Raw genomic sequence first — 56,124 nt, 5'->3', positions numbered from 1 at the left:
ACGGCCGCACAGGGCTCCATCGAGATCATCGACGCCGCGATCAAGACGGTGTCGGCGGCCCGGTCCGACATCGGTGCCACGCAGAACCAGCTCAGCTACACCATGACCAACCTGCAGACCACCATCCAGAACGTGTCTGCCTCGCGGTCGAACATCACCGACGCCGACCTGGCCACCGAGGTCTCCAACATGAGCCAGGCGCAGATCCTGACCCAGGCCGCCACCTCGGTGCTGGCACAGGCGAACTCGGCCCCGCAGGCCATCCTGAAGCTCCTGCAGTAAGTCGTACCAGCTCGAACCGCTTGACCCCAGGTAGCACGGGCGGGGCCCTGTCCGCAGGGCTCCGCCCGTGCTGCATCGGCACCACAAGGAGCATGCGTGGCTACCTTCTCGTTCGACGGCCTGGCCTCGGGCATCGACACCAAGACGCTGGTCACCCAGCTGATGCAGGTGGCGGCCCAGCCCCAGGCGCAGCTGAAGACGCAGCTGAGCAGCACGCAGACGCTGGTCTCGGCCTACCAGTCGATCAACACTCGCATCACCGCCCTGCAGTCCGCCGCCGACGCGGTGAAGCTGGCGGGCACCTGGACCGCCGCCACTGCCAGCTCCTCCTCGCCCTCGGTGATCGCCACCAGCACCAGCGCCGCCCAGGCCGGCTCGGCCATGACCTTCAGCGTCACCCGACTGGCGGCCGCCCAGGTCAGCACCGTCGCTGTCGCCGGTGACGTGGTGGCCGACTTCGCCGCCGGCATCGACGTGACCATCGGCTCCGGCAGCACCGCCACCACCACCCACGTGGCCCTCACCGGCGGCAGCGCCAGCGACGTGGTGGCCGCGCTGAGCAAGGCCGGGCTCGGGGTGCGGGCCTCGGTGGTGAACGTGGACGACGCCACCGGTACCGGCACCACCCAGCGCCTGCAGCTCAGCTCCACCTCCACCGGCACCGCCGGCGCCTTCAGCATCAGCGGGCTCAGCACCGCACCCACCCAGATCGTGGCGGCGCAGAACGCGCAGCTGACGGTCGGCGACCCGGCCGCGGGCGGCTACTCGGTGTCCTCGTCCACCAACACCTTCACCGAGGCGCTGCCGGGGGTCACCTTCACGGTGGGGGCACTGGCGTCGGGAGTGACGGTGTCCGTGGCCAGCGACACCACGGCCATCACCAAGGCGATGCAGACCATGGTGGACGCCGCGAACGCTGCGCTCGGACAGGTGGGCATGTACACGGCCAAGGGCGGCAGCCTGCAGGGCAACACCCAGGTCGTCGCCCTCAGCCAGGACATCCTCTCCAGCATCAGCCGGGGCACCGGCACCGGCGGCAGCTTCCACAGCATCGGCGTGCAGCTCACCAACACCGGAGGCCTGACCTTTGACGCCACCGTGTTCGCCGCGGCCTACGCCGCCGATCCCACGAAGACGGAGGCCGTCGCCGGGCAGGCGCTGGGCTCAGCACTGTCGACCGTGGCCGAGCGGGCCAGCGCACCGGCGGTGGGCTCGCTGAGCCTGCTGATCACCTCGGGCAACGAGCGGATGACCAACCTGAACAAGCAGATCCAGAGCTGGGACACCCGCCTGGCCGACACCCAGACCGCGATGCAGAAGAAGTACGCGGCCATGGAGGCGGCGGTGAACAAGCTGAACTCGACGCAGGCCTGGCTGAGCTCCGCGCTCTCCTCGCTCGATGCCTCCAAGAAGTCCGACTAGCTCACTGCTCTCCCCCAGAACGCTCCGCCCGAGAACGAGGAGAACCTGTGTCCAGCGACTTGGCTCGAGCCCGCTACCTCGCCGACGCGGTCGCCACGGCGACGCCGGCCCGCCGCATCGTGCTGCTCTACGACCGGCTGTGGCTGGACGTCCAGCGCGGTGTCGAGGGCCTGGCCAGCGCTGATCCCGCCGCGGCCGGTGACCACGTCCAGCACGCCCAGCAGATCGTCGCCGAGCTGCTCGGCAGCCTGGACACCACGGCGTGGGAGGGCGCCGGCGAGCTCGCCTCGCTGTACACCTACCTGCTCCGCGAGCTGATGAACGCCATCGTCGCCCCCACCCCCGGAGCACTGGACACCGCCGCCGGCATCATCACCGGCCTGCGGGACACCTGGAAGCAGGCCGAGGTCCAGCTGCAGACCGGTATCGCCCGCGCCGCGGCGGCCCCGGCCGCCCGACAGGCGGCGTGGGTTGGCTGAGCCTGCGGCGCAGCCCACCTGGGAAGAGGTCCTGGCCGCGCTGACGGCCGACAACGACGCCCTGGAGGCTGCGCTGCACTCCGGAGCCGAGCTGCCGGCGTCGGCCACCCAGCCCTGGCACCCCCCGCAGCTGCCGCCGCTGCCCCCGGAGCTGGCCCCGGCCGCCCGTGAGGTGCTCGCCCGCCAGGTGGCCCTGCAGGCCCGCCTCGCCCTCGACCTCGCCCAGCTCTCCCCGGCCACCCGCCGCCGCAGCGTGGCCACCGCCGCCCCGCAACCGACCCTGGTGGATCTGCGCGCGTAAACCCTTGCTGCTCAGGCAAAACTCGTAGTAACAACTGCTCAACTCAGCGTGATCTCGGCCGATGACAACCTCGAGCACGGATCGCTCACCCCGCTTGCCAAGGACTGGCGAGACTCGACAGGTGAGGTCCATCTCGTGCTGGATGACATTGCTTCGGTGACGATGCGCACGGCTCTGTCGAGCCTGTCCGCCCGCCAGCGCGTGAGCGCCGACAACATCGCGAACATCGAGACGCCCAACTACCGCGCGTCCCGAGTCTCGTTCGAGTCCAGCCTGCGTGACGCGGTCGCCTCCGGTGACCCCGCCCGAGCCACGGCGTCGGTGGATGGCACCGGCGACACCCCGGGGGTCAACGGCAACAACGTCAACCTCGACGCCGAGACGATCATCGACCAGAAGACCCAGCTGCAGTACCAGCTGCTGGCCAGCGCGCTCTCCGGCAAGTACAGCCTCCTCAGCACCGTGATCAAGGGCTGAGCCGATGACCCTCTTCTCCGCCATCAACGCCTCCGGCACCGGGCTCACCACCTACCGCACCTGGATCGACGTGCTGGCCAACAACGTCGCCAACGTCAACACCGCGCGGCCCACCTCGGGCCCGGCCTTCCAGGCGTCCTACGTGGAGGCCCAGGAGATCGCCGGCGGACCCGACGGCATCGGCCAGGGCGTGGAGATCACCTCGCTGCCGCAGGGCAGCGCCGAGGGAATCCTCACCTACCAGCCCGACAACCCGCTGGCCGACGAGAACGGCTACGTCCGGCTGCCGGACATCGACATGGCTGAGCAGATGGGCAACCTGATCATGGCGCAGCGGGGCTTCCAGGCCAACGCCGCGGTGATCGACCGCGCCAAGGACACCTACCTGCAGGCCATCAACATCGGAAAGAACCGCTGACCATGACGATCCCCGCCATCGGCGCCCTCAGTGCCGCCCTGCCCGCCTTCGCGCCCTTCGCGCCGGTGAGCCCCGAGACCACCGCCCCCGCAGCCACCGGTGGCAGCGACTTCGCCGCCATGCTCAGCAAGGGCATGGAGACGGTGCAGACCGCGCAGGACAAGGCCAGCGGGCTGGCCGTGCAGGCCGCCACCGGCGACCTGACCGACATCCACGACTACACGATCGCCTCCACCGAGGCGGGCCTGGTCACCGAGCTGGCCTCGGCGATCCGCACCAAGGGCATCGACGCGTTCAACCAGATCATGGGAATGCAGGCCTGACATCGTGAAGAACATCGTCGTCGACCGCGCGCAGCGGTTCTGGCAGGGCTTCCTGGCCTTCACCCCCGGCCAGAAGGTCGTCTCCGTGGCCGCCGTGCTGGCGCTCACCCTCGGTGGCTTCTTCTTCACCACCTGGGCCTCGGCGCCCACCTACGCCCCGCTGTTCACCAACCTCGCCCCGACCGACGCCAGCGCGATGATCGACAAGCTCAACGCCACCGGCACCCCCTACGAGCTGGCGGCCAACGGCACCTCGATCATGGTGCCGGAGAAGGACGTCTACGCCCTGCGGCTGACCATGAGCTCGGCCGGCCTGCCCACCTCGGGCAAGTCCGGCTACAGCCTGCTGGACAACGAGGGCATCACCACCTCGGAGTTCAAGCAGCAGGTGGACTACCAGCGGGCGCTGGAGGGCGAGATCGGCAACACCGTCCGCTCCATCGACGGCGTCGTCGACGCCACCGTGCACCTGGCGATCCCCAAGGACACCGTCTACGACGACGGCACCAAGAAGCCCACCGGCGCCGTGCTGCTGACCACCGCCCCCGGCACCAAGCTCACCTCCGGGCAGGTGCAGTCGGTGGTCAACCTGGTCTCCTCCAGCGTGCCCGGCCTCACCGCCGACCAGGTCAGCGTGTCCGACTCCACCGGCAAGGTGCTCAGCGCCCTCGGTGACGACGACACCGCCGCCGGCTCCGACACCCGCAGCGAGGCCACCCGGCAGTACGAGAGCCGGCTGAACACCGCGGTGCAGCAGATGCTGGACCAGATGGTGGGCGCCGGGCACTCGGTGGTCACGGTGAACGCCGACCTGGACTTCGACAAGACCAACACCGTCTCCCAGACCTACGTCTACGACGCCGAGGTCCCCCCGCTGGCGGAGTCCTCCACCACCGAGACCTACAACGGCGGGGCCGGCGACAACGGGGTGCTGGGCGCGGCCGCCACCCCGCCGGTGGCCGGAGCCGACGGCGCCACCGACGGCAACGGTGGCTACACCAAGACCACCGGCACCAAGAACAACGCCGTGGGTCAGGTCACCGACACCCGCAACTCCGCCCCCGGGCAGGTCCGCAACCTCAACGTCGCCGTCCTGCTCGACCGCAACGCCCCCGCCGTGGACCAGGCTGCGCTGCAGCAGCTGGTGAGCTCGGCGGTGGGCCTGGACACCGAGCGCGGGGACACCCTGGCCGTGGCCAGCGCCCCGTTCGACACCACCGCGGCCGACGCCGCAGCCGACACCGCCGCTGCCGCGGCTGCCGCCACCGCGGCCAGCGAGAAGAGAGAACAGCTGATGTCCATGGCCAAGACCCTTGCGGTGGTGGTTCTCGTCGCGGTGCTGGTGGTCGCCACCCTCATCGCCAACCGCCGTCGTCGCAAGGCCGCGCTGCGCACCGAGCCGGCCTACGACCCGGACGAGTTCCTGTCCGCGCTCAACGACTCCCCCGACCTGCTCCCGCCGGCACCGCAGGACATCGTGCCGCCCTCGACGCAGGCCTCGACGCAGGCCGCTGCTCGGGCCCGTGAGCAGGGGGTGGCCGCCCTGGCCGGCAACGAGCCGCACGAGGTCGCCCGCCTGCTCCGCAGCTGGCTCAACGAGAAGGACAAGTGACGATGACTACTGCTCTCGCCGACCCGCAGCTGGCCACGGTCACCCCGATCGCGCCGGGCGTGCCGATGGGCAAGCGCGCCACCGACACCGCCCCCGACCCGCTGCTGGGCATGCCGGGCCGCCGCAAGGCCGCCATCCTCATGCTCCAGCTCGACCGGGAGACCTCGGCGAAGGTGATGGCGCAGCTGCGCGACACCGAGCTGGAGGAGCTCTCCGCCGAGCTCACCCGCGCCGGGGACGTCTCCCCGGACATCTCCCGCGCGGTGCTCGACGAGTTCGGCCTGATGATGGAGTCGGGCCGCGCCGTGGTGCAGGGCGGGGCCGACCAGGCCCGGGAGATGCTGGTGGCTGCGGTCGGCGAGCAGCGCGCGTCGGCCATCATGGACCGGCTGTCGGCCACCATGGTCGAGCAGCCGTTCAAGTTCCTGCACGACACCGACGCCCGCCAGGTGCTGAACTTCATCACCGACGAGCACCCGCAGACCACCGCCCTGGTGCTGGCCCACCTGCCGGCGCCGCTGGCCTCGCGCGTGCTGGCCGGCCTCGGCGCCGACCTGCAGGCCGACGTCGCCCACCGCATCGCCACCATGGACCGCACCTCTCCCGACGTGATCCGGCAGATCGAGGCGAGCCTGGAGCGACGGATGGTCACCCAGCTGGGTGCCCCCTCCGCCGACCAGTCCTCGGTGGGCGGGCTGCAGCCGCTGGTGGACATCATCAACCGGGCCGACCCGGGTACCGAGAAGCTGATCATGGAGGGCCTGGAGGCACGCGACCCCGAGCTCGCCGAGGAGATCCGCAGCCGGATGTTCATGTTCGAGGACCTGCTCACCCTGGAGGACCGGGCGGTGCAGCTGGTGTTGCGCCAGGTGGAGGCCAGCACCCTCGCCGTGGCGCTCAAGGGCATGCCGATCCCGGTGCACACCAAGGTGATGGCGAACATGTCCGAGCGCGCCGCGGAGACCCTGGCCGAGGAGATCGAGCTGCTCGGCCCGGTGCGGGTGGCCAGCGTGGAGGAGGCCCAGGCCGACGTGGTCCGGGTGATCCGCCAGCTGGAGGAGTCCGGCCAGATCGTCGTCCGTCGTGGCGGCGAGGACGAGTACGTTGCCTGACACCCTGGCCGCCCGGCCGGCGTTCGCGCTGGCCGGTCCCTCGGCCATCCCGGAGCGCCTCGTCGCCGACGCCCGCAGCGCCGCCGAGGCGGTGGGCTACGCCCGGGGCTGGGCCCAGGGACTGGCCGAGGCCCGCCGGGCCAGCGCCGACGCGCTGGCCGCCGCCCGGGCCGCGGAGCTCCGCCACGCCGCCGAGCGCAGCGACTCCCTCGCCTCGGCGGTGGCTGCGCTCGCCGTGGCCGCCGACCAGCTGGAGGCCGTCGCGGCCCCCGCGTTGACGCAGATCGAGGACACCGTGCTGGCCGTGGCGCTCGAGCTGGCCCAGGCGCTGCTCGGCCGTGAGCTGGCGCAGCCCGCCGTGTCCGGCCCGGCCGCCCTGGCCCGGGTGCTGGCCCTGGCGCCGGAGGGTGAGCCGGTGAGCGTGCGGCTGCACCCCCGCGACCATGCCCAGCTCAGCGGAGTCGGCGGCGCCGAGGTGCTCGCCGCGGTGGCGGGTGCGGCGGGCCGGGAGATCACCCTCACCGCCGACGCCGCTGTGGCGCCCGGTGACGCCCTCGCCCGCTGCGGCGCGACCTCTCTCGACGCCCGGCTGTCCGCCGGGGTGGCCCGGCTGCAGGAGCACCTGGCCCGATGAGCACCCCGGTACCCACGCTGCTGCCCGAGCGCACCCGTCGCGGCCTGGACGAGCTGCTGGCCCTGGCCGGCCCCCGCCGCTACGGCTACGTCTGCCGGGTGGTCGGGCTGTCCGTCACCGTGGCCGGTCTGCCCGGCCGCATCGGGGACCTGCTGCGCATCGGCACCGGCGAGTCCGCCGTGCTGGCCGAGGTGGTGTCGGTGAGCGGCGCGGAGTGCACCTGCCTGCCGCTGGGCCCGATGGCCGGCATCGGCAACGGCGACCAGGTCTCGCACACCGGTGGCCCCCTGCAAGTGGCGGTGGGCGAGGAGCTGCGCGGCCGGGTGCTCGACGGTCTGGGTCGACCGCTGGACGGCTCCGCGCTGCCCGGCGGCATGGAGCGGGTGTCGGTGGAGATGGCGCCGCCGGCGGCCATGTCGCGCCGGCGGGTGGACCAGGCGCTGCCCGTGGGGGTGCGTGCCATCGACAGCCTCATCACCGTCGGCCGTGGCCAGCGGGTGGGCATCTTCGCCGGCTCCGGGGTGGGCAAGTCCAGCCTGCTGTCCATGATCACCCGCGGCACCACCGCCGAGATCACCGTGGTGGCGCTGATCGGCGAGCGCGGCCGGGAGGTGCGGGAGTTCCTCGACGACGTCCTCGGCGCCGAGGGCCTGCGCAACGCGATCGTCGTCGTCGCCACCTCCGACCAGCCCCCGATGGTGCGGCTGCGCGCGGCGTTCGTGGCCACCCGCATCGCGGAGTGGTACCGCGACACCGGCGCCGACGTGCTGCTGATGATGGACTCCATCACCCGGCTGGCCACCGCCCAGCGAGAGATCGGCCTGTCCGTCGGCGAGCCCCCGGCCTCCCGCGGCTACCCGCCGTCGGTGTTCGCCCTGATGCCGCAGCTGCTGGAGCGCGCCGGCGGCGGCGAGCACGGCACCATCACCGGTCTGTACACCGTGCTGGTGGACGGCGACGACCACAACGAGCCGATCGCCGACACCGCCCGGTCCATCCTGGACGGACACATCGCGCTCGACCGCCGGCTGGCCACCGCCGGGCACTTCCCCAGCATCGACGTGCTCGAGTCGGTGTCGCGGGTGACCACGGCGGTCACCAGCCGGGAGCAGCAGGACCTCGCCCGCACCGCTCGCCAGCTGATGGCGGCCCAGCGCGACGTGAAGGAGCTGGTGGAGATCGGCGCCTACGTGGGCGGCACCAACCCCCGCGCCGACCGCGCCCTGCAGGTGTGGCCGCAGCTGGAGTCCTTCCTGCAGCAGCGCATCGACGAACCCGCCGGCTACGACGCCGCGTGGTCGCAGCTGGCCGGCGTGCTGGCCAGCACCGGGGCCGCAGCGACCGGAGACGCGGCATGAGCGGGCGCCGCTGGCTGGGCACCATGATCCGCGCCCGCCAGGCCGAGGAGGACGTGGCCGTGCAGAACCTCGCCGACGCCCGGCGCACCGCCACCCTCGCCGCCCAGCGCCTGGCTCGTGAGGCAGGCCGGGTGGACGCGCTGACCCAGCCGGACAGCGAGTCGGTGCGAGCGTTCCACGCCTCTGCCGCCGCCCGACAGGCTGCGGCGGCGACGCTGTCGGCTGCCCGGCACCGGTTGCTCACCGCCCAGGACCGGGTGGGCTGCGCCGAGACCGAGCTGACCGCCGCTGCCCGTGCCCGGCGCACCGTGGAGAAGATGCACGAGCGGGACGCGGCTGCCAGCACCCGGGCGGCGCTCACCGCGGCGCAGCAGGAGCTGGACGAGATCGGCATCAGCCGGCACACCGCGCGCCAGGAGGCGACCCGATGACCGCCATCAGCGGCGTGTCCACGGTGCTGGCCCGCATCTCCCAGCTCGAGTCCACCCTGAGCTCGCTCAGCGGCACCCGATCCGCGAGCGCGCGGTCGGCCACCACCACGCTGGGCACCGCCGCGCTGGGCACCTCCGCAGCCGCGACCGCCAGCGGGCCCCGGGCCCAGTTCCTCGCTGCTCAGGTTCCCAGCGCGGCCCAGGGCACCAGCACCGCGGAGTCGTTCTCCGTGCAGCTGGCCAGCGCCGCGTCGGACACCAGCCGCAGCGGTGGTGGCGTCACCGGCGACGCCGCGGTGGCTGCGGCCAAGAAGTACCTGGGCGTGCCCTACGTGTGGGGCGGCACCAGCGCCACCGGGCTGGACTGCTCCGGGCTGGTGCAGCGCGCCTACGGCGACCTGGGCGTCACCCTGCCGCGGGTGGCGGCCGACCAGGCCAAGTCCGGCACCGCGGTGGCGAGCCTGGCCCAGGCCAAGCCGGGCGACCTGCTCGCCTTCGGCCAGCCGGTGGACCACATCGCCATCTACGTGGGCAACAACCAGATGATCGCCGCCCCCCAGCCCGGGGAGAACGTGAAGATCCAGTCGGTCTACACCACCCCGGTGGCCATCCGCCGGGTCGTCACCGACGCACCGGCGGTGCAGAGCGTGGCCGCCGCAGCGGTGACCACCACCTCCGCAGCAACGTCCGGGGTGGCCCGGTACGCCACGCTGTTCAGCCAGGCCGAGGCCCGGCACGGCCTGCCCAGCGGACTGCTGGCCGCGGTGGCCCAGACCGAGTCGGGTGGCAACGCCGCCGCGCTGAGCCCCGCGGGGGCCTCCGGGCTGATGCAGATCATGCCGGCCACCGCCCGCGGCCTGGGTGTGGATCCGCTGGTTCCCGCCCAAGCGGTGGACGGCGCGGCCCGGCTGCTGTCGGGCTACCTGCGGGACTACCAGGGCTCCATCCCGCTGTCGCTGGCCGCGTACAACGCCGGCCCCGGCGCGGTGAAGCAGTACGGCGGGGTGCCGCCCTACCGGGAGACGCAGAACTACGTCGCCAAGATCACCGGGCTGATGGGCAGGTCCGTCTGATGGCCATCACCCTCGCCGGCGCACCCTTTACCCAGTCCGGGGCAGGGACGCCCGCCGCGCCCACCCCTGACCCGACCTCGGGCGACGCCTTCGCCGCGCTGCTCGGCGCCGTGCCGCTGGGCGGACCTCCGCCCGGCACCCTCACCGTTGCGGTGTCCGGCGGTGTTCCGGCATCGACGGGCCACGAGACGCTCCCGGTGCTCGGCAGCCTCCTGGCCGAGCTGGGTGACCAGGACGCCACGACCACAGTGGACGGTGGGGCGGCACTCCCTGCGCTGATACCGGATGCTGGCCTGGCGGGGGGTGCTGGCCTGGTGGGTGCGCTCACCGCCAGCGCCGTGCTGCCCCTGCCCCTGCCCCTGCCGGCGCTGGTGGCCGGCCTGGTGCCGTTCGTCGCGCAGGATCCGGCCACCGCCGCGGCGGGCAACCCTGTGCCGGGCACCGCAGTCGCAGTCGCACCGGCCCAGTCGGACGGTCACGCACCCGCCACGGCGCCGCAGCACCCGGCCAGCCCCGCGATTGCTGCCCCGACCACTGGCGTCGCGCTTCCGCCCGGGTTCACCCCCGTCGCCGAGGCCGAGTCTGCGCTGCTCACCGCTGCCCTGTTGCCGGCCGGTTCCCTCCTGCCGACCGACCCGGCAGTGCCGGTGCCGCCCGCCCCGGCCAGCATGGTCCCCGCACCCGACGTCGCCCTGCCCGCCGCCGGTGCGCCGCAGGTGGCTGCTCCCCTGCTCGCGCCGGCACCGACCCCGCCGACCACTCCCGTGGTGAGCGCGCCGCCTGCCGCACCCCCGGAGCCGGTGCACCACCAGGTGGCCACCGCCCTGCTCGGGGTTCGCAGCCGCGGGGAGGGCAGCCACCAGCTGGAGCTCGCCCTGCACCCCGCCGAGCTGGGCCAGGTGAACGTGCACGTCCGGATGGTGGACGGCGCCCTCACCGTCGCGCTGGCCAGCGGAAGCGACGCCACGCTGGACGCCCTGCGCGCCGCGCTGCCCGAGCTGCGCCAGGAGCTGCGCGCCGCCGGGCTGGCGCAGGTGACGCTCAGCCTCGACCTCACCGACCCCGGCACCGCCCACCACCAGGAGCGGGAGGAGCAGCACGCCTCCCGCCCGGCTGACCGGCGGCCCGGGCCGGCAGCCGCCGCCGCCCCCGAGCCGGACACGCCAGTGCTCCGCAGCTCTACCACCGCCCTGGACCGACTGCTGTGACCCCCACACCCCGAGCGACCACCCCCGAGCAGGAGACCCGATGACCGCTCCCCTCTCCGCCACCCCGCCGGCCACCACGCCGATGACGGCCCCGCCGTCCACCACCGGCGCCACCTCCACCTCCGCTGCCACCGCCACGGACAAGACGCAGCTGAGCAACCAGGCGTTCATGCAGCTGCTGGTGGCTCAGCTGAAGTACCAGGACCCCAGCAAGCCGATGGACACCGCCGCGTTCATGAACCAGACGGCCACCCTCACCCAGGTGCAGGCCATGGAGAAGAGCACGCAGGCCAACACCGACATGCTGGCCGCCCAGCGGGCCCAGACCGCCAGCACGCTGGTGGGCCGCACCGTGTCCTACACCGCCCTCGACGGCTCGGTGGCCACCGGCTACGTCTCCGCGGCCACCATCTCCACCCCTACCCCCACCCTGCGCATCGGCGGCAGCGACGTCGAGCTGGCCAGCGTCCAGCAGGTTCTCGACACCGCAGCCCCCACGCCGTAGCTCGGCACCACCACCCAGCTCGAACCCCACCCTCAGGAGCCCCCATGATCCGCTCACTGTTCACCGGCATCTCCGGGCTCCGTGCCCACCAGCAGATGCTCGACGTCACGTCGAACAACATCGCCAACGTCAACACCACCGGCTTCAAGAGCTCGTCCACGGTGTTCGAGGACACCCTGAGCCAGACCGTCGCCGGGGCCGGTGCACCCGGCGCCGCCACCGGCGGCACCAACGCCAAGCAGGTGGGCCTGGGCGTGCAGCTCGCCGCCACCCAGACCAGCTTCACCGAGGGGTCCAACCAGTTCACCGGCCGCACCAGCGACCTGCGCATCAACGGGGACGGCTTCTTCGTGCTCACCAAGGGCGGCCAGGAGACCTACAGCCGCGCCGGGTCGTTCTCCCCCGACGCCGAGGGCAACCTGGTCAGCCCGGACGGTGCGGTGCTGCAGAGCACCACGGGCGGGCCGATCAACATCAACGGCGGCTACACCTCCTGGAGCATCTCCCCCGCCGGTGTGGTCAACGCGGTGGACGCCACCGGCGCCACCGTGCCGATCGCCACCATCGCGCTGGCCACGTTCGCCAACCCGGCGGGCCTGGTCAAGGTGGGCGAGACCCAGTTCCAGACCAGCATCAACTCCGGTGCGCCGCAGATCGGCAACCCCGGCGAGGGCGGGCGCGGCAGCATGACCTCGGGGTACCTGGAGATGTCCAACGTGGACCTGGCCAGCGAGCTGACCAACCTGATCATCTCCCAGCGCGGGTTCCAGGCGAACTCCCGCGTCATCACCACCTCCGACGAGGTGCTGCAGAGCCTCATCAACATCAAGTAGCGCCCCGCCTCCGCGCCCTGGGCGCCCGCGCTGGTGATCCGTCCACCAGCGCGGGCGCAGGGGCTCAGGAAGTCCCCCGACCGGCCGATCAAACACCCGACAGGGATCCACGGATGGGTCCCGACGAGCACCTGGATGGATCCGTTGATACAGCTACGTCGGTTGGGTGGCGCCGTCTTCGCCCTGAACCCCGACCTCATCGAACGTGCCGAGGCCACGCCCGACACGGTCGTGACGCTGGTCGGCGGAAACAAGTACGTCATCCTGGAGTCCCTCGACGAGCTCACCCTGCTCATCCAGGAGCACCGCACCCGCATCCTCGCCGACGCCGAGCTGCTGGCCATGCAGGCCAGCCAACCGGCCGAGCAGCCGGTCCCGCCCGTGCGGGGGATCGCCAGCAGCCCCGGTGCGCGCAGCCAGGTGGTGCCGATCCGCCCTCAGGACACGTGATGGACCCCTCCCTGCTCATCGGCATGGGTCTCGCGCTGGTCGCTGTGGTCGCCTCGGTCATCCTCGAGGGCGGCCACATCACCGACATGTTCCTGCTGCCGCCGATGATCCTGGTGTTCGTCGGCACGTTCGGCGTGGCAATGGCCGGCGGCATCAAGCGGGACGTCAAGGCCCTGCCCAGCCAGCTCAAGCGCGCCGCGACGGCCACCGCCCCCGACCCGTCCGAGGCGGTGGAGACGCTGGTCCACCTGGCCGGCCGGGCCCGCCGCGAGGGCATGCTGGCGCTGGAGGACGAGGCCCGCAGCATCGAGGACGACTTCCTGCGTCGCGGGCTGCAGATGGCCATCGACGGCACCGACGCCGACGACGTGGCGGTGATCCTCTCCGCCGAGGTGGACACCAAGCGGGCGGCCGACGCCGCTGCGGCCAAGCTCTTCAACGACATGGGCGGCTACGCCCCCACCATCGGCATCATCGGCACCGTGCTGGGCCTGCTGCACGTGCTGGGCCAGCTCGCCTCCCCCGACAAGCTGGGCACCGCCATCGCCGGCGCCTTCGTCGCCACCCTGTGGGGCGTCATGTCGGCCAACGTGTTCTGGTTGCCCATCGGCAACCGGCTCAAGCGGCTGAGCCAGGTGGAGTGCGACCACATGGAGGTGGTCATCGAGGGCATCCTCGCCATCCAGGCCGGGGCCTCGCCGCGCCTGGTGGAGCAGCGGCTGGCCAGCCTGGTGCCGCTGGCCGCTGACGGCACCAAGGACGCCGGCGGGAAGACCCAGGACAAGGCCGCCTGATGGCCGCGGGACGTGGCGGACACAGCGCCCGCAGCCACCGCGGGCGCTCGCACGAGGAGCACGCCGAGGACGGCAGCGAGCGCTGGATGGTGACCTACGCCGACATGGTCACCCTGCTGCTGGTGCTGTTCATCGTGCTCTACGCCATGGGGTCGGTGAACACTTCCAAGTACGAGGAGCTCAAGACCAGCCTGGCCGGCGCGTTCAGCTCCGGGCCCACCCCAGGGCTGACCGACAGCGGCTCCGGACTGGTCAGCGGGGGACAGCTGAGTCCTCCGCTGCCGCCCGCACCGCAGAACATCGCCCCTGCCGCACCCACGCTGGCCCCCATCGACCAGGCGGCCCAGGACGCGGCCCGCGCTGCTGCCCAAGCCACCGCCCAGCGCGCGCAACCGGCGCCGGCCGGCACCAGCGACGCCGCCCGCCGCGAGCTGGAGGAGTTCCTGCGCATCGAGGAGGAGATCAACCGGTCGCTGGCCGAGCGGGGCCTGGCCGGCAGCGCCGAGTACACGATCAACGAGCGCGGGCTGGCCGTCACCATCGTCACCGACTCCTTGGTGTTCCCCGGCAACAGCGCCGTGCTGGGGGTGGACGGACCGCGCATCCTGGACGCCGTCATCCCGCCGCTGCAGCGGGCCACCAACCTGATCCAGGTGGACGGGCACACCAACCAGCAGAACGTGGGCACCGACCCCTACCCCAGCGGCTGGGAGCTCTCCTCGGCCCGCGCCTCCGCGGTGGTCCGCTACCTGACCAGCGTCGGCCGCATCAGCTCCGGCCGGCTCAGCGCCGCCGGGTTCTCCGACCAGCGCCCCCTGGTGCCGGCCAGCGACCCGGCCTCGGTCACCCGCAACCGCCGGGTGGACATCGTGGTCGTCTCCCAGCTGCCGCTGGCCGAGCGCGGTGCCCTCGCCAGCCCGTCGGGTCCCGGCGGATGAGGCGCCCACCGCCGTCCCCGCCCCTTGCCCGCCCCGCCACCCGACGCCGGAACCAGGAGTGAGCCCCATGCCCGTCGACACCGCCCCCACCACTCGAGCGGCGAGCAGCGCCCCGTCCGGCGCTGTCGCCGCCGGGGCCAAGCGCCGCTCCGGTGACGCCACCGACGCTCCGGCCAAGGCCGGCGCCGGCCGCAAGAAGATCATCGTGATCGCGGTGGTGGTGCTCCTGCTCGCCGCCGCCGGCTACTTCTTCCTCGCCCCCGCCGGCGAGGAAGGGCCCCCGGAGCCCGGGCCGGTGGTGGCCATGGAGACCACCACCCTGAACCTGGCCGACGGGCACTTCCTGCGGGTGAAGATCGCCTTGCAGACCGTGCTGGGCGCGGACGAGGCGATGGACACCAGCAAGGCCGCGCAGCTGGTGATCAGCGAGCTCAGCAACCGGCCGATGGCCAGCCTGAGCACCGAGGCCGCGCGCACCGAGGCCAAGACGGCGCTGCTGGGCAAGCTCCAGCAGGCCTACCCCGACCAGATCATGGACCTGTACTACACGGAGTTCGTCATGCAGTGATGCCCGCGCCGGGGGTGTCCGTGCAAACCCCATCCGTGAAAACCCTTGGCCCCGAGCGGACCTCGCTCGACGCCCATCGTCGGAGGCCGCCTCAGGTTCGGCCGAGCGCGGTCGAAGAGTAACCATGTGGCACCCACTTCGACCGGTACAGCCGCGCCCGTGGCGCGGCTGCTGCGCCGCACGGCCCCCGCCGGCGCGGTCCCGTACGACTTCCGCAGGCCCGCCAAGCTGCCCCGGGAGTACATGCGTGGCCTGCAGCTGAGCTACGAGACCTTCGGTCGCCGGCTGGGCACGCTGCTCACCAGCGGCCTGCGCCAGCTGAGCACGGTCAACCTGGTGGCCATCGAGCACCAGACCTACGAGGAGTACGCGGCCGGGCTGGAGCCGACCACCCTGATGGCGGTGCTGGACATCGCCCCGCTGCAGGGCACGGCGATCTTCGAGATGTCGGTGCCCACGGCGCTGGGGTGCCTGGACTACATGCTCGGCGGCGCGGGCGGTGAGCAGCCCACCCGCCAGCTCACCGACATCGAGGTGACGGTGCTGCGCACGCTGCTGGACCAGATCCTCGCCGTGCTCGCCTACGCCACCGAGCCCACGGTGGGCATGACGCCGACGCTGCGCACCCTCGAGTACCACCCGCAGTTCATCCAGCCGGTGCCCGCCGCCGACACCGTGGTGGTGGCCTCCTTCGAGATGCGGGTGGGCAACCAGGTCTGCGTCGCCACCCTCTGCGTGCCCTTCGCCTCGCTGCAGCCGCGGCTGCAGGTCGGCGCGGAGGGCGCACCCCAGTCGGCCGCCGAGCGCAGCTCGCGGGAGCGGGCGGCGCGGCAGGTGCGCTCAGCCATGGGCAACGTGCCGGTGGACGTCTCGGTGGCCTTCCGCCCCCTGCAGCTGACCCCGCAGGAGGTCATCGCCCTGGTGCCCGGCTCGGTCATCAGCCTCAACCACCCGGTGAGCACCCCGCTGACGGTCGACGCCGGCGGCGTCACCTTCGCCCACGCCCTCGCCGGACGGCAGGGCACCCGCCTCGCCGGCCTCGTCATCGGCACCCCCCTGGAGCAGACACCATGACCACCCCGTCCCCGGCCGACGCCGTCCGCCAGGCCGCGCTCGCCGCCATCGCCGCGCTGCCCATCGCCGAACCCCTCACCCTGGGCGAGCCGGTCACCCACACCGCTGCGCTGGACTTCGACGGGGTGGCGGTCACCGCCCGCTTCACCGGCGGCACCGGCGGCGAGGTGGTGGTGGCCGTGGAGCGTGCGGTGAGCGAGGCGCTGCAGGGCTCCGCGCTGGGCTCGCTCGACCTGGGCTCGGCGCTGGCTCCCGCCCTGGCTGCCGCCGCCGGCACCGTGGGCACCGTGCAGACCGGGCCCGGCCAGGTGCTCGACGTGCGCCCCGCGCTGGACGCCCTGCTCAGCAAGCCCGGTGCCGCGGTGGTGCCGCTGCTGCACCAGGGCGTGGTGCGCGCCGTGGTCGGCCTGGCGGTCGCCGCGTCGGCGGCGCCCGCGGTGGCCCCCACCACGCCGCTCTACCCGACGCTGGAGGAGGCCCGTGCCACCGCCGCGGCCCCCGGTGGCATGGGTGCCCAGCAGATCCGGCGGGGCCTGGACCTGCTGCGCGACGTGCACATGGAGGTCACCGCCCAGATCGGTGCCACCCGCATGACGGTGAACGAGCTGCTCACCCTCACCGACGGCGCCGTGGTGGAGCTGGACCGGGCGGCGGGCGCCCCGGCCGACCTGCTGGTCAACGGGCACCTCATCGCCCGTGGCGAGGTGGTGGTGGTGGACGAGAACTTCGGTCTGCGGATCACCGAGATCGTGGTCGGTGACGAGATGGTCTCCGCACCCGCGTGAGCACCGTCGAGCTCGTCGGCCGGATGATCCTCGCCCTGGTCGTCGTGATCTTCGTGATGTGGGGCCTGGCCAAGTGGGCCCGCAAGCCGCTCGGCGCCGGTGCGGGCCAGGTGCTGACCGTGCTGGCCCGCCAGCAGCTCAGCCGCACCTCCTCGGTGGCCGTGGTGAAGGTGCTCGACCAGGCCCTGGTGCTCGGCGTGACCGAGCAGGGCATCCGCCTGCTCACCGAGGTCGACCTGGACCAGGTGCAGACCGTGCTGTCCACGCCGCCAGCACCGCGCGAGCGGCGGCTGCGCCGCACCTCCAGCACTGACCCCGGCTCCACCGCCGACGCGCTCGCCGAGCCCGCGCCGGAGCCGGTGACGCTGACGAAGAGCGCCACCGCGCCGGGTCGCCTGGACGGCTCCGTGCTCTCCCCCCGCACCTGGCGCCAGGCGGTGGACGCCGTCCGCGACCTCACGGCGCGCCGGTGAGCACCCGCCCGGCCGGCCGGCCGGTGGTGCGCACCACGGTGCTGGCCCTGCTCGCCGGGCTGTTCCTGCTGCTGGCCGCCCCCGCCGCCCCGCACGCCGCTGCCGCCTCGGCCCAGCCAGGGGCGAGCCCGCCAGGAGCGACGCTGGTGGTGGCCGCCGCGGTGGCCCAGCCGCTGCCCCAGCAGACCGAGCCCACCCCGCCGGCCCCACCCACGGCGCCCGATGCGCCCACCGGGTCGGTGACCGTGGACGTCAACCCCTCCCCCAGCACCTCGGTGAGCATCCTGCTGCTGCTCACGGTGCTGTCGGTGGCGCCGTCGATCCTGCTGCTGATGACCAGCTTCACCAAGATCTTCGTCGTCCTCGGCCTCACCCGAAATGCGTTGGGGCTCAACACTGTTCCGCCCAACCAGGTGCTCGCCGGGCTCTCGTTGTTCCTCAGCCTGTTCATCATGACGCCGGTGCTGAAGCTGGTGAACTCCGAGGGGCTGCAGCCCTACCTCGACGGCAGCAAGACGCAGTCCGACGCGTTCGACGACGGCATCAAGCCGCTGCGGGAGTTCATGCTCGCCCACACCCGCACCGAGGAGATCGCGATGATGCTGCGGGCGGCCAAGCTGCCCAACCCGCCCAGCCCGGAGGCCGTGGAGCTGACCACGCTCATCCCGGCGTTCGTGCTCTCCGAGCTGCGGGCGGCGATGATCATCGGCTTCGTCATCTTCATCCCGTTCCTCATCATCGACATGGTCGTGTCGTCCTCGCTCATGTCGCTGGGAATGATGATGCTCCCGCCGGTCACGGTGTCCCTGCCGTTCAAGATCCTGCTGTTCGTGCTCGCCGACGGCTGGGGGCTGATCATCAACTCCCTGGTCACCAGCTACAACACCGGCTGATCCCCCAGCACACGCCCGTCCGTGCCCAGCCGAACCACCCCTGACTCGAGGTACCCGCCATGACCGACACCGCGATCGTCCACCTGGGACTGCAGGCCATGCTGATCGGCTTCCAGCTGGCTGCGCCGGTGCTGCTCACCGCCCTGGTCATCGGCTTCGCCATCTCGATGTTCCAGTCGGCGACGCAGATCCAGGAGTTCACGCTGTCCTTCGTGCCCAAGGTGATCGGCGTCGGGGTGGCGCTGCTGGTCTCCGGCAGCTGGATGATGCACACGATGATCACCTTCACCGAGCAGCTGTTCACCCAGATCCCCTCCCTGACCAGCTGAGCGAGGGCGAGCCCACCCGTGGACGTGCGATGAGCGTGCAGCTGGACACCGCGAGCCTGCTCGCGGTGCTGCTGGCCTCGATCCGCATCGGCGCGTGGCTGATGATCGCCCCACCGCTGGCCACCGCGGGCGTGCCGCGCACCGTGCGGATGATGCTGGCTGGGGTGCTGTCGCTGGTGGTGGTGGGCACCGCCCGGCAGAACGTGCCCGCCGCGGAGATCGGGCCGCTGGTGGGCAGTGCCGTGCAGCAGCTGCTGATCGGCGCCGCGCTGGGGTTCCTCACCCGGCTGCTGTTCACCGCCGTCGAGGCGGCGGGGTCGATGATCGACCTGTTCGGGGGGTTCTCCCTGGCCGCGGCCTACGACCCGCTGATGGCCAACACCAACGCCGTGTTCGGGCGGCTGTTCGCGCTGCTCACCACGGTGCTGATCTTCGCCAGCAACGCGCACCTGGTGATCATCACCGGCTTCCTGCGCACCTTCACCGCGCTGCCGCTGGACGCCACCCTGTCGCTGTCCGACCTCGGCGCCACCCTGGTCACCGCCATGACCGACATGTTCATCGCCGCGCTGCAGATCGCCGCCCCGATGATCGCGGTGCTGTTCATCGCCGACGTGGCGCTGGGCCTGCTCAGCCGGATCTCCCCGCACCTGAACATCTTCTCGGTGAGCTTCCCGCTGAAGATCGGCCTCACCCTCGGGCTGGTGGGACTGGTGCTCACCACGCTGCCCGGGGTGATCACCACTATGGCCGACACCGCCAGCCGGATGATCTCGGCGGTGATCGGCTGATGGCGGGCAAGCCGGCGGGTGAGAAGACCGAGCAGGCCACCCCGCAGAAGAAGAAGAAGGCCCGCAAGGACGGCCAGATCGCGCACAGCCCGGAGCTGGGCTCCTGGCTCAGCCTGGCCGCCGCCAGCTTCGTCATCCCGATGGTGTGCAGCTCGCTGATGAGCCTGTGCCGGGCCACCATGGTCCAGGTCGGAGCGCTCATCACCACCCCGGACACCAGCCGGGCGCTGCAGCTGGCGCGCGACACCATGCTGGAGGCGGCGATGGCCACCGTGCCGCTGGCGGCGGTGGTGATGCTGACCTCGGTGCTGGCCTCGGGCTCGCAGGCCGGGATCTACCTGGCGCCCAAGCTGTGGAAGCCCAAGGTGTCGCGGCTCAACCCCTTCAGCGGGGTCAAGCGGATGTTCGGCCCCCAGGGGCTGTGGCAGCTGGTCAAGTCGATGCTCAAGCTCGGGGTGCTGTGCGGCATCACCTACCTGTCGGTGCGCGACCTGGTGCCGGCGCTGATGAGCGCCGGCACGCTCCCCCTGACCAGCGTGCTGGACACCACCGTGGACTCCGCCATGCGGCTGGTGCGCTACGGCGCGGTGGCCGGGGTGGTGATGGCGATCGCGGACGTGATCGTGGTGCGCCGGCGCACCAGCAAGCAGCTGAAGATGACCAAGCAGGAGGTGAAGCAGGAGCACAAGACCTCCGAGGGCGACCCGGTGCAGAAGGGCGCTCGCCGCTCGCGCGCGCTGGCCATGAGCCGCAACCGGATGATGGCCGACCTGCCCACCGCCGACGTCATCGTGCTCAACCCCACCCACCTCGCCGTGGCGCTGCGCTACGACCCCGCCCGCGGCGCGCCCCGGGTGATCGCCAAGGGCGCGGACTTCACCGCCGCGCGCATCCGCGAGGTGGCCGCCGAGCACCGCATCCCGATGGTGCGCGACGTGGCGCTGGCCCGCAGCCTGCACGCCACCTGCGAGATCGGCCACGAGATCCCCGCCGACCTGTACCAGGGCGTGGCGACCGTGCTGGCCTTCGTGATGCGGCTGCGCCGGCGAGGTTCGGTGGCCGGCACCCACCAGCTGCCCGCCGTCGCACACTGATCCAACTTCGTTGCCGCACTCAGGTTCTGGTGACAGCTGCCGAACAGAACCAGTGCCAGGACGGTGAGTCGATGCAGCCCAGGGACCGGGATGCACCAGCAGTGTTCCCCGAGCCATGCCCCCGGAGCAGCGACACCTCGCCGCTTCCTCGTCGCGTCTGAGCAGTAGGTGTCGTGAATCCCAAGTCGCTGAGCAAGCTGGCGGTGCCCATCGGCATCGTCTCCGTCATCATGATGATGGTGGTGCCGGTGCCCGCCATGGTGCTGGACCTGCTGATCGCCTTCAACATCACCCTGGCCGTGCTCATCGTGCTGGTGAGCATGTACGTCAAGCGGCCGCTGGACTTCTCCAGCTTCCCCTCGCTGCTGCTCATCGCCACGCTCTTCCGGCTCGCGCTGAACATCTCCGCCACCCGCCTGGTGCTCACCGACGGCTACGCCGGTGAGGTCATCGGCGCCTTCGGCCACTTCGTCATCGGCGGCTCGCTGATCATCGGGCTGATGATCTTCACCATCCTGCTGGTGGTGCAGTTCGTGGTCATCACCAACGGCGCCGGGCGGGTGGCCGAGGTGGGCGCGCGGTTCACCCTGGACGCCATGCCCGGCAAGCAGATGGCCATCGACGCCGACCTCAACTCCGGCCTGATCGACGAGAAGCAGGCCCGTGAGCGGCGCGCCGAGGTCTCCTCCGAGGCCGACTTCTACGGCTCGATGGACGGCGCCTCCAAGTTCGTCAAGGGCGACGCCATCGCGGCCATCCTGATCACCCTGATCAACCTCATCGGCGGCATCGCCATCGGGGTGGTCTCGCACGGGATGCCCGTGGGCGAGGCGGTCAGCAAGTACAGCCTGCTCTCCGTGGGTGACGGCCTGGTCTCCCAAATCCCGGCGCTGCTGCTGTCGGTGGCCACCGGCCTCATCGTCACCCGCTCCAGCGACTCCGACGACCTGGGCACGGTGGTCGCCGCCCAGCTGGGCCGGCACCAGCGCGCGCTGCAGATCGCCGGTGGCGCCGCGATCGCGCTGTGCCTGGTGCCGGGCCTGCCCAAGCTGCCGTTCATCGCCGTGGGCGGGCTGCTGCTGTTCCTGGCCCAGCGCCTGGGCGCGACCACCAAGCAGGAGGCGGCCGAGGCGGCGATGCTCGAGGCCGCCACCGCCACCGGCCCCGCCCCGGACAGCACCAACGCGCTGCTGGACGACCTGGCGGTCGACCCGCTGGAGCTGGCGCTGGCCCCGGACATGATCTCCCTGGTGGACGGCGCCGGCGCCGACCTGCTCGACCGGGTGCGCGCCCTGCGCCGCAAGCTCGCGCTGGAGCTGGGCCTGGTGATGCCGCCGGTGCGCACCCGCGACAACCTGGACCTGCCCGCCTCCACCTACGCCATCAGCGTCAACGGCGTGGAGGTCGCCCGCGGCGCCGCGCCGGCCGGCACCGCCCTGGCCATCGGCGACAACCTGGACAACCTGCCCGGCGTGGTGGGCCAGGAGCCGGTGTTCGGGCTCACCGGCAAGTGGATCCACACCAGCCTGCGTGGCCAGGCGGAGATGCTCGGAGCCACCGTGGTGGACCAGTCGTCGGTGATCATCACGCACCTGTCCGAGATCGTGCGCACCCACGCCAGCCAGCTGCTGGGTCGCGAGGACACCGCCGCGCTCACCCAGGCCCTCAAGCGCAGCCACCCAGTGGTGGTGGAGGACCTCACCCCCGCCCTGCTGAGCCTGGGCGAGGTGCAGCGGGTGCTGCGGGCGCTGCTCGACGAGGGGGTGCCCATCCGCGACCTGGTGCGCATCTTCGAGGCGCTCTCGCTGGCCGCGAAGACCGGCACCGACCCCGACCGGCTGGTGGAGGCTGCGCGCCTGGCCCTAGCCCCAGCCATCACCGCGGCCCACCTGACCGACGGGCGCCTCAGCGTGCTGACCCTCGAGCCGTCCATGCAGCAGGGCCTGCTGGAGTCGTTGCGGCCCAGCGAGACCGGGGTGCAGCTGCTGCCCACCCCGGACCTGCTCGAGGGCGTGCTGGAGGGCGTGGCCCGGATGCACCAGCAGGCCCTGGAGCACGGCTACCGCCCGGTGCTGGCCTGCGCACCGCAGATCCGGCTGCCGCTGCGCCGGTTGATCGCCAGCACGGTGCCCGACCTGCCGGTGATGTCGTACTCGGAGATCTCCCACAACGCGGTGGCCGTGGACACCGTGGGCGTGGTGGCCGACGGCCGCACGGTCGGTGTCTGACATGAGCGACGCCGAGACGGCAGACACCACCGGGGTGCTGACTGCCGAGGGCAGCGACGTGCGCCGCCTGGTGGAGCAGCTGCGGGAGCGCCACGGCGACATCAGCGTGCTCAGCCACGAGCGGGTGCGCCGTGGCGGCGTGGCCGGCTTCTTCGCCCGCGAGTCCTTCCGCCTCACCTACCGGGTGCAGGCCGCGCCACCCGCCCCGGCCGAGGTGGACCCGGCCGCAGAGCTGGAGCCGGCCGAGCTGGACCCGGTCGCGGCGCTGGTGGCGGACGCTGACCGGCTGGACCACGTGGACACCTCGAGCGACGGCCGGACGCTGTCCGCCTCGGAGGACGGCTGGCACGTCGACGACGCCCTGCTGGACCTGCTGGGCTCCACCGACCACCGGGAGAGCACGCTCAACGGCACCCCGCACGAGCTCGACTTCGCCCAGGTGCTGCAGAACCTCGTCGGCGGCAGCAGCTCCCCCAACGGCACCGGCTCCGTCAACGACCGCGGCCACACCAGCGACGGTCCCGACGATGTGCCGGACGCCGGGCTGCTGGACCTCCCCCGCTCACCGGCGGCGCCCAGCGTCGGTGGCGGCGCGGCCACCCGGCGGCGGATGGAGATGCTGGTGCAGCTGCGCGACCTCGGCGTCCCCGTGCTCACCGGCCCCGCCGCCGGCACCGACAACGTCTTCCAGGCGCTGGCCGACATCCTGGACGAGCTGCCTCCACCCCCGCTGCCGCCCTGCGGTGCCGGCGAGCTGCTGGTGCTGGTGGGCGATCTCGCCCCCAGCCTGCGCACCGCGCACGCCGTGGCGGCCACGCTGCGGCTGGACCCCGCCGGCATCCGGGTGGCCGGGCACCCCGGCGACCCGGTGCTGGCCCACCCCGGCACCCCGGTGATGAGCACCCCGGCCGAGGCGACCGCCCTGCGCGCGGAGCTGACCACCGCCACCACCCCCGCCGTGCTGGTGCTGGGCACCGACGGTGGGCCTGAGCACGGCGAGGACCCCTGGGGCCCGGCGATGCTGCAGGCGCTGCACCCGACCGTGGTGTGGGCGGTGGTGGACGCCACCAGCAAGACCGAGGACACCCGCGCCCGGCTGCGCCCGCTCGGCGTCGACGCGCTCTGCGTGCACTCCTCGCGGCGCAGCACCAGCCCCGCCACCGTGTGGGACCTGGACCTGCCCGTGGCGCTGCTGGACGGGCGCCCTGCCGACGCGACCGCCTGGGCGGGGCTGCTGTTCGCCCTGTTGCGCACCGGTGCTCGTCGGGCAAGCACCTGAGCTGGCCCCTGCCCCGGCTCCGCCGCCGCCCGTTCCTGATCGACCGAGAGGTACCCGATGTTTCGTTGGTCCGTCCTGCTGCTCGCCCTGGTGATGAGCGTGCCCGCGCTGTGGTCGGCGTTCGTCGTGGAGTCGATGAGCCCGACCACCGCCGGAGTCCGCTTCCTGGTCGCCGTGCCGGTGGCGGCGCTGATGGTGGCCGCGCTGCGCGCCGTCACTGCACCTCCACAGCCAGCACCGGCCGGCGCCGCGGGGCGCGGACCGGTGGCCCGCTGAGCCCGGTCAGCGCGATGACGCCCGGGTGGTCACGGACCAGGCCACCCTTGCGTGGCTGTACGACGTCTACGTCGCTCGTACCAGCCGAGGGAAGGGCTCCATCGAGAAGCGAAAGCAGTGGATGGCGCTCGGCGCCCAGCAGGGGTCGGAGCCGGTGCTGCCCTGGCCGACTCGTCTAGTCGGTCGCGGGGTCCGGCTTGCTGCCGGCTGGATCGAGCGCCGTGCGCAGCGCAGCCAGGGCGTCGTCGCTGGTGGTCACGGCCTGGGCGTTGGCCTGCTGCAGCTCCCGGTAGACCTCCTCGCGGTGCACCTGCACCGCCCGAGGGGCCTCGATGCCCACCCGCACCGCGTCGCCACGGACCTCCGACACCGTGATGACGATGTCGTCCCCGATCATGATGCTCTCGCCGGCACGGCGAGTGAGGATCAGCACGGTGTTGCTCCAGGCGTTGTGGGTGAGCCGGTCTCGGCGACGCCCACGCTATCGTGCGGACGCCAGCAGCGGGACGCGCAGCGACAGCGACGTGTCGCGCAGCACCAGCTGCACCCCGGTGCCCAGGCGGGGGGCGATGACCACCGGTGCGAGCAGGTTGGCGGTGGCGTCGTCCAGCCGGTCGGTGAGGGTGACGATCACCAGCACCGACACCTCCTCGTCGTCGGCCACGCCGAGGCAGCCGAGGTCAGCGGCGCTGATCGCCGGGGAGTAGTCCGGGAAGAACGTGGCCGGGTCGGCGAGGATGAATCGCAGCGACGGGGTGCGCGCCGAGCGCAGCGCGTAGAGCACGCCACCCTCGTCCACCGGGTCCAGGGTGAACTCGTGGTGGTCGGGAAAGCCCGGGATGGGCTCGGCCAGCCGCACCGTGCGGGGCAGTGCGGCGGCGGGGGCGCCGCTGGCCGTCACCGCCGGCCCGTCCAGCACAGTCGGGCCGTCCAGCACAGTCGGGCCGGCCAGCACAGTCACCTCAGTCAACACAGTCACCTCAAGTAGTCCAGCAGGGAGATCTGACGGATCTTGGCCGTGGTGGCCAGGGCTGCCTGGTAGGCGGTGTCCGCAGTGGTCAGCGCGATCACGGTCTCCGCCAGGTCGATGTCCTGCAGCTCGGACAGCTGGGTCTTCAGCTGGGTGGTCTGCACCAGCGTCGCCGTCTGCACCGACTGGACGCTCTGGTAGCGCGACCCGGCCAGCGCCTGCTGGCCGGTGACGGCCTGCCGGGCGCTGTCCAACCTGGACAGCTCCGGGCCCAGCGCGGCGGGGTTGCTGCGCAGCTTGGCCGCGATGTCGGTGAGCACGTCGAAGACGGTGTTGCCCGGGCTGCCGAACGCCGCGGTCCCGGAGCCGCTGACGGTGACTTCGTTGTTGGGGCCCACCGTGCGCTGCACCGTGCCGGCGTCGCCGACGTAGGCCCCGCTGCGGTCGAAGGCCACCGGCCCGGCGGTGGTGCCACCGAAGACGGGGCGGCCCTGGTGGGTGGCGTTGGCCAGCGACAGCAGCGCCGTCCGGGCCTGGTCCACCTGCTGGGCGAGCGCCTCGTTGGACGTAGCGTCGGCGCTGCCGGTGTTGAGGCCCTGCAGCACCAGGGTGCGCACCTGCTGCACCTGGTTGCCCACCGCGCTCAGGGTGGAGTCGACCGTGGTCAGCCACCCGAGCGCGTCGGTGGCGCTGCTCTGGTGCTGCTCGGTGCGGCGCAGCTCCGAGCGCAGCTGCAGGGCGGTGGCGGTGCCCGACGGGGAGTCCGACGGCTTGGTGATCTGGCGGCCTGACGACAGCCGCGCCTGCACGTCCTGCAGCCGCGAGGCGGTGGACTGCAGCCCGGCCAGGGTGGCCCGGGCCGAGGACTGCTCGGTGACTCGCATGGTTACAGGCCCACCCTTCCGGTGCGGCTGATGAGCGTGTCCAGCATCTCGTCCACCGTGCTGAGCACGCGGGAGGCGGCCTGGTAGGCCCGCTGGTAGGTGAGCAGGTTGGCGGTCTCCTCGTCCAGGCTGACCCCGGAGGCCGCCTGGGCGAGGTCGTCGACGCTGGTGGTCAGCGCCTGCTGCACCGCGGCCTGGCGGCTGGTGGCCTGCACCTCGGAGCCGAGGGTGCTCACCAGCTGCCGGTAGCGGGCGTCGGCGCCGGAGGGGGCGGTGCCCAGCGCCGCCATCCGCCCGGCCAGGGAGCCGTCGAGGTTGCCGCCGGGGCTGGCCGAGGCAGCCAGGTCGGCCGGGTCGGTCACCGCCACCCGCAGCGTGGCGGCGGTGGTGCCGGTGAACAGGGCGGTGCCGGCCGCGCCGGCCAGGGTGTATCCGCTGGTCTGCACCGCGTTGACGCTCTCCGCCAGCCCGGCGGCCACGGTGTCCAGTCGGGCGGCGTAGCCGGGCAGCACCGTGGCGAGGGCGTCCGACAGGCTGCCGAGCACGCCGCCGACCCGGCCGGCGGGGGCCTCGCCGCCCACGGTGAGCCCACCGCCGGGGCCGGCCGCCACGGTGGCCGCGGTGCCACCGGAGACCAGCGTGCGCCCGCCGAGCACCACGGTGGCGCTGCCGTCGCGCGTGATGGTGGACTGCGCCCCGGTCAGGTCGGCCAGCGTCATCAGCAGGGAGTCGCGCTGGTCAGCCAGCGCGTTGGTGCTGGAGCCGGTCGCCGTGGCCAGGGTGAGGGCCCGGTTCACCTCGGCCAGCGCGGTGGCCGCGGTGTCGACCTTGCCGGCCGCCTCGGCCAGCTGGGTACCGACACCCTCGGTCAGCCGCTGCAGCGCACCGGCGGTGGCGGTGATCGATGCGGCGAGCTCGGCCGCCTTGACCAGCACCACGTTGCGGGCGTCCAAGTTGCCCGGGTGGTTGGCCACCTCGGTCCAGGACTTCCAGAACCCGTTGAGCTCCTCCGACAGCCCGGTGTCGCTGGGCTCGAGGAACAGGCCCTCCACGCTGGACAGCGTGCCGGCACTGGTCTGCAGGTAGCCGTTCTGGCCGTGCTCCACCCGGGCCCTGGCGTCCACCACGGGGTCGTTGAGCCGGCTGGTGCCGGCGATGGTCACTCCGGTCGCGGCGTGCGGCGTCGAGTACATGCTGGGCACGCCCGCCACCGGGCCCACCGACGCCAGGTCCGCCCGCTGGCGGGTGTACCCCGCGACGCCGGCGTTGTTGATGTTCTGCCCCGTCACGTCCAGGGCGTAGCGCTGCGCCGCGAGGCCCGACATGGCTGTGCTGATGCCGGCGAAGGTGCTGCTCATGCCTGCTGGTCCATCAGCACCGGTGCGCGACCGGTGGCTTCGGCACCGCCGCGGTGGTCGTAGGTGTCCAGGCTGCCGGTGAGCTGCTGCAGCGACTCCCGCACCGTGCTCGCGCCGGCGGTGAGCAGCTCACGGTTGGTCCGGGTGGTGGTGTCCACCTCGTCGGTCAGCGCCCGCAGCGCGCTGCGGTGCTCGGTGAGCACGGTGGCCCACGGCTCCGGCGCCTCGGCGGCGAGCTCGGCCAGGGTGGGCAGCTCGTCGACCTCCAGGTCGGCGGCGATCACCTCGCTCTCGATGGCCCGCAGCACCTCGGTGCAGCGCAGCTGGTCCAGCGCGGACTCCAGCTCCTCGGTGGCCGAGTCCAGCATCCGGGTCTGGCCCGACTGCAGGATCAGCTGCTGCTGGACCAGCTTGAACTGCACGTGCTGCAGGGCCTCCCGCTCGCGCCACAGCACCGTCGACACGGCGGAGTAGCCCGCTGCTTCCTTCGTCTGAACCATGATCAACCCAATCCTCCGACTTGCCTGTCTGATCGGCCGTCGGCAGCGGGACCTGAGCCCGTGGACGTCTCTGCCCTCACCCCATCACACCGCCGACGTCCCCGCCCAGGCGTGCCGCGGCGCCGGGGTGACCTCATGTTGTTGGGGCAGCGGCCGATTGGGCTGCTGTCGCGGACGATGGAGGCAGGCAGCGTGGATGAGATGGACGAGATCGTCCAGGAGTTCCTGGTGGAGAGCGGGGAGAACCTCGACCAGCTCGACCGCGACCTCCTCGCCCTCGAGGTCGAGCCGACCTCGCGCGAGGCCCTGGCGAGCGCGTTCCGCACCATCCACACCATCAAGGGGACCAGCGGCTTCCTGGCCTTCAACCGGCTGGAGCAGCTCACCCACACCGGTGAGTCGCTGCTGTCGCGGCTGCGGGACGGTCAGCAGCGCATGAGCACCGCCACGGCGGACGTGCTGCTGGAGATGGTGGACACCGTTCGCGCCCTGCTGGCCACCATCGAGGCCGACGGCAGCGAGGGCGAGGTGGAGACCGAGGCCGTGTCCGCGCGGCTGCGGGCCCTGCTGGCCGACCCGACCAGCCCGCCGACAGTCCGGGAGGTGATCCCGGCACCCGCCGTGGTGGCCGCAGCTCCTGCCCCGGCCCCCGCTCCCCCACCCCCTGCTCTCCCTGCCGTGCCGGCGCCGGTCGGCGAGCTGGCTGCCCCGGCGCGCCGCTCGGCGGCGGAGGGATCGCTGCGGGTGGACGTGGAGGTGCTGGACACCCTGATGCAGCTGGCCGGCGAGCTGGTGCTGGCCCGCAACCAGCTGCTGCGCGGAGTCGGGGCGCTGCACGACCCCGCCCTCACCCGCACCGCCCAGCGGCTCAGCGCCATCACCACCGAGCTGCAGGAGAGCATCATGCAGACCCGGATGCAGCCCATCGACCACCTGTGGTCGAGGCTGCCCCGCGTGGTGCGCGACCTCGGCGCCCAGTGCGGTCGGCAGGTGCGGCTGCTGATGACCGGCCAGGACACCGAGCTCGACCGCGCGCTGCTCGAGGCCATCAAGGACCCGCTCACCCACCTGGTGCGCAACGCCGTCGACCACGGGATCGAGCCACCCGAGACCCGGGTGGCGGCCGGCAAGCCCGCGGAGGGCACCGTGCACCTGCGCGCCTACCACCACAGCGGCCAGGTGGTGGTGGAGGTCGCCGACGACGGCGCCGGCATCGATCCCGCCCGGGTGGCCCAGCGTGCCCTCGAGCGGGGACTGCGCAGCGCCGCGCAGCTCGCCGAGATGTCCGACGGCGACGTGCTGCACCTGGTCTTCCACCCCGGGTTCTCCACCGCCACCACGATCACCACCGTCTCCGGCCGCGGGGTCGGCATGGACGTGGTCAAGACCAACATCGAGTCCATCGGCGGCACCATCGAGCTCGAGTCGACGCCCGGCACCGGGACGGTGTGCCGGCTGCGCGTCCCGCTGACCCTGGCCATCGTGCCCGCGCTCACCGTGGCGTGCGCCACCGAGCGCTTCGCCATCCCCCAGAGCAGCCTGCTGGAGCTGGTGGCGGTGGAGGCCGCAGCCATCGAGGACGTGGCCGGCGCCCCGGTCTACCGCCTCCGTGGTGCGCTGCTCCCGCTGGTCGACCTCGCTCGCGAGCTCGGCCTGCGCCACGACCACGCCCGCGGCGCGCAGGTGGTCGTGGTGGTGCAGGCCGGCAGCCGCCGCTTCGGCCTGCTGGTCGACGGGGTGGTCAACACCGAGGAGATCGTGGTCAAGGCCCTGAGCCCGGTGCTGCGCGGCCTGGCGCCGGGCGGCCCGGCGACGGACGGCACCAGCCTCTACTCCGGGGCGACGATCCTCGGCGACGGCCGGGTCGCGCTGATCCTGGACGTGCAGAACCTCGCCCGCCGCGGGCTCCACCCCGACCTGGCCGAGCGCGCCCTCCGGGCCCCTGAGCGGACGGGCAGCGTGGCTGAGCGCGAGCCCCAGCGGCTGCTCGTCGCGACCGTGGGCGAGGGGCGCCAGGTGGCCATCGCCATGGCCGTGGTCACCCGGCTGGAGATGATCGCCGCCGCGCGCGTGGAGCAGGTGGGCACCGGCGAGCTGGTGCAGCACCGGGGCGCCATCCTCCCGCTGGTCCGGCTCAGCCGGTACCTGGACGTGCCGTGCGCACCGCACCGCACCGAGCTGCCGGTGGCGGTGTGCTCCCGGGGCGGGCGCAGCGTGGCCGTGGTGGTGGAGGAGATCCTGGACATCGCCGAGCACGACGGCTCCCCCTACCGCGGCACCGACGACCGCAGGTACCTGGGCACCGTGGTGGTGAAGGGCCAGATCGTGGGCGTGGTGGACGTGGAGCGCGCCATCCGCTCGGTGGACCCGGACTTCGGCGCCGCCGTCTCCGAGGCCGCTCTCCCTGGGCCCGCCATCCCCGAGGCCACTGCCCCCGAACCCACTGCCCCCGAGCTGGCCGGGGCATGAGCAGCACCCAGCTGGCCACCTTCTGGCTGGGCGAGAGCCTCTACGGGGTGGGCGTGGACCGCGTGCGGGAGGTGCTGCGCCACCAAGCCCTCACCCGGGTGCCCGGAGCGCCGGCAGCCATCGCGGGGCTGCTCAACCTGCGGGGGCAGGTGGTCACCGCCGTGGACCTGCGCACCCGGCTGCAGCTGTCCCCGCGTCCGGCCGAGCTGGCACCGATGCTGGTGGTGGTGCTGGTGGCTGGGGAGTGCGTGGCCCTGCTGGTGGACCGTGTCGGCGCGGTCGTCGAGGTGGACGAGAGCAGCTTCGAGCCGCTGCCGGACACCGTGCGGGGCGTGGGACGCGACCTGGTGCTCGGTGCCCACAAGCTCGACGACCACCTGGTGCTCAGCCTCGACGTGGCGGCCGCGGTCACCGGGTGACGGGCATTTCCGCGCCTTCGCTCATGCGGCCCCGCACGGGGTCGATCAACTCACTGACGCTGCTCCACCAGGTTTCCGAGAGGACTTCATGTCTACGCTGACGATGGGCGCGCCGATCGCGGCGGCTGCCGTGGGAGGTGGCCGGCGCACGCGCAACCCGCTGTACCGCTGGTTCGCCAACCGGTCGGTCACCGTCAAGCTGCTCATCGCGGTCGGCTTCATCACCGTGGTCGCGGTGATCTCCTGCGTCGTGGCCAGCACCGCGCTGCACGACGCGGGCAAGGACGTCACCGGTCTGGCGCAGGTGCAGCGGGACGTCGTCGCCCCGCTGAACGAGCTCTACGAGACGGAGCTGGCGGCGGAGCCGCTGGTGCCCTCGCTCGCCGCCGCACCCACGGGTGCGGCCAAGCAGGAGTGGCTCCGCAAGATCGCCGCCAGCGACGCGGCCGTGGACGGCACGATCGCCCGCCTCACCCCCGTGGTCAGCGCCTACCCCACCTGGGACGCCTACGTGAGCGCCTGGCAGCAGTACAAGAGCGTGCGCGACACCACGCTGCTGCCGGCCGCGCTGGCCGGTGACCTCGCCGGCTACCAGAGCGCGTTCACCGCGCAGGGCCAGCCGGCGCTGGACCAGCTCGTCGCCGCCCGCAAGCCGATGCAGGCCCTGGCCAACCAGTACTTCCTGGACTTCGCCGAGGACTCCCAGGACCGCACCGACCGCGCCATCGTGGTCTTCACCAGCGTGCTGAGCGTCGGCCTGCTGCTGGCGCTCTGGCTGAACTACCTCATCGCCGGGATGGTCCGGCGTCCGCTGCGCCGGGTGCAGCGAGCCCTGGAGGCGATGTCTCGCCGCGACCTCACCGTGGGCTCGAACGTGGAGGCCGACGACGAGATCGGCCGGATGGCCAAGGCCCTGGAGCAGGCACAGGTCAACTTCCGCGAGGTCATCGGCAGCGTGGTGGGCTCGGCCGACTCGGTGTCCACCTCCGCCGAGCGGCTCTCCGCCACCTCCAGCCAGATCGCCGCCGCAGCGGAGGAGACCGCCGTGCAGGCGGGCGTCGTCGCCGCGGCCTCCGAGCAGGTCTCGCGCAACGTGCAGACGGTCGCGGCCGGCTCGGAGGAGATGGAGGCCTCCATCCGCGAGATCGCCCAGAACGCCAACGAGGCCGCCCGGGTCGCGTCCCAGGCCGTCGCCGCCGCGGAGACCACCAACGCCACGGTGGCCAAGCTCGGGGTCTCCTCGCAGGAGATCGGCAACGTGGTCAAGGTGATCACCTCGATCGCGGCGCAGACCAACCTGCTGGCGCTGAACGCCACCATCGAGGCCGCCCGGGCCGGGGAGGCCGGCAAGGGGTTCGCGGTGGTGGCCAACGAGGTCAAGGAGCTGGCGCAGGAGACCTCCCGCGCGACCGAGGACATCGTGCGCCGGGTGGAGGCCATCCAGTCCGACACCGCCGGCGCCGTGCACGCCATCGGTGACATCGCCGCGATCATCGCCTCCATCAACGACTTCCAGCTGACCATCGCCTCAGCGGTGGAGCAGCAGAGCGCGACCACCAACGAGATGAGCCGCAACGTGACCGACGCGGCCGCCGGCACCGGCGAGATCGCCGCGAACATCACCGGGGTGGCCTCGGCCGCCTCGTCCACCACCGCCGCGGTCTCCCAGACACGCACCGACGTCGACGAGCTGGCCCGGATGGCAGCGGACCTCCGCAGCCAGGTCTCCTCGTTCGCCTACTAGGGCCGCCCCGGATGAGCACCCGTCAGCCCGGCGACACGCACCGGGACACGCCCACCACCAGGGCTGTCACCGTCCTGGTGGTGGACGACTCTGCGCTGGTGCGGCGGCTGGTGTCGCGGGTGCTGGAGGAGGCGGAGGGCATCAGCGTGGTGGGCACCGCCGCCAACGGGGAGCTGGCGCTGCGCAAGATCGCCGAGCTGCGCCCGGACCTGGTCACCCTGGACGTGGAGATGCCCGTGATGGATGGGCTCGCCACGCTGCGGGAGATCCGTCGCCGCCACCCCCGGCTGCCGGTGGTCATGGTGTCCACGCTGACCGGCCACGGCGCCGCGGCCACCGTGGAGGCCCTGGCGCAGGGCGCCAGCGACTACGTGTGCAAGCCCAGCAGCGGGGCCAGCCTGGCCGCGTCGCTGGCCGACGTGCGCGACCAGCTCGTGCCGCGGGTGCGGGCGCTGACCGCGCGGGCACTACCGGTGGGGACGGTTGACCGCCGGACCAGCAGCGCCGCTGCGGGTGGCCCGGGCACGCCGGCCCTGCTCCGGCCGGCCGCCGAGGTCGGCCCGGTGCCGCAGGTGCTGGCGGTGGGCAGCTCCACCGGCGGGCCCGAGGCCCTGACGCGCCTGTTCGGCGCGCTGACCGCGGCCCTCCCGGTCCCGGTGGTGGTGGTGCAGCACATGCCCCCGGTGTTCACCCAGATGCTCGCCGGCCGCCTCGACCGCCTGGGCCCGGCCACCGTGGTGGAGGCGCAGCACGGCCAGCTGCTGCAGCCCGGGGTGGTCTACCTGGCCCCGGGTGGGCGGCACCTGGAGGTGCAGCGGCGGGCAGGCGCGGTGCGCACCGTGCTGCACGACCGCGCCCCGGAGAGCTACTCCCGGCCGTCGGTGGACGTGCTGTTCGGCTCGGTGGCCGCGGCCTACCCCGGCTCAGCACTGGCCGTGGTGCTCACCGGCATGGGGCAGGACGGCCGCCGTGGCGCCCGGCTGCTGGTGGAGAGCGGCTCGCAGGTGGTGGCGCAGGACGCGGCGTCGTCGGTGGTGTGGGGCATGCCCCGGGCCGTGGTGGAGGCCGGCCTGGCGCGAGAGGTGCTGGGCCTGGACCAGATCGCCCCGTACCTGCTCGGCCGGCTGTCCCGCCCCGCGGCGCGACGGGTGCCCGCCGCGGCGACGGTCGGGACCAGCCGATGAGCATCGGAGCACCCGAGTTCCAGTTCGTCGCCGCGCTGCTGCTGCGCGAGGCGGCCATCGTGCTGCTGCCCGGCAAGGAGTACCTGGTGGAGGCCCGGCTCAGCCCGTTGGTGCGCGGCGAGGGCCTCACCGGGGTGTCCGAGCTGGTGCGTGCCGCCCAGCACCCCGACGCCCGGCAGCAGCGCTGGGCGATCGTGGAGGCGCTCACCACCAACGAGACGTCGTGGTTGCGCGACCCCGGCGTGTTCGCCGGGCTGCGCACCGAGCTGTTGCCGCGGCTGCTGCTGGAGCGGGAGCGCAGCTCGGTGCTGCGGCTGTGGTCGGCGGCGGCGTCCACCGGGCAGGAGGCCTACAGCCTGGCGATGGTGCTGGACGACATGCACCGCAGCGACGAGATGGCCCCGCAGCAGCGCTTCGAGGTGCTCGGCACCGACCTCTCGCACGCGGTGCTGACGCAGGCCCGGGCCGGTCGGTACTCGCAGCTGGAGATGAGCCGCGGGCTGCCGCCGACCTACCGCGACCGCTACTTCACCCAGGACGGACCCACCTGGCAGGTGCGCGACGTGCTGCGCCGGCAGGTGAGCTTCCGCCAGCGCAACCTGGTGGACGCCTTCACCACCCTGCCCACCTTCGACGTCATCTTCCTGCGCAACGTGCTCATCTACCTCGACCCGGCGCACAAGACGTCGATCCTGCGCCGGGCGACCCGGGTGCTCGCCCCCAACGGCTGGATCGTGCTGGGCACCGCGGAGAGCACCCGCGGCCTCACCGACGACCTCGAGCAGGAACGGTTCGCGGGCCTGTCCGCCTACCGGTCCCGCACCTCCGCTGCTGTGCACCTGACCAGGAAGGGATGACCGTGCGTGCCATCGTGATCGATGACTCCTCGGCGATGCGAATGATCCTGCGACGCATCGTGACCAAGTTCGGATTCGAGGTGAGCGAGGCGGTCGACGGCCGCGACGCCCTGGAGCGCCTCGCCGCGGCCGACCCCGTGCCCGACGTGGCCCTGGTGGACTGGAACATGCCCGAGATGAACGGCCTGGAGCTGATCCAGGCGTTGCGGGCGGACCCGCGCTACGCCGCGATGACCCTGCTCATGGTGACCACCGAGAGCGAGCAGAGCCAGGTGGTGCGGGCGCTGGCCGCCGGCGCCCACGAGTACCTGGTCAAGCCGTTCACCCCCGACGCCCTCGCCGAGAAGCTGCAGCTGCTCGGCCTGGTGCCGGCGCGGGCCTGAGGTGCGCGCTCCCCTGGCGGTCCCCGCCACCCCCGCGCGGCTGCCCACCCCCGTGCCGCTGCCCACGCCCGTGCCGCTGCCCACGCCCGTGCCGCTGCCCACGCCCGTGCAGCTGGGCGAGGTGCTGGCTCGGGTGTGGGCGGCTTACCTCGACGGCGAGCTCACCCTGCTCGACCCGCCGAGCGGTCCAGCCGCGAGGGCCCGGATGCTCGCTGCGGTGTCGATCAGCGGGGCCTGGGCGGGCCACGTGCAGGTCTCGATGAGCCCGGGGTGCGCCCACCGGCTGGCTGCCGGGCTGTGGGGCGGTGACCTCGTCGACCCGAGCACCACGGTGCTCGCCGACGCACTGGGCGAGGTCGCCAACATGGTGGGCGGTGCGGTGAAGAGCACGCTGGGCGCGGACCTGGTGCTGTCGCTGCCCCAGGTGGTGCTCGACGCCGCCACGCTGATCAGCGTGGACGCCGAGCCCCGCGTGCAGGTGGCGGCCCGCTGGCGCCGCCAGGACCCCGGCCGACCCACCGACGAGGTCATCGAGGTGTCGCTGTGGCAGCGCCGCAGCACCCCCCGGGTGCGGGGAGGCCAGACATGAGGGTGCTGGTGGCCGACGACTCCACCGTGATGCGGCGCATCGTGGTCCGCACCCTGCGCCAGGCGGGCATCGAGTGCACCGAGGTCCTGGAGGCCGCCAACGGGGCTGAGGCCTACGAGGTGGCCCTCGCCGAGGAGCCCGACCTGGTGCTGTCGGACTGGAACATGCCCGGGATGAGCGGGCTGGACGCGCTGCGGGCGCTGCGGGCGGCCGGCTCGCGGGTGCGCTTCGGGTTCGTCACCTCAGAGTCCTCCGACGAGATGCGTGCCGCCGCCACCGCCGCCGGCGCCGCCTTCCTCATCGTCAAGCCGTTCACGCCGGAGAACTTCCGCGACGCGTTGGAGCCCGCCTGATGACCACCCTGCCCCCGGTGAAGCGCGTCAAGGACATCCTGGACGGACTGCTCGGCCGCGACGTCACCACCCGGCCCGGCACCCCGCTGGACGGGGTCGGCGCCATCGGCGGCGTGCTGGCCACCTACGTCAACGACACCGACGAGGTGTGCGCGGTGGCCGGCTGGGACCTGCCCGCCGCCGCCGGCGTGGGAGCCGCGCTCGGCCTGTACCCGGCAGGCACCGTCCGCGAGGCGGTGCACCAGCAGCACCTGCCCCAGGACCTGTTCGACGCCCTCAGCGAGGTGAGCAACGTGCTCGCCTCGGCGTTCCAGCTGCCGGGCAACCCACACCTGCGGCTGGAGCGCACCTACCGGCCGGTGGCCGCGGCACCGCCCCTGGCGACGTCGCTGCTCTACTCCGGCCTGCAACGGCTCGACCTGGACCTCGACGTGCCCGGCTACGGCCCCGGCCGGCTGTCGGTGGCTGCCGCTGCGTAGCCACCGACCTGTTCCCCAGCACCACCCGCTCTGGCTCACCCCTTGGCCCACACGGCCGGCACGACCGAATGGACACACCATGCACCTCACCCTCGCACCGTCGGGCCCGGGCGACGTCAAGCGCGACCTGGAGGTGCTCGTCACGGACCTGGCCGGCCAGCTGCTGGCGGTGACGTCGATGACCGCGCCCCAGGCCTGCACGGCGGTGCTGCGCGAGCTGGTGGAGCACTTCGACGTGGACGCCTGCTACCTGCGGCGCAACGACACGGTGCTGGACGCGTCGGTGCTGGTGGCCGAGTGGCCACCGCGCGCCGCCCGGGCGGGCCCGGACCCGATGCAGGTGGTGCCCTTCTGCGACGGCGACACCGTGCTGGGGATCCGGGCGCACCCGCGGGAGGTGGTGTTCGCGCCGGTGCGGGCGGAGACCTACCGGGTGCTCGGGCAGGCGGTCTCGAACAACGGCCACACCACGGTGGCGGTGCCGCTGCGCACCGGCAGCGCCACCGTGGGGGTGCTCGGCGTGGTGGTCCGCGGCGAGCGGAGCTGGAGCCCCCGGGAGATTCACGCGCTGCAGGCGGTGGCGGCGTTCCTCACCCACCTGCACGCCCGGGTGAGTGCCGAGGAGCAGCTGCGCTTCCTGGCCGACCACGACGAGCTCACCGGCTTGCCGGCCCAGCACGTCCTGCTGACCGAGCTGCGCCGCCGCCTCGCCGCGCCCGAGCAGCACCCCGTCGGGCTGGTGCACGTGGCGGTGGACCGGCTGAAGGTGGTCAACCACTCCCTCGGCCACGCCGCGGGGGACGAGTTCCTCCGGGTGGTGGCCCGGCGGCTGACCGAGGCCTTCGCCGGCGACCTGGTGGTGCGGCTGGGCGGCGACGAGTTCGTCCTGCTGCTGGGCGAGCCGGCCCGGCTCGGCGAGGCGGAGCAGGCCGCGGTGCGGGCCCAGCGGTCGATCGCGGCACCGGTGGCGCTGAAGATGGAGAACGTGGGCCGGACGGCGAGCATCGGGGTGGCCGTCGCGGTGCCCGGCCGCTGCGGCGCCACCGAGCTGCTGAACCGCGTCGCCCAGGCGTCCACGACGTCGAAGGAGCGGGGCGGCAACACCATCACCTGCTACACCGAGCAGATGCACACCGAGGACGCGGTGCGCACCGACATCGAGATGCGGCTGCGCACGGCCGTGCAGGGGCACGGCCTGCTGCTGCACTACCAGCCGGAGATCGACCTGCGCACCCGCGAGGTGGTGGGGGTGGAGGCGCTGGTGCGCTGGCAGCACCCGGTGCGCGGTCTGCTGCAGCCGGACTCGTTCATCGGCATCGCCGAGTCCACCAACCTCGCCGGCGAGCTGGGGCGCTGGGTGCTGCAGGAGGCCTGCCGCCAGCTGGCCGCCTGGCGCCGCGCACGGCCGGGACTGGCGCTGCAGCTGCGGGTGAACGTCTCCCCCGTCCAGCTGATCACCGCCGACTTCGTGGAGACCGTGGCCGCGGTGCTCGACGAGCACGACCTGGCCGGGCCGCTGCTGTGCCTGGAGATCACCGAGCACGCCGTGATCCACGACCTGGCGACCGTGCTGCAGACGCTGCGCGGGCTCAAGCGGCTGGGCGTGCAGGTGGCCATCGACGACTTCGGAACCGGGCGCAGCTCGCTGGACCAGCTCAAGCAGCTGCCGGTGGACACCCTCAAGATCGACCGCGGCTTCGTGCACAACGTGGACGCCGACCCCAACGACCTGGCCATCGTGAAGTCCATCATCGGGCTGGCCCAGGCGTTCGGGCTGGACGTCGTGGCGGAGGGGGTGGAGAACGAGCCGGCGGCGGAGGTGCTGCGAGCACTGGGGTGCCCCACCGCCCAGGGCTACCTGTTCAGCCGGCCGGTGCCACCGGAGGAGCTGGAGCGGCTGCTCGACACCACCTTCGCTGCCGGGCTGGGCGCTGCCGGGCGGGAAGCCTGCTGAGGCTGCGGCACCACCGGCTGCGGCGGCGTACGGGCGGGCAGCTGCACCAGCAGGTCTCCGGGCCGGGCCACCGTCGGTTGGTGGGTCACGCACACCACGGTCCGCCCGCGCAGGGCCAGGCGCAGGTCCTGCACCAGCGCCGCGGCGGTGGGTGGGTCCAGGTGCGCGGTGGGCTCGTCCAGCAGCACCACCTCCCGGTCGGCCAGCAGCGCCCGGGCCACCGCCAGCCGGCGCCGCTCCCCGCCGGAGAGCGCGGTGCCGCCCGAGCCCACCGGGGTGTCCAGGCCCGCGGGCAGGGAGTCGACCAGGCGGTCCAGCCCCACCTGGGTGAGCGCGGCGCGCATGGCCGGCTCGCGCAGCTGCCCGCGCGGGGCCGCCAGCGCCAGGTTGGCCCGCACCGAGGCGGCGAAGACGTGCGCGTCCTGCGGGCACCAGGCGATGGCTGAGCGGACGTCGGCGCTGTGCACGGCGGCGGTGTCCACCTGCTCCAGCTGGTAGCTCCCGGCCCGCGGGCGCAGCGCCGCCATGAGCACGCTGAGCAGGGTGGACTTGCCTGAGCCCGACGGCCCGGCCACCACCACCCAGCCGTCGCCGGCCGACGCCGACAGGCTCAGCCCGCGCAGCACGTCCGGCCCACCCGGCCACCCCGCCCACAGGTCGGCGGTGCGCAGCGACTCCACCGGCCGCGGCAGCGCCACCGGCGCGGGGGGCTCGGCCGCCACCGGCTCGGCCAGCACTGCCGACACCCGCGTGCGGGCGTCCTGCCACGCCCGCCGCTGGCGCAGCGCCGCACCGAGGTTCACCAGTGGATCGAGCAGCCCCAGCGGCGCCAGGGCCAGCACCGCCAGCGCGGGCACCGAGATCGCTCCCGTGGCCACCGCCGAGCGACCCAACCCCAGGGCGAGCACGGCGGCCCCGCCGCTGGCCAGCACCGCCACCGCGGTGCTCGCCGCCCGTGCCAGCGCCGCCCGCCGCGCGGCCACACCCTGGTGGCGACCACCGCGGTCGAGCTCGGCCACCGTCGCCGCCACCAACCCGTGCGCCCGCAGGTCGGCCGCGCCCTCCAGCGCGGTGGCCGTCTCCTGCAGGGTGACGGTGCGCAGCTCGTCAGCGCGGCGGGCCGGGCCCCGGTCGGCCACCCGGTGCACCGCCACCACCAGCGCCACCGCGGCGGCCAGCACCACCGCCGCCGCCAGGCCCGCCGCCGGGTCCAGCACCGCCAGCACCCCCGCGGTGCCGGTGAGCACCAGGCCGGCCACCCACGGTGGGGTCAGCACCCGCACCGACAGCTCCTGCAGCAGGTCGACGTCGCCCACGACGCGGGCCAGCGCGCGTCCCGGGGTGCGGTCGGCGGCCGGGCCCTGCGCCACCAGCGCCCGCCAGAGCTGCACCCTGGTGCGGGCGGCCAGGCGAAGCGCGGCGTCGTGGGCGGCCAGCCGCTCGGCCCAGCGCAGGACAGCCCGCACGAGGGCGAAGAAGCGCACCCCGACGATCGCCACCAGCAGCACGAACACCGGGGGCTGCTCGGCGGCGCGCACGATGAGCCAGCCCGACACCGCGGTGAGCGTGCTCGCGGCTGCCGCCGAGCCCACGCCCGCGGCCACCGCCCGCACCAGCGCCCGGCGCGGCCACCGGGTCTGCCCGGTGAAGGTGGCACTGGTCGCCGCCACCGCTGCCTGCGGCTCCTGGTGGGCGGGCGGGGTGGCGCTGGGCCGGGGGCCGAGACTGCCGGCCGGCGCGGCGGGGACCCGGACCGCGGCGGGGAGGCCGGGCAGGTCCACGACGTGGTCGGCAAGCGCGGCCAGCGTGGGCTCGTGGGTCACCAGCACCGTCCGCACCTGGTGCCGCACCCGGGCCAGCGCCTGCTGCACCACGGCGGTGGCGGCCGGGTCCAGCGACGCGGTGGGTTCGTCGAGCAGCAGCACCGACGCCCCGCGGTGCACCCGCACCAGGGCTCGGGCCAGCGCCACCCTGGCCAGCTCACCGGGCGAGAGGGTGCGGCAGCGCCGCTGCGCCAGGTCAGGGGCCCCGACCTCGGCCAGCAGCGCCGGCACGTCCTGCTCGTGGGCGCCGTGGCGGACCAGCTCGGCGGCCACGGTCGGTGCGGTGGTCCGCGGGAACTGCGGCACCACCGCCACCTCGCCGGGCACCGTCACCGATCCGGTCACCCGGGCACGGGGGCCGTCGCGGAGCGTGCCGGCCAGCACCGCGAGCACGGTGGACTTGCCCGCCCCGCTCGGTCCACGCAGCGCCAGCACCTCCCCCGGTGCCACCGTGAGACTCAGCCCGTCCACCGCCGGTGCCGCGCGCCCGTGTCGCTGCACCCGCAGGTCCCGCACGGCCAGGTCGGGGCCGGGCTGCACCACCGGCCGCGCCCGCTCGCCGGTGAGCACCTCCTCGGCCGCGGCCACGGCTGCCGCGGCGTCCTCGCTGGCGTGGTGCGCAGACCCCAGTGCGCGCAGCGGCGCGAACGCCTCGGGGGCCAGCAGCAGGGCGAACAGCCCGGCCTGCAGCGGCATCTCCCCGTGCACCAGGCGCAGGCCGATGGACACCGCCACCAGCGCCATGGACAGCGTGGCGATCACCTCGAGCACCAGGGCGGACAGGAACGCCACCCGCAGCGTGGCCATCGTCCGGACGCGGTGCGCCTGCCCCAGCCTGCTCAGCGCGGCCAGCTGGTCGGCGGCGCGGCCCAGGCCCACCAGCACCGGCAGCCCCCGCACCAGCTCGGCCACGTGCTCGGCGATGCGGTCCAGCGCCAGCGCGGCCGCCGTGGTGCGCTCGCGCGTGTGCCACCCCACCAGCACCATGAACAGCGGCACCAGCGGCAGCGTGCACGCCACGATCACCCCGGACAGCCAGTCGGTGGCCAGCAGCGCCACCAGCACCACCGGGGGCACCACCACCGTCTGGGCCAGGGCGGGCAGCACCGTGACCAGGGCCGGCGCCAGCTCGTGCAGCCGGGTGCCCGCGAGCAGCGCCGCCGGCCCGGTGCCGCCGGCCGCCTGCACCGCCTCGCCCTCCCCGGCCAGCAGCCGGTCCAGCACCCGTCGGCGCAGGGTGTCCTCGCCCCGGCGGGCGTCGCGCTCCACCGCCACGTCGCCGAGGAACCCGCTGATCGCGCGCACCCCCACGCCGGCCGCGGCAACCGCGAGCATCGCCGCGGGACCGTCGCCGCCGGCCTGGCTGCCGCGGGCCACGTCGGCCAGCGCGGCAGCCAGGCCGGCGGCGAGCAGCACCATGCCCACCACCTGCCCCAGGGCGGCCAGGCCGGCCCGCAGCAGCGCCGCCCGCACACCGGGGACACCGGCCAGCGGTGCCAGCGGTCCCCTGGCGGGGACGCTCACGCGGGAACCGAGTGCGGGCCCTGGTCGTCCGCGGTCAGCCGACGGCGGAACACCCAGTAGCTCCACGCCTCGTACACCAGCACGAACGGCAGCACGAAGGCCGCGACCCAGGTGATGAACACCAGCGTGTAGTGGCTCACCGAGGTGTCGTAGATGGTGAGGTCAAACGCCTCGGTGAGGGTGGAGGGCACCACCACCGGGTACTGCGCGCCAAAGATCGTGCCCACGCACAGCAGCATGAACAGCGACCACACGGTGAAGGCCCAGCCCTCCCGGTCGGCCCGCACCAGCCACCAGGCGAGCACTGCGGCCAGCACCGCCACCACGGCGGCGGTGGCGGTGGCGGCGTTGCCGAACCGCGCCTGTGCCAGCCCCACCCACACCAGCAGCGGCAGCGCGCCCACCGGCAGCCACGTCTTGGTCAGCCGCCAGGCCCGCGCCCGCACCGGCCCATCGGTCTTCAGCGCCAGGAAGATGGCGCCGTGCACCACGGAGAAGGCGAGCACGGCCACTGCACCCAGCAGTGCCGTCCAGCCCAGCCCGGAGAACGCCCCGCCGGTGCGGGTGCCGTCCTCGGCGATGGGCAGGCCCAGCGTGGTCACCGCCAGCGCCGCGCCGATGCCCAGGCAGGCGACGGTGGAGGACACGGTGACGGTGCGCGTCCACCCCTGGTTCCAGGCCTCGGTGTCGTGGGAGTGACGCCACTCGAAGCCCACGGCGCGTGCGATCAGGGCCAGCAGCACCACCACGAACGGCAGGTACATCGCCGGCAGCCAGCTGGCGTACCAGCCGGGAAACGCGGCGAAGATCGCCCCGGCCGCCGTGATCAGCCACACCTCGTTGCCGTCCCACACCGGGCCGATGGTGCGCAGCATCAGCGTGCGCTCGGCGTCCCCGCGGGCGAGCACGGGCACCAGCATGGCCACCCCGAAGTCGAAGCCCTCCAGCAGCAGGAACCCCATCCACAGCACCACGATGGCGATGAACCACACCGTCTCCAGGTCCACGATGGCTCTCCTGCCGGGTCAGGGGTGCTGCTCAGCCGCACCAGGTCAGTAGGCGTCCGGGGTCAGTAGGCGTCCGGGGTCAGTAGGCGTCCGGGGTCAGTAGGCGTCCGGGGTCAGTAGGCGAACGACAGGACCCCGTCCTCCTCGCGGGCGTCGTCGCGGCGCCGCCCGTCGGGGCCCTGCGGGCGGTCCGGCCCCTGCGGCCCACCGCCGTCGCTGGACGGTGGCTCGCTGGAGGAGGTGCCGCCGGCATCGGTGGGCACCCCCTTGCGGACGAACTTCACGACGAGCCAGAGCTCGACCACCGCGAGCGCCCCGTAGAGCAGGGTGAGGGAGATCAGCGAGGTCAGCACCTCGGCGCCGCCGACCCCGGGCGAGACAGCCTGGGCGGTGAAGAACCACACCCGCTGGTCCAGCGGCACGTCTGGGTTGGGCGCCACCACGAACGGCTGGCGGCCCATCTCGGTGAAGACCCAGCCGGCGGAGTTGGCCACGAACGGCGCGAAGATCGTGGCCACCGCCAACCACGTTCCCCCGCTGCTCACCAACCGGTTGTCGGGCAGGCGACCCTTCCTGGTCACCCACAGCGCGAGCGCGGAGACGATCGCGGAGACGAAGCCGAGCCCGATCATCAGGCGGAAGCCCCAGTAGGTCACCGCCAGCAGCGGCTGGTAGTCGATCGGCTGACCCGCCCGCTCGCCCAGCACGGCCGGATCGTCGGGATAGCTGGTGCCGTAGGCAGCCTGGTACTCCTGCTTGAGCTGGTTCACCCCGGGCACCGGGTCGCTGAAGTTGCCGTGCGCCAGCAGGCTGAGCACTCCGGGAATGGTCACCGAGTGCACGTCGTCGCACTGGTTGCTGTTGGCCTTGCCCACCGCGAACACGGAGAACGCCGCCGGCTGCTCGGTGTTGCACAGCGCCTCCGCCGAGGACATCTTCATCGGCTGCTGCTGGTACATCAGCTTGCCCTGCCAGTCGCCGGTGAGCGTGACCAGCACGAACGCCACCACCGACACCCAGCCGCCCAGGCGCAGCGACTTCATCCACACGCCGTGCTCGACGTCGTTGGTGGGCAGCTTCTCCTTGCGCCGGCGGTTCAGGTGGTACCAGGCCACCCCGACGAGCAGCGCCCCGGCCACCGCGAGCGCGCCGGAGATGACGTGGCTGAAGGCGGCCAGCAGGGTGTTGTTGGTCAGCACCGCCCACACGTCGTTGAGCACCGGGGTGCCGTCGGCGTCACGGGTGACGCCCACCGGGTGCTGCATCCAGGAGTTGGCGCCCAGGATGAAGTACGCCGAGGCGATCGAGCCACCCACCGCCAGCCAGATGGACGCCAGGTGCACCTTCTTGGGGATGCGCCCCCAGCCGAAGATCCACACGCCGAGGAACACCGACTCCAGGAAGAACGCCACCAGCGCCTCCAGCGCCAGCAGCGACCCGAACATGTCGCCCACGAACTTGCTGTACTCGCTCCACGCCAGGCCGAACTGGAACTCCTGCACCAGCCCGGTGGCCACGCCGAGGGCGAAGTTGATCAGGTAGATGCGGCCCCAGAACCGGGTCATCCGCAGCCAGGTCGCGCTGCCGGTGCGCACCCAGAGGGTGTTCATGGCGACCACCAGGATGCCGAGCCCGAGGGTCAGCGGAACCATGATGAAGTGGTAGACGGTGGTGATGCCGAACTGCCACCGGGCGATGTCGAGAACGTCCACAGCCGGACCTCCACCCGGTCGGTGATTGCGTCTCGTTCCAGTTCTACGCCCCGAACGGCGGGGTTACGACACTCCGAGCAGGCACACCAGCACGCGCGGTCAGGGCGGCTCCACCGTGGGCGCGTGGGGCAGCCGCCACCCCAGCACCACCACCGCGACCCCCACGATCCCGAAAACCACTTCCAGCGGCTGGAACCCGAGCCACGCGAGCACGAAGACCTCAAAGATCACCAGTGCGACGCCAGCAGCGATGGACAGCTCGCGAGCCCAGCGTCCCCCGATCCACTGCCAGGTCCCGATGGCGAGGAACCCGACTCCCACCAGCACCGCCAGCAGCATCCCCGGAAGGCGCCAGCTGGTGAAGGGGCTGCCGGCCAGGTCAGGCAGTCCGGCCCCGAGCATCGACCCGTCCGCCCGGGCGACCAGAGCCAGCCCACCGATCACCCCCAGCAGCCCGGTGAACCACTCCAGGCACACCAGCAACCGGCCCGCGAGGCTCGGGCGGCGTCCTGCCAGGTCCTGCTGCGATCCCTCCGCGACTGGTCCCACGAGGCGATCATGCCGCACCGAGCGGCGCGGGTCCTGTTGGCCGGACGCGGCCGGTGCAGCGCCGTTTCGAATCCCCTTTCCGCAGCCCGACTGACACGCCGAATACGCAGTGGGCCAAGCGATTCCCGTTTTCCTGGTGGTGTGCCATGATTTCGCCCTGAGCTCACTGCCTGCAGTGGACACAGCACGCACTGCATTGGTCATCGGCACCCGACCGTGCGCCGTCTCCCGGCGACCTTCCCCCCGCGACCTTTCCCCGCGACCCTTGCCCCACAGAACGGTGACCGATGCCCCTTTCCCTCCGCCGGCTCTCCGCCGCCGCGAGTCTCACCTGCTGCCTGATCCTGGCCCCGACCACGGTGGCGCTGCACCCGGCCCTGGCGGCCACCCCGGTGCCGGCGGCTGCTCCGGCCCCGCCGGACGGGCTGACCTGGCACACCGACGGGCCCGACGTCGCCGAGGACCCCGTCGCTGCCTCGCAGGGCTCCGGGCCGGAGCTGGCGGTCTCCGGCTCCACCGCCTACCGGCTCAACCTCAACCCGGACGGCACGGTGGTGCGCTGGGACGCCTGCCGCCCCATCCACTACCGGCTGAACCTGGCGGCCCAGCCGGACGCACTGGGCGACGTGCAGACGGCACTCCAGGAGATCACCGCGGCCAGCGGCCTGACCTTCGTCCACGACGGCCCCAGCACCGAGATCCCGCAGGCGCACGGCGCGCAGGCCGAGTCGCCGCTGCTCATCGCGATGGCCACCGCGGAGGGCCCGTTCGCCTCCGAGCTGCTGGCCGAGGCCTCCCCGCACACCCTGGGCATCGCCGGGTGGGGTGCCGCTCGCACCGGCGCGGACGAGGACGCCCAGCACTGGCAGATCACCTCCGCGTACGTGGTGATCAACGCAGCCAGCGAGCTGCGCCCCGGCTCAGGCGCGGGCCTGTCCGCCTCCCGGGTGCGGGTGCTCATGCACGAGGTGGCCCACGCGGTGGGACTCAGCCACGTCAGCGACCGCCACCAGGTGATGTACCCGGTGACCGCCGGACAGGCCGCGGTGTGGGGGCCCGGCGACCTGGCTGGGCTGGCCCGGGTGGGCACGTCCGCCGGCTGCATCGGCCAGCAGCCCCCCGCCGCCACCGTCCCCGTCGATCCGTGGCAGCTGTTCTGGGACTGGCTGCTCAGCCTGCTGCGGGCCTGGCTGGGAATCTAGCTCCGCTCCAGGCCGAAGGCGCGCAGCATCGCGGTGGTGAAGGCGGGGAGGTCGGCCGAGCCCCGGCTGGTGACCAGCACCCAGCCGTCGGCCGGGCACACCTGCACCTCGCCGTCCACCCACTGCGCGCCGGCGTTGACCAGGTCCGTGGCAATGCTGGGCGTGGAGGTCATGGTCTTGCCCCCCGCCACGTGCGCCTCCACCAGCAGCCACGGCGCGTGTCCGACCGCCGCGACGGGCCTGCCCTCGCCGACCCAGTCCCGGACCAGCTCCACGGCGGAGGACTGCAGCCGCAGAGCATCGGCGCCGACCAGCCCACCGGGCAGCACCAGCCCGTCGTAGTCCCCCAGCACGGCCTGCTCGACGCTGACGTCCACCTCCAGCTCCAGCCCGCGCTCGAGGTCGTCCAGGGCGCGCACGCCGGCTCCGGGCTCCAGCGTGGACAGCAGCCTCGGCACCCCGCCGGCGTCGAGCACCGCCTGGGTGCAGGCGAGCACGTCCTCCTGCTCCGCACCTTCCGGTGCCACCAGGAAAGCGATTGTTCGCGGCATGTTCGGTGCTCCCTTCCGCCGAGTCGCGGAACCGCACACAGCTGACTGCCTTGTCGTCGGAAGGGCCGATTTCCGCCATTCCCCGGCCGTGTCGATCGCGGTTTCCCCCACAACTCTCCTAGGCTCGCGCTGTCCGCGCTTGGGGGAGCCATGACAGCAGAAAACAAGACTGACCAGCGGATTGACCGAATTGCTGGCCTTGACGGCATTCGCGCGCTCGCCATCATCGCCGTTCTGGTGTTTCACCTTCGACCCGACTCACTGCCCGGGGGGTACCTCGGAGTCGACGTGTTCTTCGTGGTGAGCGGATTCCTCATCACCACGCTGCTGCACCGAGAGTGGCTGGCCCGTGGCCACCTCGACCTGCGGCGCTTCTGGGTGCGTCGGGCGCGTCGGCTGCTGCCCGCCCTGGTGCTCGTGGTGGTGGTCAGCACCGGTCTGGGTTGGCTCGTCGGTGACGACCTGCTGGTGAACATCGATCGGCAGACGCTGGGCGTGCTCACGTTCAGCAACAACTGGGTGGAGATCTCCGCCGGCACCAGCTACTTCGCCCACACCTCTCCCCTGCTGTTCATGAACTTCTGGTCGCTGGCTGTGGAGGAGCAGTTCTACCTGCTGTGGCCGCTGGCGTTCCTTGTCCTGGTGACGGCGGTGCGCAACCCGCGGTGGCGGGTGTGGCTGGTGCTGGTGGCGGCGGCCGCCTCAGCGCTGGCCATGGCCGCGCTCGTCGCCCGTGGCGCCGCCACCACCCGCGTCTACTACGGGACCGACACCCATCTCTTCGGGCTGATGATCGGCGCTGCCCTCGCGCTGGCCCACACCCAGCAGGGCAGCGTGCTGCACTCCCGGGCCTGGCGACGAGTGTGCGTGCCGGTCGGGGCGGCGGCCCTGCTGGGGCTGGTGGCGCTGGCTCTGGTGCTCGCCCAGGACAGCGCCGTCACCTTCCGTGGCGGCATCGTGGCCGCGTCGGCTCTGACCGCACTGGTGATCGCCGGGGTGCTCGGTGGTGAGGGCGTGCTCCGCCAAGGCCTGCGCCTGCCGGTGCTGGAGTGGGTGGGGCAGCGCTCCTACGGCATCTACCTGTGGCACTGGCCGATGATCCTGGTGGTCACCGCCGCGCTGCCGCCGACGCTGGAGGACTCCCCGCTGAGCTGGCTCGGCCGGCTGGTGGCCCTGGTGCTCACCCTGGTGCTGGCGGCACTGTCCTACCGGTGGCTGGAGCTGCCGGTGCGCCAGCGCGGCTTCCGCGGCGCCGGCCGGAGCTTCGCCGCGGCGCTGCGCCGTCCCGCCGACCCGCTGCCCCGCACCAGCGCGGCGGTGGCCGTGGGGCTGGTCGCGGTGAGCGCCTTCGCGGTGGTCACCGCGCCGGACAAGTCGCAGGTGCAGCGCGACATCGAGGCCAACACCGCGCTCGTCGAGGGCTCGCTGGCCGAGCCTGGGCCACCCGCCGCCGCACCCGCCGCGCCCGGCCCGCCGGGGCTGGTCGCCGACGCGCACACCGCCGTCGGTCCCGCGTTCGCCATGCCCACCGGCCCCGAGATCACCGCCTTCGGCGACTCGCTGGTGGTCACCACCGCCCGCGGACTCATCGACCGCTTCCCCGGCATCATGATCGACGCCAAGTCCAACCGGCAGTGGCCGGCGGGCGAGGAGGCGGTGCAGGCGCGGCTGGCAGAGGGCACGGTGCGCCGGGCGGTGCTGATCGACTTCGGCACCAACGCCGGCGTGCAGGACCCCGAGCTGGTGCGCCGGGTGCTGGCCTCGCTGGGACCGTCCCGGATGATCGTGCTGGTCAACCTCTTCGGCTCGTGGGAGGAGCACAACCCGATCCTCGCCGAGGTGGCCGCGGGCTTCCCCAACGTGGTGGTGGCTGACTGGCACGCGGCGATCTCAGCCCGGCCGGACCTGCTGCAGGCCGACGGGGTGCACCCGGGCATCGTCGGCAGCCGGCTCTACGCCGACGTGGTCAAGGACGCCTTTCACCGCCTGTCCACCCGGTGACGCCCGAGGACGCCCGAGCCACCGCCGCGCCGCACCCCGTCCAGGTCAGTGGTCGGCACAGCACGGCGTGGGGGTGGGCGACTCGAACGGCACCAGCACGCCCCCGGCGGCGTGCTCCACCACCAGCACCAGCTCCCCGCCGCGCCAGGTGGGACGCACGTGCTCCCGCGTGCGCAGCAGCACGTCGTCGGGGCAGGGCGCGCCCAGCACCTCCACCCGATCCACCGCCGTCTGCGCCACCACCCGGGCCAGCGGGACCGTCCCGGTCAGACCCAGCGAGCCGGGGAACTGCACCAGCCGGCCGCTGGTCCGCCCGACGTGCGCGGCCACCCCCTGCGCCGCCGCCAGGACCGACCCACCGCCGCTGGTGGAGCTGGGGCCGGTGGAGCGGGGGCCGCAGCACACCGCAGCCCGCGGCCAGCGCTGCCGCACCGCCGCCACGCCGCCGCGCCACACCGCCTCCGGGTCGGCCCCCGGCAGCGCCACCGACACGGTCAGGTGCGGCACCGGTCCGCACCGGCTGAGGTGGGTGGCCACCACCGCGGTCCCCGGGGCGTGCTCGAGCAGCCGCCGCACGTGGTCGGCGACCTCGTCGACCTCGCGCAGCGTCTCGCTGAGCACGTCCACGCCCACCACCAGGGCGGGCGCGCTCACGCCGGGATCGCCCACATCGGGTTGGTGTAGAACCACAGGTCCTGCCACGGGTCGGCGTCGCCCACCACGTCCTGGGCCGGGCCGGCGGGATCCACGGCCGCACCCAGGAGCCCGGGTGCGAGCCGGTTGCCGTCCGAGCCGCGCAGGCGGACGTAGAACGCCTCGTCCAGCCGGCCCAGCGGGTAGGAGATCCGGATCTCGCCGGTGCGGCCGCGCACGTCGAAGGTCTGGTCCACCCGGGTGCGCGGCGCGGTGAACACGTCCCGGTCGCCCACCGGGCCGGTGACCGCCCCGCGGATGACGTCGATCTTGGCCAGTCGCGGCAGCAGCTCCGACCAGTTCGGGGTGTCGGCGGGAACCACGGTGATGACCAGCTCGACCTGGCTGCCGCGGCGAGCAGTGAGCATCCCGCCCAGGGGTGCTTCCCGGTTGCCGGCCCGCAGCCGCACGTCCAGGGACTCCAGCAGCCGCCCGTGGTCCACCCACACCCGTCCGGCGCGCAGGCCGTCCATCACCGCTGCGTAGGAGAAGTCGGTGGCACCCACGTGGGTGCGGCTGTAGTAGCCGGGCCAGAAGTCGCCGCTGCCCAGGTTGGGTCCCGCGGTGCGGTAGGTGGGCTCGCCGTAGCGGCCCGCCGTGGCGAAGGTGTTCTCCCCGCGCACCGAGGTGTCGGCGTAGACGCTGTGCGAGTCGGAGTTGGCACTGATCCACCACGGCTTGCCCTCGGCGAGCAGGCTGTCCCACAGCCCGCCCACGGTGGAGGTCATCCAGTCGAACCCACCGAAGGTGCGGTAGCTCTCCAGCGGGTAGCCGGGGAAGCTGCCCGGGCCGGGGCTGCCGTCGTAGTAGCCGCGGCCGCCGCCGGGTCCGTAGGCCTTGGGCATGCCAGCAGCCTGGTGCCCGGGGGCACCTTCCATGCCGATGGCGATCCTCGGCTCGGCATCGCGCCACCCGCGGATCTCGTGCGGGGAGTCGATGCCCTTGCGGGCCGGGTGGTTGGCCAGCATCAGCGCGTCCTGCACCCGGCGCCGGCTCACCGAGCCGGCCAGGAAGTGCAGGCCCTGGAGGGCCCGCTGCTCGTTCAGCGCCGCGGTGGCCAGCGGGGAGCCGTCGTAGTCGACCTCGAACTGCTTGAGCACCGCCACCTCGTTGCGGCCGGGGTGCACGAAGACGGTGCCGTGCTCGGCGGCGGGGATGTTCCACTCCAGGCCCTGGAACACCAGGGTGTCCGGGGTGTCCCTGCGTGCGGCGACGATGTCGGGGTTGACCTTCTCCACGCCGATGCGGGCGTGCACCTCGCTGCCGTGATCGGTGATCACCACCCAGTCGAGGCCGTAGGCGTTGGCGTGGCGCACCTGGTCGATCACCCGGTACTGGCCGTCGGAGGAGAACTGGGTGTGGATGTGGTGGTCGCCGGCCAGCCAGGTGTAGCCACCGCGCGGGACGCGGCCGCTGCCACGCCCGCCCAGCGGGGATGCGGCAGCCGAGCCGATGCCCGTGGAGGCCGTCACCCCGAGCACTGCTGCGCCGGCGCCGAGCAGCCCGGCCGAGCGCAGGAAGCGTCGGCGGTCCACGGCGGCCGGCGGCAGCTCGCTGGTGGGGACGGCGGGGTCCAGCGCCGGCGGCAGCGGCTCGCTGTCGGGGTTGTCGTGGCTGTGGCTGTGCGGGTGGCCGTGCCCGTGAGTCTGGCTGTGCCCGTGCGTGTGGCTGTGGCCGTGTGCTGAGCCGTGCTCGTGTCCCATGCCGATCCTTCGCGCAGTGGTGGCTACCAGGCCCCGTCGGCCCCACAGGCAACATAGGAAACAGCTGCGACCAGCAGGCCTCCGTCCGGTGTCCGCAAGGCCAACGCCGAGTGACGATCACGCGCGTCGTGTCCCTGGTCGGGGTGGCTGCTACGGGGCGACGAGCAGACCGGCGAAGTCGGCGGCCGGCACCGGTGGTGCCCACAGGTAGCCCTGGCCGTGGGTGCAGCCGAGCTGCTGGGCCAGCTCGGCCTGCTCGGTGGTCTCCAGCCCGCTGATCACCACGTGCAGGTCCTGGCCGCGAGCGAGGTCGACGAGCCCGCGCACCACGGCGTCGCCCACCCGGGTGCCCAGCTGGGAGCACACCGCCCGGTCGATCTTGATGCCGTCCACGGGCAGTCGCAGCACGTCCTCGCTGCGCAGCTGCGACCTCTCGCCGACCCCGCCGCCGAAGGCGTCGAGCAGCACCCGGAACCCCTGCTCGTGCAGGGCGGCGAAGTAGCTGGTGCCGCCCACGTGCGCTGCCATCAGGGCCGGCTCGGTCATCTCCAGCGTGACGGCCGAGGGCGGTACCCCGACCGAGGCGACCGCGGCGGTGAGCCGGGAGACGCAGTCCGGGTGGTTGAAGTGCTTGGCGGAGATGTTCGCGCTCAGCCTCAGACCGGGGTAACCACCCCGCCACTGCGCCAGCTCCACCGCGGCACGCCCGAGGACGGCGAGGTCGAGGTCGATGACGAGCTCGGTGTCCTCGGCCAGCCCCAGGAAGTGGCCGGGCACGAGCACCCCGCGGGTGGGGTGCACCCACCGGGCCAGGGTCTCCACCGCCTGCGCCTCGCCCGTGCTCAGCTCCACCACCGGCTGGTAGTAGGGCACCACCTGACCCCGGACCACGGCGTTGGCGAGCTCGTGGGCGTCGGTGAGCACGCCAGACGGGCCCAGCCGGGTGCTGGTTCGCAGCCGCTCCAGCTGCCGCTGGACCACCGCCGCCATGCTCACCAGCTCGTCGAGCTGCTGGCCGGTGACAGTGCGCGGGCGGGTGTCCACCAGGCAGAGCGTGCCCACCACCGTGCCGGTGCTGTCCCACAGCGGGGCCGCGACGTAGGCGCGCATCCCGGGCACCCCGGTGCCGGTGTCCACCAGGTGCCCGGCGACCAGCGGGCGGGCCGTCCTGGCCACCTCGTCGGTGAGCGCCGTCCACCCCGGCGCGCTGCCCAGCTGTGCACCCACGGAGGCGATGGTGTGGCGGGTCTCGGAGTCGACGTGCACCACGTCCACCGAGGCCACGGCGATGGTGGGCCCGCGGCGGGCGTCCAGGACGGTCAGCAGCGCCACCGGGAAGGCGAACCGCGCCGCGACCAGGGTGACCAGCTGGTGCAGGTCGGGATCGTGTGGCGCCGTCTCCAGGTAGCGCAGCGACGCCCTGGTGCGGCTCCGGTCCGGGCCACCGCCCATCGCGCACCACCTGACCTCTCGGTCGAGCTGTGCCGGCCTCTCCTCGACGCTAGCAAAGCCGCGCGTGCAACCCGGAAAGCGTTGTGTGCCAGTGCACTTGCTGCGCTCAGCGGTGGACCGGGTGCTGCTGGAGGGCCGTCGCCAGCGCCACCGCGTCGGGCATCCCGGCGCGGGCGCCCACCGCCGTCACTGCGAGCGCGGCCGCGGTGACGGCAGTGTGCACCGCAGTGGCCAGCGGGTCGCCGGCGGCCAGGCGGGTGGCGAGCACGCCGTTGAAGGTGTCCCCCGCGCCGGTGGTGTCACGGACGTCGGCTGGCCGGGCCGGCAGGTGCGTGCCGGCCACGCCGGGCTCGAGCACGAACACGCCCTCCCCACCCAGGGTGACCACGCAGGCAGCCCCCGAGCGGCCCACGATGGCCCCGGCCGCGAGCTCGGCGGCGTGCACGCGTGGTGGCGGCTCCGCCTCCGCGGCGGTGCGCGCCGGTGCCGGGCTGCCCAGCATCGCCGCCAGCTGCGCACCCTCGGTGGTGTTGGGCGTGAGCACCGGGCCCAGCGCGAGCAGCTCCACCACCTCCGCCGTCACCGGTGCGGGGTTGAGCACGCAGCGCACCCCCGCCGCGGCGGCCAGCTCGACGGCGTGGGTGAGCACGGCGGGGCTGATCTCGGTGGACACCAGCACGCAGTCGGCCCCGGTCAGCGCCCGGCGCAGCGCGCCGTCCACGTCTCGGGCGGTCATGAACACGTTGGCCCCGGCGCCCACCGCGATCTGGTTCTCCCCCGCCGCGTCCACCACGATCAGCGCGACCCCGGTGGACTGCTCCGGGATCACCACCACGCCGCTCACGTCGACGCCCTCGGCCGCCAGGTCGGCGGTGGCCGCGGTGCCACTGTCGTCGTCGCCCACCGCACCCACCAGCCGCACCACTGCACCCGCGCGGGCCGCCGCCACGGCCGCGTTGGCGCCCTTTCCGCCACCGTGGCGGTGCATGCGCGGACCCACCACGGTCTCCCCCGGCCCGGGCAGCCGATCAGCCCTCACCACCATGTCCACGTTGATGGCGCCGACCACCACCACCACAGGCCGAGCCTGCTCGTCGAGCCTCGTCATCGCTGTCCGTTCCTGTCGCCACGCCCGCCCGTCAGCGGGGCGCACCCGGTCACGCCCCACCGCGCCACCGCGTCCAGGGCCGCAGGGGTGGGGGTTGTGCGCTGTGCCAGTCTCCGCCCGGTCAGCGGGGGGCGTCGACCAGTCCCCCGACACCCCAGGCGGGCACGGCGCCGCCAGTGAGAGCGGGCACCGCCAGCTCGGCCAGCTCGACGAGGGCCGCACGCACCGCGTCCGCCAGCGACCACACGTCCGGCACCGCCTGCGGGCAGGCGGTGAAGCCGAAGTCGACGTGGCCGTCGTAGGACATCACCGTGATGTTCAGTCCACCGCTGACGTCGCTGATCGGCGTGAGCGGGAAGGTGCCGGTCACCCTGGCGCCGCCGGCGTACAGCGCCAGCTGCGGGCCGGGCACGTTGGAGATGAGCAGGTTGAACGGCAGCGCCACCTCGGCGGCGGCCCGGAACAGCGCGCGCGAGGCCACTCCGTGCAGCACCTGCGGAAGCAGCGCGCTCGCGTCCTCCATCAGCGAGGTGGTGGAGCCGCTGAAGCGCTCCTTGGCCGCGGCCAGCGAGGTGTGCAGCAGGCGCACGCGCTCGGCCGGGTCGGGCTCGTGGGTGGGCAGCGCCGCCAGCATGAAGGAGATCCGGTTGCCCGCGGTGCCACGCTGCTCGGGCGTGCGCACCGACACCGGCATCCCCGCCACCAGCGGCGACTCCGGCAGCGCGTCGTGGTCCACCAACCAGCGGCGCAGGGCGGTGGTGCACATGGCCATCACCACGTCGTTGACGGTGAGACCGAGGGCGTTCTTGACCGCCTTCACCTCGTCCAGGGGCACGGAGAGGAACGCGAACGTGCGCTCAGCGGTGATGCGCCGGTTCAGCGGGGTGGACGGCGGGGCGGGTGCCCGCGGGGGCCGAGGCGGGGTGCTGCGCAGGCCGGTGGCCCGGGACAACCGGGACACCGCTGACTCCAGCGCCCGCGCCCCGGGCACGCTGGCCGCCCCGGGCACGTCCAGCACGTGCGGCACCAGGTGTGGCGCGCTCCGCAGCAGCGACACGGGCAGGGTCGCGGCCCGCCAGAAGCCGCGCCCGGCCAGCTCGGCCGGTCCGGGAGCTGAGCCGCTGACGTGCGGTGCGGCCGGGCCAGGGGGTGCGACCGGGCCGGGGCACGGCGTGAGGTCCAGGATCGCGGCCATGATCTCGGCGCCGGAGACGCCGTCGATCACCGAGTGGTGGATCTTGGTGTAGATCGCCTGCAGGCCACCGGCCAGCCCGGACACCAGGTAGCTCTCCCAGAGCGGGCGGTCCCGGTCCAGCGGGGACTCGGCGAGCGAGGCCACCGCCTCGCCCAGCTGCGCGTCGCGGCCGGGGGCAGGCAGCGCCACCTCCCGGACGTGGTGGTCCAGGTCGAGCGTGCTCACCTCCTCCCAGTAGGGCAGGTCCAGGCCCAGCGGGACCTCCCGCAGCCGCCAGCGCAGCGGCGGGGCCAGGTGCAGCCGGGACCGGAACAGCTCGCGCAGCCCCGCCACGGTGAGCACCCCGCCGGAGACCTCGCTGGGGTCGACGATGAGGAGGTTGCCGATGTGGGTGGTGGTGGTGGCGTTCTCGGCGTTGAGGAACTGCACGTCCAGCGGGCTGAGCTGGCGGACCAGCCGGCCCCGGCTGGGCGTGCCCGGCGGTGCCGCGGTGGTCGCCGCGCCGGGGGCGCGCGCAGGCACCGGCCGGGTCGGGGCGGTCACCGCGGCCAGCAGCTCCAGCAGCGCGGGGATGCGGGCCAGCTCACCCTCGGTGAAGGGCGCCCAGCGCCTCCGGACCAGCAGGCGACGGCCATCCGCCAGCCGCACCACCACGGAGTGACCGCCGGCGGGGACGGCGGTGTCGGGGGTGGCGCCGGCGGGCAGGTAGGTGACCGTGTCGGCGGCCAGCACCCGGCGCATCGCCACCTGCTCGCTGCAGCGCCCGGCGAGGAGGTCGGTGGCGGCGCGCAGCACCGTGGTCTCGGTGTCCACCAGCTCCTCCACCGACGCCGGGCTCATCCCGATGAACCGCGCGCCCTGTGCCTGCACCAGCGCCACCAGCTCGGCCTCCTCGAGACCCTGGGGCGTGCGCAGCACCAGCTCGTCGACCACCCGCCCGGCCTGGTCGAGCTCGGTGGGCTCGCCGGCCACCGGCAGCACCGAGACCCCCAGCAGGTTGCACCCCCGCGCCGAGAGCGAG

57 protein-coding genes (2 of these 57 only partly in view) are annotated in these 56,124 nt (G+C 73.3%); 42 read left to right on the top strand and 15 right to left on the bottom strand.

All coding sequences use genetic code 11. The annotated features are described in order from the left end of the window. The 30 genes from AC3YNX_RS12720 to AC3YNX_RS12575 all read left to right on the top strand — a co-directional run. A protein-coding gene (locus AC3YNX_RS12720; RefSeq protein WP_489995679.1) for a flagellin N-terminal helical domain-containing protein crosses the window boundary here: on the top strand, positions 1-282 show its end. It extends 576 nt beyond the left edge of the window; the window shows 282 of its 858 coding nt (coding positions 577-858); its start codon lies off the left edge, out of view; the stop codon is at positions 280-282. Positions 283-378: 96 nt separating this feature from the next. Next, a complete protein-coding gene (fliD, locus tag AC3YNX_RS12715) occupies positions 379-1,704 on the top strand; it encodes a flagellar filament capping protein FliD (protein ID WP_489995678.1) in 1,326 nt (441 codons plus the stop codon). 47 nt (positions 1,705-1,751) lie between these two features. Next, entirely contained in the window at positions 1,752-2,183 is a 432-nt protein-coding gene (locus AC3YNX_RS12710) for a flagellar export chaperone FliS (RefSeq protein ID WP_489995677.1), read from the top strand. Next, the gene (locus AC3YNX_RS12705) at positions 2,176-2,484 is read left to right on the top strand and encodes a hypothetical protein (RefSeq protein WP_489995676.1); all 309 of its coding nucleotides are present in this window, start codon (positions 2,176-2,178) and stop codon (positions 2,482-2,484) included. Before AC3YNX_RS12710 ends, AC3YNX_RS12705 begins: the two co-directional genes overlap by 8 nt. Before the next feature lie 48 nt (positions 2,485-2,532). Then, positions 2,533-2,961: a flagellar basal body rod protein FlgB gene (locus AC3YNX_RS12700; RefSeq protein WP_489995675.1), complete on the top strand. Its 429-nt coding sequence runs from the start codon at positions 2,533-2,535 to the stop codon at positions 2,959-2,961. Between the two features lie 4 nt (positions 2,962-2,965). Beyond that, positions 2,966-3,379 (top strand): flagellar basal body rod protein FlgC, encoded by a 414-nt coding sequence (locus tag AC3YNX_RS12695; RefSeq protein WP_127783019.1) that lies wholly within the window; start codon positions 2,966-2,968, stop codon positions 3,377-3,379. A gap of 2 nt (positions 3,380-3,381) precedes the next feature. Next, a complete protein-coding gene (fliE, locus tag AC3YNX_RS12690) occupies positions 3,382-3,702 on the top strand; it encodes a flagellar hook-basal body complex protein FliE (protein WP_489995674.1) in 321 nt (106 codons plus the stop codon). A 4-nt stretch (positions 3,703-3,706) separates the two neighbouring features. Further along, the gene (fliF, locus tag AC3YNX_RS12685) at positions 3,707-5,314 is read left to right on the top strand and encodes a flagellar basal-body MS-ring/collar protein FliF (protein ID WP_489995673.1); all 1,608 of its coding nucleotides are present in this window, start codon (positions 3,707-3,709) and stop codon (positions 5,312-5,314) included. 2 nt (positions 5,315-5,316) lie between these two features. Beyond that, positions 5,317-6,426, top strand: coding sequence for a flagellar motor switch protein FliG (gene fliG / locus AC3YNX_RS12680; protein WP_206518151.1), 1,110 nt, complete (start codon positions 5,317-5,319; stop codon positions 6,424-6,426). Beyond that, a complete protein-coding gene (locus AC3YNX_RS12675; RefSeq protein ID WP_489995672.1) occupies positions 6,419-7,060 on the top strand; it encodes a FliH/SctL family protein in 642 nt (213 codons plus the stop codon). The genes fliG and AC3YNX_RS12675 overlap by 8 nt, the downstream gene beginning before the upstream one ends. Then, a complete protein-coding gene (locus AC3YNX_RS12670) occupies positions 7,057-8,418 on the top strand; it encodes a FliI/YscN family ATPase (protein ID WP_489995671.1) in 1,362 nt (453 codons plus the stop codon). Before AC3YNX_RS12675 ends, AC3YNX_RS12670 begins: the two co-directional genes overlap by 4 nt. After that, positions 8,415-8,849, top strand: coding sequence for a flagellar FliJ family protein (locus tag AC3YNX_RS12665; RefSeq protein WP_489995670.1), 435 nt, complete (start codon positions 8,415-8,417; stop codon positions 8,847-8,849). The genes AC3YNX_RS12670 and AC3YNX_RS12665 overlap by 4 nt, the downstream gene beginning before the upstream one ends. Beyond that, a complete protein-coding gene (locus tag AC3YNX_RS12660; protein WP_489995669.1) occupies positions 8,846-9,922 on the top strand; it encodes an NlpC/P60 family protein in 1,077 nt (358 codons plus the stop codon). Before AC3YNX_RS12665 ends, AC3YNX_RS12660 begins: the two co-directional genes overlap by 4 nt. Beyond that, on the top strand, positions 9,922-11,130 hold the full coding sequence (locus AC3YNX_RS12655) for a flagellar hook-length control protein FliK (RefSeq protein ID WP_489995668.1): 1,209 nt from the start codon (positions 9,922-9,924) through the stop codon (positions 11,128-11,130). The genes AC3YNX_RS12660 and AC3YNX_RS12655 overlap by 1 nt, the downstream gene beginning before the upstream one ends. Before the next feature lie 40 nt (positions 11,131-11,170). Continuing rightward, positions 11,171-11,635, top strand: a complete 465-nt coding sequence (locus tag AC3YNX_RS12650) for a flagellar hook assembly protein FlgD (protein ID WP_206518153.1) — start codon at positions 11,171-11,173, stop codon at positions 11,633-11,635. A 44-nt stretch (positions 11,636-11,679) separates the two neighbouring features. Further along, entirely contained in the window at positions 11,680-12,468 is a 789-nt protein-coding gene (locus AC3YNX_RS12645) for a flagellar hook-basal body complex protein (RefSeq protein ID WP_127783026.1), read from the top strand. Positions 12,469-12,603: 135 nt separating this feature from the next. After that, entirely contained in the window at positions 12,604-12,918 is a 315-nt protein-coding gene (locus AC3YNX_RS12640) for a flagellar FlbD family protein (protein ID WP_127783027.1), read from the top strand. Further along, entirely contained in the window at positions 12,918-13,712 is a 795-nt protein-coding gene (locus AC3YNX_RS12635) for a motility protein A (RefSeq protein WP_127783028.1), read from the top strand. Before AC3YNX_RS12640 ends, AC3YNX_RS12635 begins: the two co-directional genes overlap by 1 nt. Next, positions 13,712-14,650: an OmpA/MotB family protein gene (locus AC3YNX_RS12630; RefSeq protein ID WP_127783029.1), complete on the top strand. Its 939-nt coding sequence runs from the start codon at positions 13,712-13,714 to the stop codon at positions 14,648-14,650. Before AC3YNX_RS12635 ends, AC3YNX_RS12630 begins: the two co-directional genes overlap by 1 nt. Positions 14,651-14,717: 67 nt before the next feature. Then, positions 14,718-15,218: a flagellar basal body-associated FliL family protein gene (locus AC3YNX_RS12625; RefSeq protein ID WP_489995667.1), complete on the top strand. Its 501-nt coding sequence runs from the start codon at positions 14,718-14,720 to the stop codon at positions 15,216-15,218. Positions 15,219-15,377: 159 nt separating this feature from the next. Continuing rightward, the gene (locus AC3YNX_RS12620) at positions 15,378-16,292 is read left to right on the top strand and encodes a flagellar motor switch protein FliM (protein ID WP_127783031.1); all 915 of its coding nucleotides are present in this window, start codon (positions 15,378-15,380) and stop codon (positions 16,290-16,292) included. Continuing rightward, on the top strand, positions 16,289-17,077 hold the full coding sequence (gene fliN, locus AC3YNX_RS12615; RefSeq protein ID WP_127783032.1) for a flagellar motor switch protein FliN: 789 nt from the start codon (positions 16,289-16,291) through the stop codon (positions 17,075-17,077). Before AC3YNX_RS12620 ends, fliN begins: the two co-directional genes overlap by 4 nt. Further along, positions 17,074-17,550, top strand: a complete 477-nt coding sequence (locus AC3YNX_RS12610) for a FliO/MopB family protein (RefSeq protein WP_489995666.1) — start codon at positions 17,074-17,076, stop codon at positions 17,548-17,550. The genes fliN and AC3YNX_RS12610 overlap by 4 nt, the downstream gene beginning before the upstream one ends. Further along, positions 17,547-18,443, top strand: a complete 897-nt coding sequence (gene fliP, locus AC3YNX_RS12605; RefSeq protein WP_489995665.1) for a flagellar type III secretion system pore protein FliP — start codon at positions 17,547-17,549, stop codon at positions 18,441-18,443. Before AC3YNX_RS12610 ends, fliP begins: the two co-directional genes overlap by 4 nt. Before the next feature lie 59 nt (positions 18,444-18,502). Then, positions 18,503-18,772, top strand: coding sequence for a flagellar biosynthetic protein FliQ (locus tag AC3YNX_RS12600; protein WP_127783034.1), 270 nt, complete (start codon positions 18,503-18,505; stop codon positions 18,770-18,772). 29 nt (positions 18,773-18,801) lie between these two features. Beyond that, complete coding sequence (locus AC3YNX_RS12595; protein ID WP_489983114.1) at positions 18,802-19,563, top strand: flagellar biosynthetic protein FliR; 762 nt, start codon at positions 18,802-18,804, stop codon at positions 19,561-19,563. Next, the gene (locus tag AC3YNX_RS12590; RefSeq protein ID WP_127783036.1) at positions 19,563-20,657 is read left to right on the top strand and encodes an EscU/YscU/HrcU family type III secretion system export apparatus switch protein; all 1,095 of its coding nucleotides are present in this window, start codon (positions 19,563-19,565) and stop codon (positions 20,655-20,657) included. The genes AC3YNX_RS12595 and AC3YNX_RS12590 overlap by 1 nt, the downstream gene beginning before the upstream one ends. Before the next feature lie 173 nt (positions 20,658-20,830). Continuing rightward, positions 20,831-22,885, top strand: a complete 2,055-nt coding sequence (gene flhA, locus AC3YNX_RS12585; RefSeq protein ID WP_127783037.1) for a flagellar biosynthesis protein FlhA — start codon at positions 20,831-20,833, stop codon at positions 22,883-22,885. A 1-nt stretch (position 22,886) separates the two neighbouring features. Next, positions 22,887-24,164, top strand: coding sequence for a hypothetical protein (locus tag AC3YNX_RS12580; protein WP_489995664.1), 1,278 nt, complete (start codon positions 22,887-22,889; stop codon positions 24,162-24,164). Positions 24,165-24,221: 57 nt separating this feature from the next. Further along, positions 24,222-24,440: a hypothetical protein gene (locus AC3YNX_RS12575; RefSeq protein ID WP_127783039.1), complete on the top strand. Its 219-nt coding sequence runs from the start codon at positions 24,222-24,224 to the stop codon at positions 24,438-24,440. Positions 24,441-24,615: 175 nt separating this feature from the next. Here AC3YNX_RS12575 and csrA read toward each other — a convergent pair whose 3' ends face one another. Genes csrA through AC3YNX_RS12550 form a run of 5 tightly spaced genes read right to left on the bottom strand, consistent with a single transcriptional unit; the run spans position 24,616 to position 28,152 of the window. Beyond that, entirely contained in the window at positions 24,616-24,873 is a 258-nt protein-coding gene (csrA, locus tag AC3YNX_RS12570) for a carbon storage regulator CsrA (RefSeq protein ID WP_127783040.1), read from the bottom strand. Between the two features lie 48 nt (positions 24,874-24,921). Continuing rightward, a complete protein-coding gene (gene fliW / locus AC3YNX_RS12565; protein ID WP_489995940.1) occupies positions 24,922-25,401 on the bottom strand; it encodes a flagellar assembly protein FliW in 480 nt (159 codons plus the stop codon). A 14-nt stretch (positions 25,402-25,415) separates the two neighbouring features. Further along, on the bottom strand, positions 25,416-26,294 hold the full coding sequence (gene flgL, locus AC3YNX_RS12560; protein WP_489995663.1) for a flagellar hook-associated protein FlgL: 879 nt from the start codon (positions 26,292-26,294) through the stop codon (positions 25,416-25,418). A gap of 2 nt (positions 26,295-26,296) precedes the next feature. Next, positions 26,297-27,652, bottom strand: coding sequence for a flagellar hook-associated protein FlgK (flgK, locus tag AC3YNX_RS12555; protein ID WP_489995662.1), 1,356 nt, complete (start codon positions 27,650-27,652; stop codon positions 26,297-26,299). Then, positions 27,649-28,152: a flagellar protein FlgN gene (locus AC3YNX_RS12550; protein ID WP_127783044.1), complete on the bottom strand. Its 504-nt coding sequence runs from the start codon at positions 28,150-28,152 to the stop codon at positions 27,649-27,651. The genes flgK and AC3YNX_RS12550 overlap by 4 nt, the downstream gene beginning before the upstream one ends. Positions 28,153-28,353: 201 nt before the next feature. On the opposite strand from AC3YNX_RS12550, the gene AC3YNX_RS12545 reads away from it, so the two are divergent. From AC3YNX_RS12545 to AC3YNX_RS12500, 10 genes are all read left to right on the top strand, one after another. Continuing rightward, on the top strand, positions 28,354-30,621 hold the full coding sequence (locus tag AC3YNX_RS12545) for a chemotaxis protein CheW (RefSeq protein WP_489995661.1): 2,268 nt from the start codon (positions 28,354-28,356) through the stop codon (positions 30,619-30,621). After that, positions 30,618-31,040, top strand: coding sequence for a chemotaxis protein CheW (locus AC3YNX_RS12540; RefSeq protein ID WP_127783046.1), 423 nt, complete (start codon positions 30,618-30,620; stop codon positions 31,038-31,040). Before AC3YNX_RS12545 ends, AC3YNX_RS12540 begins: the two co-directional genes overlap by 4 nt. A gap of 88 nt (positions 31,041-31,128) precedes the next feature. Further along, positions 31,129-32,784: a methyl-accepting chemotaxis protein gene (locus AC3YNX_RS12535; RefSeq protein WP_489995660.1), complete on the top strand. Its 1,656-nt coding sequence runs from the start codon at positions 31,129-31,131 to the stop codon at positions 32,782-32,784. A gap of 11 nt (positions 32,785-32,795) precedes the next feature. Beyond that, positions 32,796-33,968 carry a protein-glutamate methylesterase/protein-glutamine glutaminase gene (locus tag AC3YNX_RS12530; RefSeq protein WP_489995659.1) on the top strand — a complete coding sequence of 391 codons (1,173 nt, stop codon included), beginning with the start codon at positions 32,796-32,798 and terminating at the stop codon, positions 33,966-33,968. Next, positions 33,965-34,825: a CheR family methyltransferase gene (locus AC3YNX_RS12525; RefSeq protein WP_489983105.1), complete on the top strand. Its 861-nt coding sequence runs from the start codon at positions 33,965-33,967 to the stop codon at positions 34,823-34,825. The genes AC3YNX_RS12530 and AC3YNX_RS12525 overlap by 4 nt, the downstream gene beginning before the upstream one ends. Then, positions 34,822-35,208 carry a response regulator gene (locus AC3YNX_RS12520; RefSeq protein WP_127783050.1) on the top strand — a complete coding sequence of 129 codons (387 nt, stop codon included), beginning with the start codon at positions 34,822-34,824 and terminating at the stop codon, positions 35,206-35,208. The genes AC3YNX_RS12525 and AC3YNX_RS12520 overlap by 4 nt, the downstream gene beginning before the upstream one ends. 1 nt (position 35,209) lies before the next feature. Beyond that, positions 35,210-35,797, top strand: a complete 588-nt coding sequence (locus AC3YNX_RS12515; protein ID WP_489995658.1) for a chemotaxis protein CheX — start codon at positions 35,210-35,212, stop codon at positions 35,795-35,797. Further along, the gene (locus AC3YNX_RS12510; RefSeq protein ID WP_127783052.1) at positions 35,794-36,150 is read left to right on the top strand and encodes a response regulator; all 357 of its coding nucleotides are present in this window, start codon (positions 35,794-35,796) and stop codon (positions 36,148-36,150) included. The genes AC3YNX_RS12515 and AC3YNX_RS12510 overlap by 4 nt, the downstream gene beginning before the upstream one ends. After that, complete coding sequence (locus tag AC3YNX_RS12505; RefSeq protein ID WP_127783053.1) at positions 36,150-36,629, top strand: hypothetical protein; 480 nt, start codon at positions 36,150-36,152, stop codon at positions 36,627-36,629. Before AC3YNX_RS12510 ends, AC3YNX_RS12505 begins: the two co-directional genes overlap by 1 nt. 79 nt (positions 36,630-36,708) lie before the next feature. Then, positions 36,709-38,583, top strand: coding sequence for a putative bifunctional diguanylate cyclase/phosphodiesterase (locus tag AC3YNX_RS12500; RefSeq protein WP_489995657.1), 1,875 nt, complete (start codon positions 36,709-36,711; stop codon positions 38,581-38,583). On the opposite strand, the gene cydC is transcribed toward AC3YNX_RS12500, so the two are convergent. The 4 genes from cydC to AC3YNX_RS12480 form a co-directional block, all read right to left on the bottom strand. Next, positions 38,484-41,930 (bottom strand): thiol reductant ABC exporter subunit CydC, encoded by a 3,447-nt coding sequence (gene cydC, locus AC3YNX_RS12495; RefSeq protein ID WP_489995656.1) that lies wholly within the window; start codon positions 41,928-41,930, stop codon positions 38,484-38,486. The two genes, AC3YNX_RS12500 and cydC, sit on opposite strands and share 100 nt — an antisense overlap. Then, a complete protein-coding gene (gene cydB, locus AC3YNX_RS12490; protein ID WP_127783056.1) occupies positions 41,927-42,937 on the bottom strand; it encodes a cytochrome d ubiquinol oxidase subunit II in 1,011 nt (336 codons plus the stop codon). The genes cydC and cydB overlap by 4 nt, the downstream gene beginning before the upstream one ends. 113 nt (positions 42,938-43,050) lie before the next feature. After that, complete coding sequence (locus AC3YNX_RS12485) at positions 43,051-44,649, bottom strand: cytochrome ubiquinol oxidase subunit I (protein WP_489983099.1); 1,599 nt, start codon at positions 44,647-44,649, stop codon at positions 43,051-43,053. 99 nt (positions 44,650-44,748) lie between these two features. Next, positions 44,749-45,198, bottom strand: a complete 450-nt coding sequence (locus AC3YNX_RS12480) for a hypothetical protein (RefSeq protein WP_127783058.1) — start codon at positions 45,196-45,198, stop codon at positions 44,749-44,751. Between the two features lie 287 nt (positions 45,199-45,485). Between AC3YNX_RS12480 and AC3YNX_RS12475 the strand changes: the two genes are divergently transcribed. Beyond that, positions 45,486-46,400, top strand: a complete 915-nt coding sequence (locus tag AC3YNX_RS12475; protein WP_489995655.1) for a matrixin family metalloprotease — start codon at positions 45,486-45,488, stop codon at positions 46,398-46,400. Here the strand turns inward: AC3YNX_RS12475 and AC3YNX_RS12470 are convergent. Further along, on the bottom strand, positions 46,397-46,951 hold the full coding sequence (locus tag AC3YNX_RS12470) for a DJ-1/PfpI family protein (RefSeq protein WP_127783060.1): 555 nt from the start codon (positions 46,949-46,951) through the stop codon (positions 46,397-46,399). The two genes, AC3YNX_RS12475 and AC3YNX_RS12470, sit on opposite strands and share 4 nt — an antisense overlap. A gap of 150 nt (positions 46,952-47,101) precedes the next feature. On the opposite strand from AC3YNX_RS12470, the gene AC3YNX_RS12465 reads away from it, so the two are divergent. Beyond that, on the top strand, positions 47,102-48,952 hold the full coding sequence (locus AC3YNX_RS12465; RefSeq protein ID WP_489995654.1) for an acyltransferase family protein: 1,851 nt from the start codon (positions 47,102-47,104) through the stop codon (positions 48,950-48,952). Positions 48,953-48,997: 45 nt separating this feature from the next. Here the strand turns inward: AC3YNX_RS12465 and AC3YNX_RS12460 are convergent, their stop codons facing one another. From AC3YNX_RS12460 to AC3YNX_RS12440, 5 genes are all read right to left on the bottom strand, one after another. Next, on the bottom strand, positions 48,998-49,606 hold the full coding sequence (locus AC3YNX_RS12460; protein ID WP_127783062.1) for a hypothetical protein: 609 nt from the start codon (positions 49,604-49,606) through the stop codon (positions 48,998-49,000). Continuing rightward, a complete protein-coding gene (locus AC3YNX_RS12455) occupies positions 49,603-51,348 on the bottom strand; it encodes a PHP domain-containing protein (protein ID WP_489995653.1) in 1,746 nt (581 codons plus the stop codon). The genes AC3YNX_RS12460 and AC3YNX_RS12455 overlap by 4 nt, the downstream gene beginning before the upstream one ends. 150 nt (positions 51,349-51,498) lie before the next feature. Beyond that, positions 51,499-52,800 (bottom strand): EAL domain-containing protein, encoded by a 1,302-nt coding sequence (locus AC3YNX_RS12450; RefSeq protein WP_127783064.1) that lies wholly within the window; start codon positions 52,798-52,800, stop codon positions 51,499-51,501. 106 nt (positions 52,801-52,906) lie between these two features. Then, a complete protein-coding gene (locus AC3YNX_RS12445; protein ID WP_489983092.1) occupies positions 52,907-53,908 on the bottom strand; it encodes a PfkB family carbohydrate kinase in 1,002 nt (333 codons plus the stop codon). A 121-nt stretch (positions 53,909-54,029) separates the two neighbouring features. Continuing rightward, positions 54,030-56,124, bottom strand: the 3' portion of a protein-coding gene (locus AC3YNX_RS12440) for a WS/DGAT/MGAT family O-acyltransferase (RefSeq protein WP_489995652.1). Its footprint extends 92 nt past the window's final position; the window shows 2,095 of its 2,187 coding nt (coding positions 93-2,187); its start codon lies beyond the right edge, outside the window — the gene reads right to left on this strand; its stop codon occupies positions 54,030-54,032.

The sequence above is a fragment of the Rhodococcus sp. Z13_19A genome, from assembly GCF_058133575.1.
The sequence above is the reverse complement of the archived record's forward strand: the minus strand, read 5'-3'. Positions and strand labels throughout refer to the sequence as shown.

What these genes read in the sequence shown, in the direction of transcription:
- fliE (WP_489995674.1), top strand. Translation starts at nt 3,382, where the DNA reads ATGACGATCCCCGCCATCGGCGCCCTCAGTGCCGCCCTGCCCGCCTTC.
- AC3YNX_RS12475 (WP_489995655.1), top strand. Translation starts at nt 45,486, where the DNA reads ATGCCCCTTTCCCTCCGCCGGCTCTCCGCCGCCGCGAGTCTCACCTGC.
- AC3YNX_RS12665 (WP_489995670.1), top strand. Translation starts at nt 8,415, where the DNA reads ATGAGCGGGCGCCGCTGGCTGGGCACCATGATCCGCGCCCGCCAGGCC.
- AC3YNX_RS12660 (WP_489995669.1), top strand. Translation starts at nt 8,846, where the DNA reads ATGACCGCCATCAGCGGCGTGTCCACGGTGCTGGCCCGCATCTCCCAG.
- AC3YNX_RS12500 (WP_489995657.1), top strand. Translation starts at nt 36,709, where the DNA reads ATGCACCTCACCCTCGCACCGTCGGGCCCGGGCGACGTCAAGCGCGAC.
- AC3YNX_RS12640 (WP_127783027.1), top strand. Translation starts at nt 12,604, where the DNA reads ATGGATCCGTTGATACAGCTACGTCGGTTGGGTGGCGCCGTCTTCGCC.
- AC3YNX_RS12655 (WP_489995668.1), top strand. Translation starts at nt 9,922, where the DNA reads ATGGCCATCACCCTCGCCGGCGCACCCTTTACCCAGTCCGGGGCAGGG.
- AC3YNX_RS12670 (WP_489995671.1), top strand. Translation starts at nt 7,057, where the DNA reads ATGAGCACCCCGGTACCCACGCTGCTGCCCGAGCGCACCCGTCGCGGC.
- AC3YNX_RS12470 (WP_127783060.1), bottom strand. Translation starts at nt 46,951, where the DNA reads ATGCCGCGAACAATCGCTTTCCTGGTGGCACCGGAAGGTGCGGAGCAG.
- AC3YNX_RS12645 (WP_127783026.1), top strand. Translation starts at nt 11,680, where the DNA reads ATGATCCGCTCACTGTTCACCGGCATCTCCGGGCTCCGTGCCCACCAG.
- flgL (WP_489995663.1), bottom strand. Translation starts at nt 26,294, where the DNA reads ATGCGAGTCACCGAGCAGTCCTCGGCCCGGGCCACCCTGGCCGGGCTG.
- AC3YNX_RS12625 (WP_489995667.1), top strand. Translation starts at nt 14,718, where the DNA reads ATGCCCGTCGACACCGCCCCCACCACTCGAGCGGCGAGCAGCGCCCCG.
- AC3YNX_RS12630 (WP_127783029.1), top strand. Translation starts at nt 13,712, where the DNA reads ATGGCCGCGGGACGTGGCGGACACAGCGCCCGCAGCCACCGCGGGCGC.
- AC3YNX_RS12635 (WP_127783028.1), top strand. Translation starts at nt 12,918, where the DNA reads ATGGACCCCTCCCTGCTCATCGGCATGGGTCTCGCGCTGGTCGCTGTG.
- AC3YNX_RS12530 (WP_489995659.1), top strand. Translation starts at nt 32,796, where the DNA reads ATGAGCACCCGTCAGCCCGGCGACACGCACCGGGACACGCCCACCACC.
- AC3YNX_RS12550 (WP_127783044.1), bottom strand. Translation starts at nt 28,152, where the DNA reads ATGGTTCAGACGAAGGAAGCAGCGGGCTACTCCGCCGTGTCGACGGTG.
- flgK (WP_489995662.1), bottom strand. Translation starts at nt 27,652, where the DNA reads ATGAGCAGCACCTTCGCCGGCATCAGCACAGCCATGTCGGGCCTCGCG.
- AC3YNX_RS12535 (WP_489995660.1), top strand. Translation starts at nt 31,129, where the DNA reads ATGTCTACGCTGACGATGGGCGCGCCGATCGCGGCGGCTGCCGTGGGA.
- AC3YNX_RS12590 (WP_127783036.1), top strand. Translation starts at nt 19,563, where the DNA reads ATGGCGGGCAAGCCGGCGGGTGAGAAGACCGAGCAGGCCACCCCGCAG.
- AC3YNX_RS12580 (WP_489995664.1), top strand. Translation starts at nt 22,887, where the DNA reads ATGAGCGACGCCGAGACGGCAGACACCACCGGGGTGCTGACTGCCGAG.
- AC3YNX_RS12575 (WP_127783039.1), top strand. Translation starts at nt 24,222, where the DNA reads ATGTTTCGTTGGTCCGTCCTGCTGCTCGCCCTGGTGATGAGCGTGCCC.
- fliG (WP_206518151.1), top strand. Translation starts at nt 5,317, where the DNA reads ATGACTACTGCTCTCGCCGACCCGCAGCTGGCCACGGTCACCCCGATC.
- AC3YNX_RS12540 (WP_127783046.1), top strand. Translation starts at nt 30,618, where the DNA reads ATGAGCAGCACCCAGCTGGCCACCTTCTGGCTGGGCGAGAGCCTCTAC.
- AC3YNX_RS12600 (WP_127783034.1), top strand. Translation starts at nt 18,503, where the DNA reads ATGACCGACACCGCGATCGTCCACCTGGGACTGCAGGCCATGCTGATC.
- AC3YNX_RS12445 (WP_489983092.1), bottom strand. Translation starts at nt 53,908, where the DNA reads ATGACGAGGCTCGACGAGCAGGCTCGGCCTGTGGTGGTGGTGGTCGGC.
- AC3YNX_RS12545 (WP_489995661.1), top strand. Translation starts at nt 28,354, where the DNA reads ATGGACGAGATCGTCCAGGAGTTCCTGGTGGAGAGCGGGGAGAACCTC.
- AC3YNX_RS12450 (WP_127783064.1), bottom strand. Translation starts at nt 52,800, where the DNA reads ATGGGCGGTGGCCCGGACCGGAGCCGCACCAGGGCGTCGCTGCGCTAC.
- AC3YNX_RS12695 (WP_127783019.1), top strand. Translation starts at nt 2,966, where the DNA reads ATGACCCTCTTCTCCGCCATCAACGCCTCCGGCACCGGGCTCACCACC.
- AC3YNX_RS12510 (WP_127783052.1), top strand. Translation starts at nt 35,794, where the DNA reads ATGAGGGTGCTGGTGGCCGACGACTCCACCGTGATGCGGCGCATCGTG.
- AC3YNX_RS12465 (WP_489995654.1), top strand. Translation starts at nt 47,102, where the DNA reads ATGACAGCAGAAAACAAGACTGACCAGCGGATTGACCGAATTGCTGGC.
- AC3YNX_RS12650 (WP_206518153.1), top strand. Translation starts at nt 11,171, where the DNA reads ATGACCGCTCCCCTCTCCGCCACCCCGCCGGCCACCACGCCGATGACG.
- AC3YNX_RS12525 (WP_489983105.1), top strand. Translation starts at nt 33,965, where the DNA reads ATGAGCATCGGAGCACCCGAGTTCCAGTTCGTCGCCGCGCTGCTGCTG.
- AC3YNX_RS12505 (WP_127783053.1), top strand. Translation starts at nt 36,150, where the DNA reads ATGACCACCCTGCCCCCGGTGAAGCGCGTCAAGGACATCCTGGACGGA.
- AC3YNX_RS12455 (WP_489995653.1), bottom strand. Translation starts at nt 51,348, where the DNA reads ATGGGACACGAGCACGGCTCAGCACACGGCCACAGCCACACGCACGGG.
- AC3YNX_RS12595 (WP_489983114.1), top strand. Translation starts at nt 18,802, where the DNA reads ATGAGCGTGCAGCTGGACACCGCGAGCCTGCTCGCGGTGCTGCTGGCC.
- fliN (WP_127783032.1), top strand. Translation starts at nt 16,289, where the DNA reads ATGACCACCCCGTCCCCGGCCGACGCCGTCCGCCAGGCCGCGCTCGCC.
- AC3YNX_RS12520 (WP_127783050.1), top strand. Translation starts at nt 34,822, where the DNA reads ATGACCGTGCGTGCCATCGTGATCGATGACTCCTCGGCGATGCGAATG.